Annotated in this window: 46 protein-coding genes, 2 pseudogenes and 2 CRISPR repeat arrays (2 of these 50 cut by a window edge); of the genes and pseudogenes, 23 read left to right on the top strand and 25 right to left on the bottom strand. The window is 65.2% G+C overall.

Going from position 1 to position 57,671, the window contains the following annotated elements:
- The 3 genes from fabG to kce form a co-directional block, all read right to left on the bottom strand.
- On the bottom strand, nt 1-635 hold the 5' portion of the coding sequence (gene fabG / locus bpln_RS09035) for a 3-oxoacyl-[acyl-carrier-protein] reductase (protein ID WP_055138626.1). Its footprint begins 106 nt before the window's first position; only the first 635 of its 741 coding nucleotides appear in the window; it begins with the start codon at nt 633-635; its stop codon lies off the left edge, out of view.
- A gap of 73 nt (nt 636-708) precedes the next feature.
- Nucleotides 709-2,055, bottom strand: coding sequence for an MFS transporter (locus tag bpln_RS09030; RefSeq protein WP_042624949.1), 1,347 nt, complete (start codon nt 2,053-2,055; stop codon nt 709-711).
- Nucleotides 2,056-2,193: 138 nt separating this feature from the next.
- On the bottom strand, nt 2,194-3,132 hold the full coding sequence (gene kce, locus bpln_RS09025; RefSeq protein WP_055138625.1) for a 3,5-dioxohexanoate:acetyl-CoA acetone transferase: 939 nt from the start codon (nt 3,130-3,132) through the stop codon (nt 2,194-2,196).
- 369 nt (nt 3,133-3,501) lie between these two features.
- Between kce and bpln_RS09020 the strand changes: the two genes are divergently transcribed.
- Nucleotides 3,502-4,530: an AraC family transcriptional regulator gene (locus bpln_RS09020; protein WP_055138624.1), complete on the top strand. Its 1,029-nt coding sequence runs from the start codon at nt 3,502-3,504 to the stop codon at nt 4,528-4,530.
- A gap of 147 nt (nt 4,531-4,677) precedes the next feature.
- Here the strand turns inward: bpln_RS09020 and bpln_RS33815 are convergent, their stop codons facing one another.
- The gene (locus bpln_RS33815) at nt 4,678-4,854 is read right to left on the bottom strand and encodes a DUF1328 domain-containing protein (RefSeq protein ID WP_042624946.1); all 177 of its coding nucleotides are present in this window, start codon (nt 4,852-4,854) and stop codon (nt 4,678-4,680) included.
- Nucleotides 4,855-5,267: 413 nt separating this feature from the next.
- Here bpln_RS33815 and bpln_RS09015 point away from each other — a divergent pair, with 413 nt between their 5' ends.
- Both bpln_RS09015 and bpln_RS09010 read left to right on the top strand, forming a co-directional pair.
- Nucleotides 5,268-5,825, top strand: a complete 558-nt coding sequence (locus bpln_RS09015; RefSeq protein ID WP_042624945.1) for a lipocalin family protein — start codon at nt 5,268-5,270, stop codon at nt 5,823-5,825.
- Nucleotides 5,826-6,054: 229 nt separating this feature from the next.
- Nucleotides 6,055-6,870, top strand: a complete 816-nt coding sequence (locus tag bpln_RS09010) for an alpha/beta hydrolase (protein ID WP_226993532.1) — start codon at nt 6,055-6,057, stop codon at nt 6,868-6,870.
- Between the two features lie 46 nt (nt 6,871-6,916).
- Here the strand turns inward: bpln_RS09010 and bpln_RS09005 are convergent, their stop codons facing one another.
- From bpln_RS09005 to bpln_RS08985, 5 genes are all read right to left on the bottom strand, one after another.
- On the bottom strand, nt 6,917-7,768 hold the full coding sequence (locus bpln_RS09005) for a carbohydrate ABC transporter permease (RefSeq protein WP_042624943.1): 852 nt from the start codon (nt 7,766-7,768) through the stop codon (nt 6,917-6,919).
- A 22-nt stretch (nt 7,769-7,790) separates the two neighbouring features.
- Nucleotides 7,791-8,789 (bottom strand): carbohydrate ABC transporter permease, encoded by a 999-nt coding sequence (locus tag bpln_RS09000; protein ID WP_042624942.1) that lies wholly within the window; start codon nt 8,787-8,789, stop codon nt 7,791-7,793.
- 132 nt (nt 8,790-8,921) lie between these two features.
- A complete protein-coding gene (locus bpln_RS08995) occupies nt 8,922-10,175 on the bottom strand; it encodes an ABC transporter substrate-binding protein (protein ID WP_042624941.1) in 1,254 nt (417 codons plus the stop codon).
- 95 nt (nt 10,176-10,270) lie between these two features.
- Entirely contained in the window at nt 10,271-12,274 is a 2,004-nt protein-coding gene (locus tag bpln_RS08990) for a beta-galactosidase (protein ID WP_055138623.1), read from the bottom strand.
- Nucleotides 12,275-12,373: 99 nt separating this feature from the next.
- Nucleotides 12,374-13,537, bottom strand: a complete 1,164-nt coding sequence (locus bpln_RS08985; RefSeq protein WP_055138622.1) for an ABC transporter ATP-binding protein — start codon at nt 13,535-13,537, stop codon at nt 12,374-12,376.
- A 184-nt stretch (nt 13,538-13,721) separates the two neighbouring features.
- Here bpln_RS08985 and bpln_RS08980 point away from each other — a divergent pair, with 184 nt between their 5' ends.
- A complete protein-coding gene (locus bpln_RS08980) occupies nt 13,722-14,795 on the top strand; it encodes a LacI family DNA-binding transcriptional regulator (protein ID WP_055138621.1) in 1,074 nt (357 codons plus the stop codon).
- A 117-nt stretch (nt 14,796-14,912) separates the two neighbouring features.
- Nucleotides 14,913-15,110: a ribbon-helix-helix protein, CopG family gene (locus bpln_RS08975; RefSeq protein WP_042624937.1), complete on the top strand. Its 198-nt coding sequence runs from the start codon at nt 14,913-14,915 to the stop codon at nt 15,108-15,110.
- 12 nt (nt 15,111-15,122) lie between these two features.
- Here bpln_RS08975 and bpln_RS08970 read toward each other — a convergent pair whose 3' ends face one another.
- Both bpln_RS08970 and bpln_RS08965 read right to left on the bottom strand, forming a co-directional pair.
- Nucleotides 15,123-15,971, bottom strand: coding sequence for a fused MFS/spermidine synthase (locus tag bpln_RS08970; protein ID WP_042624936.1), 849 nt, complete (start codon nt 15,969-15,971; stop codon nt 15,123-15,125).
- 24 nt (nt 15,972-15,995) lie between these two features.
- Nucleotides 15,996-16,340, bottom strand: coding sequence for a zinc ribbon domain-containing protein YjdM (locus tag bpln_RS08965; protein WP_055138620.1), 345 nt, complete (start codon nt 16,338-16,340; stop codon nt 15,996-15,998).
- Nucleotides 16,341-16,390: 50 nt separating this feature from the next.
- Between bpln_RS08965 and bpln_RS37660 the strand changes: the two genes are divergently transcribed.
- The 6 genes from bpln_RS37660 to bpln_RS08935 all read left to right on the top strand — a co-directional run bounded on the left by bpln_RS37660 (nt 16,391) and on the right by bpln_RS08935 (nt 21,937).
- On the top strand, nt 16,391-16,813 hold the full coding sequence (locus tag bpln_RS37660) for an HPr family phosphocarrier protein (RefSeq protein ID WP_244486959.1): 423 nt from the start codon (nt 16,391-16,393) through the stop codon (nt 16,811-16,813).
- 133 nt (nt 16,814-16,946) lie between these two features.
- Entirely contained in the window at nt 16,947-17,204 is a 258-nt protein-coding gene (locus tag bpln_RS08955) for a hypothetical protein (RefSeq protein ID WP_123863504.1), read from the top strand.
- A 513-nt stretch (nt 17,205-17,717) separates the two neighbouring features.
- The gene (gene cfa, locus bpln_RS08950; protein WP_208459479.1) at nt 17,718-18,896 is read left to right on the top strand and encodes a cyclopropane fatty acyl phospholipid synthase; all 1,179 of its coding nucleotides are present in this window, start codon (nt 17,718-17,720) and stop codon (nt 18,894-18,896) included.
- An 87-nt stretch (nt 18,897-18,983) separates the two neighbouring features.
- Nucleotides 18,984-19,430 (top strand): MFS transporter, encoded by a 447-nt coding sequence (locus tag bpln_RS08945; RefSeq protein ID WP_055138618.1) that lies wholly within the window; start codon nt 18,984-18,986, stop codon nt 19,428-19,430.
- Between the two features lie 174 nt (nt 19,431-19,604).
- Nucleotides 19,605-20,486, top strand: a complete 882-nt coding sequence (locus bpln_RS08940) for a hypothetical protein (RefSeq protein ID WP_055138617.1) — start codon at nt 19,605-19,607, stop codon at nt 20,484-20,486.
- Between the two features lie 380 nt (nt 20,487-20,866).
- A complete protein-coding gene (locus tag bpln_RS08935; protein ID WP_244132068.1) occupies nt 20,867-21,937 on the top strand; it encodes an MFS transporter in 1,071 nt (356 codons plus the stop codon).
- A 64-nt stretch (nt 21,938-22,001) separates the two neighbouring features.
- Here the strand turns inward: bpln_RS08935 and bpln_RS35255 are convergent, their stop codons facing one another.
- Nucleotides 22,002-22,268, bottom strand: coding sequence for a hypothetical protein (locus tag bpln_RS35255; protein WP_148653974.1), 267 nt, complete (start codon nt 22,266-22,268; stop codon nt 22,002-22,004).
- A 529-nt stretch (nt 22,269-22,797) separates the two neighbouring features.
- On the opposite strand from bpln_RS35255, the gene bpln_RS35250 reads away from it, so the two are divergent.
- The 3 genes from bpln_RS35250 to bpln_RS35245 all read left to right on the top strand — a co-directional run bounded on the left by bpln_RS35250 (nt 22,798) and on the right by bpln_RS35245 (nt 33,459).
- The gene (locus bpln_RS35250; protein ID WP_148653973.1) at nt 22,798-26,616 is read left to right on the top strand and encodes a hypothetical protein; all 3,819 of its coding nucleotides are present in this window, start codon (nt 22,798-22,800) and stop codon (nt 26,614-26,616) included.
- Between the two features lie 409 nt (nt 26,617-27,025).
- Nucleotides 27,026-32,029, top strand: coding sequence for an AAA domain-containing protein (locus bpln_RS33810; protein ID WP_148653972.1), 5,004 nt, complete (start codon nt 27,026-27,028; stop codon nt 32,027-32,029).
- Entirely contained in the window at nt 32,026-33,459 is a 1,434-nt protein-coding gene (locus bpln_RS35245) for a hypothetical protein (RefSeq protein ID WP_148653971.1), read from the top strand. Before bpln_RS33810 ends, bpln_RS35245 begins: the two co-directional genes overlap by 4 nt.
- A gap of 199 nt (nt 33,460-33,658) precedes the next feature.
- Here the strand turns inward: bpln_RS35245 and bpln_RS35240 are convergent, their stop codons facing one another.
- Both bpln_RS35240 and bpln_RS08915 read right to left on the bottom strand, forming a co-directional pair.
- On the bottom strand, nt 33,659-34,081 hold the full coding sequence (locus bpln_RS35240) for a hypothetical protein (RefSeq protein ID WP_148653970.1): 423 nt from the start codon (nt 34,079-34,081) through the stop codon (nt 33,659-33,661).
- 124 nt (nt 34,082-34,205) lie between these two features.
- On the bottom strand, nt 34,206-35,696 hold the full coding sequence (locus tag bpln_RS08915) for an ISNCY family transposase (RefSeq protein WP_055138613.1): 1,491 nt from the start codon (nt 35,694-35,696) through the stop codon (nt 34,206-34,208).
- A gap of 464 nt (nt 35,697-36,160) precedes the next feature.
- Here bpln_RS08915 and bpln_RS38375 point away from each other — a divergent pair, with 464 nt between their 5' ends.
- On the top strand, nt 36,161-36,325 hold the full coding sequence (locus tag bpln_RS38375; RefSeq protein WP_158512016.1) for a hypothetical protein: 165 nt from the start codon (nt 36,161-36,163) through the stop codon (nt 36,323-36,325).
- A 75-nt stretch (nt 36,326-36,400) separates the two neighbouring features.
- Here the strand turns inward: bpln_RS38375 and bpln_RS35235 are convergent, their stop codons facing one another.
- The gene (locus bpln_RS35235; RefSeq protein WP_148653969.1) at nt 36,401-36,586 is read right to left on the bottom strand and encodes a hypothetical protein; all 186 of its coding nucleotides are present in this window, start codon (nt 36,584-36,586) and stop codon (nt 36,401-36,403) included.
- A 289-nt stretch (nt 36,587-36,875) separates the two neighbouring features.
- Nucleotides 36,876-37,943: an alpha/beta hydrolase family protein gene (locus tag bpln_RS08910; RefSeq protein ID WP_042624913.1), complete on the bottom strand. Its 1,068-nt coding sequence runs from the start codon at nt 37,941-37,943 to the stop codon at nt 36,876-36,878.
- A gap of 107 nt (nt 37,944-38,050) precedes the next feature.
- Between bpln_RS08910 and bpln_RS08905 the strand changes: the two genes are divergently transcribed.
- From bpln_RS08905 to bpln_RS08880, 6 genes are all read left to right on the top strand, one after another.
- On the top strand, nt 38,051-38,974 hold the full coding sequence (locus bpln_RS08905) for a LysR substrate-binding domain-containing protein (protein ID WP_042624912.1): 924 nt from the start codon (nt 38,051-38,053) through the stop codon (nt 38,972-38,974).
- Nucleotides 38,975-39,125: 151 nt separating this feature from the next.
- Nucleotides 39,126-40,379, top strand: coding sequence for an ABC transporter substrate-binding protein (locus bpln_RS08900; protein WP_055138612.1), 1,254 nt, complete (start codon nt 39,126-39,128; stop codon nt 40,377-40,379).
- Entirely contained in the window at nt 40,376-41,143 is a 768-nt protein-coding gene (locus tag bpln_RS08895; RefSeq protein WP_055138611.1) for an ABC transporter ATP-binding protein, read from the top strand. The genes bpln_RS08900 and bpln_RS08895 overlap by 4 nt, the downstream gene beginning before the upstream one ends.
- A 1-nt stretch (nt 41,144) precedes the next feature.
- The gene (locus tag bpln_RS08890; protein ID WP_055138610.1) at nt 41,145-42,086 is read left to right on the top strand and encodes a branched-chain amino acid ABC transporter permease; all 942 of its coding nucleotides are present in this window, start codon (nt 41,145-41,147) and stop codon (nt 42,084-42,086) included.
- Nucleotides 42,083-43,129 carry a branched-chain amino acid ABC transporter permease gene (locus bpln_RS08885; protein ID WP_244132067.1) on the top strand — a complete coding sequence of 349 codons (1,047 nt, stop codon included), beginning with the start codon at nt 42,083-42,085 and terminating at the stop codon, nt 43,127-43,129. The genes bpln_RS08890 and bpln_RS08885 overlap by 4 nt, the downstream gene beginning before the upstream one ends.
- A complete protein-coding gene (locus bpln_RS08880) occupies nt 43,126-43,548 on the top strand; it encodes a FixH family protein (protein WP_055138609.1) in 423 nt (140 codons plus the stop codon). Before bpln_RS08885 ends, bpln_RS08880 begins: the two co-directional genes overlap by 4 nt.
- Before the next feature lie 122 nt (nt 43,549-43,670).
- Nucleotides 43,671-44,959: a CRISPR direct-repeat array (repeat unit 28 nt; unit sequence TTTCTAAGCTGCCTACGCGGCAGCGAAC).
- Between the two features lie 129 nt (nt 44,960-45,088).
- Here bpln_RS08880 and cas6f read toward each other — a convergent pair.
- From cas6f to thiM, 7 genes and pseudogenes are all read right to left on the bottom strand, one after another.
- Nucleotides 45,089-45,655, bottom strand: a complete 567-nt coding sequence (cas6f, locus tag bpln_RS08875) for a type I-F CRISPR-associated endoribonuclease Cas6/Csy4 (protein ID WP_055138608.1) — start codon at nt 45,653-45,655, stop codon at nt 45,089-45,091.
- Between the two features lie 5 nt (nt 45,656-45,660).
- The gene (gene csy3 / locus bpln_RS08870) at nt 45,661-46,677 is read right to left on the bottom strand and encodes a type I-F CRISPR-associated protein Csy3 (protein WP_042624907.1); all 1,017 of its coding nucleotides are present in this window, start codon (nt 46,675-46,677) and stop codon (nt 45,661-45,663) included.
- A gap of 70 nt (nt 46,678-46,747) precedes the next feature.
- Entirely contained in the window at nt 46,748-47,797 is a 1,050-nt protein-coding gene (gene csy2 / locus bpln_RS08865; protein WP_055138607.1) for a type I-F CRISPR-associated protein Csy2, read from the bottom strand.
- Nucleotides 47,794-49,167, bottom strand: a complete 1,374-nt coding sequence (csy1, locus tag bpln_RS08860) for a type I-F CRISPR-associated protein Csy1 (RefSeq protein ID WP_055138606.1) — start codon at nt 49,165-49,167, stop codon at nt 47,794-47,796. Before csy1 ends, csy2 begins: the two co-directional genes overlap by 4 nt.
- A gap of 376 nt (nt 49,168-49,543) precedes the next feature.
- Nucleotides 49,544-53,062 (bottom strand): type I-F CRISPR-associated helicase Cas3f, encoded by a 3,519-nt coding sequence (cas3f, locus tag bpln_RS08855; protein ID WP_055138605.1) that lies wholly within the window; start codon nt 53,060-53,062, stop codon nt 49,544-49,546.
- Nucleotides 53,059-54,051 (bottom strand): annotated as a pseudogene (gene cas1f, locus bpln_RS08850) (type I-F CRISPR-associated endonuclease Cas1f). The gene cas3f and the pseudogene cas1f overlap by 4 nt, the downstream one beginning before the upstream one ends.
- A gap of 156 nt (nt 54,052-54,207) precedes the next feature.
- Nucleotides 54,208-54,993: a hydroxyethylthiazole kinase gene (gene thiM / locus bpln_RS08845; protein ID WP_055138604.1), complete on the bottom strand. Its 786-nt coding sequence runs from the start codon at nt 54,991-54,993 to the stop codon at nt 54,208-54,210.
- Nucleotides 54,994-55,027: 34 nt separating this feature from the next.
- Between thiM and bpln_RS35230 the strand changes: the two are divergent.
- Both bpln_RS35230 and bpln_RS08840 read left to right on the top strand, forming a co-directional pair.
- A pseudogene (locus bpln_RS35230) lies at nt 55,028-55,163 on the top strand (IS256 family transposase); the annotation flags it as partial.
- Between the two features lie 113 nt (nt 55,164-55,276).
- A CRISPR array of direct repeats spans nt 55,277-55,965; the repeat unit is 28 nt; unit sequence TTTCTAAGCTGCCTATCCGGCAGCAAAC.
- 236 nt (nt 55,966-56,201) lie between these two features.
- Entirely contained in the window at nt 56,202-56,702 is a 501-nt protein-coding gene (locus tag bpln_RS08840; protein WP_042624901.1) for a hypothetical protein, read from the top strand.
- Here the strand turns inward: bpln_RS08840 and bpln_RS08835 are convergent.
- Nucleotides 56,674-57,342 carry a hypothetical protein gene (locus bpln_RS08835; RefSeq protein WP_055138603.1) on the bottom strand — a complete coding sequence of 223 codons (669 nt, stop codon included), beginning with the start codon at nt 57,340-57,342 and terminating at the stop codon, nt 56,674-56,676. The genes bpln_RS08840 and bpln_RS08835 overlap by 29 nt on opposite strands.
- Nucleotides 57,339-57,671, bottom strand: the 3' portion of a protein-coding gene (locus bpln_RS08830) for a hypothetical protein (protein ID WP_042624899.1). The gene runs 96 nt beyond the window's last position; 333 of the gene's 429 nt are visible here — the last part of the coding sequence; its start codon lies beyond the right edge, outside the window — the gene reads right to left on this strand; its stop codon occupies nt 57,339-57,341. The genes bpln_RS08835 and bpln_RS08830 overlap by 4 nt, the downstream gene beginning before the upstream one ends.

Here is a 57,671-nt window from a genome sequence, read left to right as displayed (position 1 = left end):
AGCCGGCCGAGCGGCACCTGCGCCTGCATCTTGTCGAGCACCTCGCCGGGCATGCAGGCGAGGATCGGCGTCTCGATGAAGCCCGGCGCCACCGCGTTGACGCGAATCCCCTTCGGCCCGAGTTCGCGGCTCCAGGTCTTGGTGAAGCCGATCACGCCGAACTTGGACGCCGCGTAATTGGTCTGGCCGTAGTTGCCGTGGATGCCGACCACCGAGCTCGCGTTCAGGATCACGCCGGCGCGGCGTTCGATCATCGAATCGACCACCGCCTGCGTGGCATGGAACACGCCGCGCAGGTTCACGTCGATCACCTCGTCGAACTGTTGCGCGGTCATCTTCTGCAGGCGCGCGTCGCGCGTGATGCCGGCGTTGTTGACGAGCACGTCGATGCGCCCGAAGCGCGCGAGCAGCGTGCCGACCACCGCGTCCACCGCGGCGCGGTCGCAGACGTCGAGGCCGAAGCCGAGCGCCTGCGCACCGGCCTCGCGGCAGGCGCGCACTACCGTCAGCACGGCTTCCTCGTTGCGGTCGCAGACCGCCACGCACGCGCCCTCGCGCGCGAATTTCAGCGCGGTGGCGGCACCGATGCCCTGGCCCGCGCCGGTGATGATGGCCAGCTTGTCGTTCAATCGCATCCGGGGTTCCGTTGATGATGAGTGGGTTCGTCGAGTCATGAATTCGTCGAGGCGGGTGCGCCGGGCAGCGATGTCAATGAAAGCGCGGTGCCGCGTCCGGCAGCGCGGCGGCGGGGCGGTCCTCGGCGCGGATCGCGCGCGCCAGCAGCGGCACCAGGCAGAGCCCCGCCACCGAGGCCGCCACGATCACCTTGAAGCCCGCGTCGCTGCGATGGGTCCAGGCCTCCACGAGGCCGAACAGGTAGGGGCCGGCGAAGCCGCCGAGCAGGCCGACCGTGTTGATGAAGGCGAGCCCGGCGGCGGCCTGGATGCCCTGCAGCCGCTTCATCGCCACTGCCCAGTACGACGGCAGGATGCCGCCCGCGAACAGGCCGGTCACGCCGAGCAGCAGGATCTGCACGGTCTGGTCGCGGGTGGCGATGAACGCGCCGCCGCTCGCCACCAGCCCGGCCGTCAGCGCGCCGAGGAACGCGCAATCACCGCTCACGCGCCGGTGCAGGCGCGGCAGCACCAGCACGCCCACCAGGAAGCCGAAGCCGACGCTGCTCGACAGCAGACCCACCAGCAGCGGCGAACTCACGTGCATCTGCGCGACGATCGCGGGCGTGAAGAAGTAGAGCCCGACGAACGCCACCTGGTTGAGGAAGTAGATCAGCGCGATCAGCACCGTGGTGGGCCGCCGGATCGCGGCGAACCAGTCGGCGGGCGCATGGCGCGCGTGGCCCTGGGTGGTGATCACGGCATGCGTTTCGAGCGCGCGCGCCTCGTCGGGCGCGAGCCACGCGACGGCGCCGGGCCGGTCCGGCAGCACGAAGTAGAGCACCACGCCGGCCACGATGGTCGGCAGGCCTTCGAGCAGGAACATCCACTGCCAGCCGCGCAGGCCGGCCGTGCCGCCCAGCTGCATCAGCGCCGCGCCGAGCGGGCTGCCGATGATCAGCGCGAGCGACGGCGCGGTGTAGATCCAGCCCACCGCCACCGCGCGGTCGCGCGGCGCGAACCAGAGCGTGACCATGTACATCAGCGCCGGGAACAGCCCGGCCTCGGCGATGCCGAGCAGCACGCGCAGCAGGTAGAACGACGCCGGGCCCTGCACGAACATCATCGCCGTGGACAGCACGCCCCAGCTCACGGCGATCCGCGCGATCCAGCGGCGCGGCCCGACGCGATGCGCGGCCAGGTTGCTCGGCACCTCCAGCAGCGCGTAGCCGATGAAGAAGATGCCCGCGCCGAGCCCGTAGGCGGCCGCGCCGATGCCGAGATCGCTGGCCAGCGCGGCCTTGGCGAGCGCGACGTTGGTGCGGTCGATGAACGACAGGAAATAGATCAGGCACATCAGCGGCAGTAGCCGCGCCATGGCGCGGCGGGTGGCGCGGCGATGCAGCTCGCCGGGTACGGCGTCGACGGTCGGGGTGGTCATGGTGTCTCCGGTAAAGGGCCCGCGAGGGTTGTATGTCCGGCGCGCAAGCGGGGCGAACGCGGCGGCCGCGGGCTGTGGTGTCGTGGTGTCGTGGTGTGGATCGCCGACGGCAATGCGCGCGGCCTGGTGCAATGGCCGCTACAGCGACACGCGCTCGCGGCCCTTGAGCCCGAGCATCGCGCGCGCCTCGTCCGGCGTCGCGATCTCAAACGACAGCTCCTCGAGGATGCGGCGGATCTTGCGCACCTGCTCGGCGTTGGACTTCGCCTTCACGCCGCGCGCGAGGTAGACGCTGTCCTCGAGCCCGACCCGCACGTTGCCGCCGAGGATCGCGCCGAGCGTGACGAGCGACATCTGGTGGCGCCCCGCGCCGAGCACCGAGAAGGCATAGTGATCGCGGCCGAACAGGCGGTCGGCGGTGGCGCGCATCACGTTGAGGTTCTCGGGATCGGCGCCGATCCCGCCGAGGATGCCGACCACCGACTGGATGAAGAACGGCGGCTCGAGCAGCCCCGCGTCGACGAAATGCGCCAGGCTGTAGAGGTGCCCGACGTCGTAGCACTCGAACTCGAAGCGCGTGCCGTGGTCGCGGAACTCGGTGAGGATGTTGCGGATGTCGCGGAACGTGTTACGGAAGATCATGTCCTCCATGCCTTCCAGATAGTCCTTCTCCCAGTCGAAGCGCCACGACGCGATGCGCGCCGCCACCGGGTGCAGCGAGAAGTTCATCGAGCCCATGTTGAGCGAGCACATCTCGGGCTTGGCCACGCGCGCGTAGGCGAGCCGTTCGTCGAGCGTCATGCGCGTGCTGCCGCCCGTCGAGATGTTGATCACGGCATCGGTGCGCGCCGCGATGGCCGGCACGAACTGCCGGAACACCTCGGGCGAGGGCGTGGGACGGCCGTCGGCCGGGTCGCGCGCATGCAGGTGCAGGATCGCCGCGCCGGCCTCGGCCGCCTCCACGGCCTGCGCCTCGATCTGCGCGGGTGTGATCGGCAGGTAGTCCGACATCGACGGAACGTGCGCGGAGCCGGTCACGGCGCAGGTGATGATGACCTTGCGGTTCGGGGTGTTCATGGAGCGGTCCTTGGAAAGCCGGGCGCGCGCGGCGGCGGGCGTCCGTGGGCAGGCGCGCGCGCCGGGAAGGGCGCGCGCGGCGCGTAGGCGGTTCGGGTGGCATCGGACAGGAGCGGGCCGACGCCGCTGAGTCAGCGCGTCAGCATCCGGGCCGGGGCCGTCGATGCGATCGCCATGCATGCGGCGCGCGCGGGCCGCCGCGCCATGCGAGGAAGAGGGCATTCATGCGTGTCTCCGGTATCGGTCCGGGGCGGCCGACGAGCCGCCGCCCCGTGTCTTGTTGATCCGATAATAGTGAGATACGATCCGCCGCGTAAGGTCAATTTCGGACAGAGTGGTGTCCCCGGCGGACATCCGGGAGGGGACGCGATGCCGTCGAAATATCCGTTGCTCAACGAGCGCGTCTACGCGCCGTACAAGATCGCGGCGCTGGTCGAGGTGCTCGCGGAGCAGGGCATCGCCGTGGCGGACAGCCTGCAGGGCAGCGGCGTCGAGCCCGGGCAGATCGACGACGCGTCGGTGCTGACCTCGGTGCGCCAGTACGCGGCCGTCTGCGCGAACGCGGTGCGGCTCTCGACCGACCCGGCCACGCCGTTTCGCACCGGCGCGCGCCTGCATCTGGCCGCCTACGGCATGTACGGCTACGCGCTGATGTCGTGCCTGTCGCTGCGCGACTACTTCCGGCTCGGCGTCAAATATCACCGGCTCGCCACGCCGACGCTGACGATCGAATGGCACGAGTATCCGGACCGGGCCGTCTGGACCTTTCCCGACGCGTTCGCCTCGAACCTGCCCCACGAGGTGCAACGCTTCCTGCTGGAGCAGCAGTACACGCAGCACGTCACGCATCTGCAGGACGTGGCCGGGCGCAGCTGCCCGCCGCTCGTCGCGCGCTTCGCCTATCCGGCGCCGCCGCACGCGGCCGTCTACAGCGACTATCTCGGTTGCCCGTGCGAGTTCGACGCCGCGCGCTGCGAGCTCAGCTACGACAGCGCGATCCTCGAGTTCCGGCCGCAACTGGCGCACCGGCATTCGGCGGCGCTGCTGCAGGAGACCTGCGATCGCCTGATCGGCCAGGACAAGACGTCGTTCGGCGCGTCCGGCGAGGTGTATCAGGAGTTGATGCGCAAGCCCGGCGAGTTTCCGAACATGGAGGCCGTGGCCGTCGCGCTGAAGATGACGAGCCGCACGCTGCGGCGCCGGCTCGAGGCGGAGGGCACTTCGTTCGTGGCGATCGTCGACGACGTGCGCTGCTCGCTCGCCACCGAGTATCTGCGGACCACGAAGATGAGTACCGAGGACGTGGCGATGCTGGTCGGCTTCAGCGACACCGCCAACTTCCGCCGCGCGCTGAAGCGCTGGACCGGCAAGGGGCCGGCGGAGATCCGCCAGCAGTGAGCGCGGCGCGAAGCGTGTCGCCGCGCGAGGCCTGCCAGACGGATCGGGGCGGGCTCGCCGAGCCCGCCGTGCCTGATCTCGAAGCCGCTTGCGCGAGCCGCGCCCGGGAATCGGGCGGCGCCTCGCGCCTCGTCCCCGGACGATGCGCTATTTGACGACGCGCTTGGCCACCACCACGCCGATCACCAGGAAGATGATGCAGAGCACGAGGAACAGGCCGAACAGGAACTTGGCGATCGCGGCCGAGCCGGCGGCGATGCCGGTGAATCCGAACAGTCCTGCGACGATGGCGATCACCGCGAAAATCAAGGCCCATTTGAGCATGGCGATTGGCTCCCGAGAGTTGAAAGTAGTGGATGCTTGAAATGTCGAAGCTCGACGCCGTGTACGGCGAACCGTGCCGGCGGCCCGTTCACCATGCAATTGCCGCGCCAGCTCCGGTGATTCGCGCCGCGCGCTCGCGCCGGCAGGATCGCGCGTCGCGACGGCTCGCCCGCGCCGCGACATGTCACGGGAAAAGCGGCCGGTAAATACTACAAACCGGGCACGACCGGCTTGCAATATTGGCCGCGTTCGTGCCGCTCTGGGGCCGCGTTCAGCGGCTGCGGCGCGGCAGGCGCGAGGCGCCGAAGCCCGTAGCCCGGGCGGGCGGCGCCGCGTGATGGCGAGCGCCTGCGCGCGGGTGGTATCGAACCTGCTTGCCGTATCTGAATTCGTCTAATGACAAGGAAACCCGAATGAATCGCTCCCTGGTACGCCTCGCCGCGCTGACCGTCGCCGTAACGGGCGCCGCGCTGCTGCTCAACGGCTGCGGCCTGATCGGCGGCAAGCGCGGCAACGCGGCGGTGCCGCAACCGGCCAGGCCCGTCGATCTCGATCGCTATCTCGGCCGCTGGTACGAGTTCGCGCGCTACGAGAACCGCTTCGAGCGCGATTGCGACGGCGTGACCGCCGATTACGCGCGGCGCGCGGACGGGCTGATCGACGTCGTCAACGCCTGCGCGCGCGATGCGCACGGCGCGCCGCGCGTCTCGAAGGGCCGCGCGAAACCGGTAGCCGACAGCGACGGCGCGAAGCTCAAGGTGTCGTTCTTCGGCCCGTTCTATATCGGCGATTACTGGGTGCTCGACCACGCGGACGACTACAGCTGGTCGATCGTCGGCGAGCCGTCGGGGCGCTTTCTCTGGCTGCTGACGCGCGAGGCGCATCCGTCCACGCTGCTGCGCCAGCAGCTCGTCGCGCGCGCGGCGGAACTCGGCTACGACACCTCGCTGCTGCGGATGACGGCGCAGTAGGCGCCCGGTCCGGTTGCCGCTGCCGGCCGCCGGCTCGCCGTCATGCCGGCGGCGCGCTCGGCCCGCCGGCCGAAGGGTCGGGCCGGTTCGCGCGCCGCCGTCAGGTCTGGAGCCGGCGCGCCCGCCGCGCGCGCGCTTCGCCTTGGCTTGCCGCGATGCGCATCGGCCGCGCACGCCGCCGGCCGGCTCCTTATACTGGCGCATCCTCATTTCGAAGCTCCGACGCGCAATGTCTGTCAAACGGATCGTCATGGCCGGCTGCCTGATCGCCGCCGGTGTCTACCTGGCCGCGGCCGCCGCGCTGTACCTGATGCAGGACCGCATGCTGCTGCCGACGACGCCCGGTGTCGCCGATCCGCGCGACCTGCCGCATCCGGGCGAGCGCATCGAGCGCTGGCAGATCCGCGGCGACTATGCCGGCTACGTCGTCACGCCGGACGGCCCGGCGCCGCGCGGTACCGTGATCGTCTATCACGGCAACGAGGAATCGTCGGAGACCAAGCTGCCGCTCGCGGACGTGTTCGTGCACGCGGGCTACCGCGTGGTGATCGCCGAGTATCCGGGCCACGGCCGGCGCGCCGGCCCGCGCACGCTGCACGCGGCGCTGGCCGCCTCGCGCGACGCGCTCGCGCAGACGCTCGCGAGCTGGCCCGGCGAGGTCTGGCTGGTGGGCGAATCGCTCGGCGCCGGCATGGCCGCGCGGGTAGTGCAGGGCAACGAGCAGGCGCTGGCCGGCGTCGCGCTGATCACGCCGTGGGACACGCTCGCCTCGGTGGCGCGCGAGCAATATCCGGCGTTTCCGGTGCGCTGGCTGCTGCACGACCCGTTCGATTCGATCGCGGCGACCGCCGCCTACCGCGGCCCGCTCGTGATCATCGGCTCGCAGCGCGACACGCTGATCCCGGTGGCGCACGCCGAACGTCTGGCGAGCGCGCATCCCGGCAGCCGCCTGATGCTGCTGCCGGAGGCGAACCACGACACCTGGTTCGACGCGATGACGGCGCCGCGCTGGCAGCAGGTGCTGCGCTGGATGGGGGCGGCGTGAGGCGGTGAGGGGCGGGCGGCGGATCACCGTCGCCGCTGCCGCGCCGTCACCCCTTCGTCGCCCCGAACGTCAAGCCCGCCACGAAGTGCTTCTGCATCAGGAAGAACATCGCCACCGACGGCAGCGCCGCCAGGATCGAGCCCGCCGAGACGAGATTCCACGACGTGGTCCACTGCCCCTTCAGCGCGGCCACGCCGACCGTGATCGGCGCCGCGTCGTCGCCCTGGGTCAGGCACAGCGCCCAGAAATAGTCGTTCCAGACGAACGTGAACACGAGGATCGCGAGCGCCGCGAGGGCGGGGCGGATCAGCGGCACGACGATGCGCCAGAACACCGTCCATTCGCCCGCGCCCTCGATGCGCGCGGCCTCGATCAGCTCGAACGGCAGCTGCTTGATGAAGTTGCGCAGGAACAGCGCGCAGAAACCGGTCTGGAACGACAGGTGGAACAGGATCAGCCCCTCCACGCTGTTGTAGAGGCCGAGCTTCAGCGTGAGGTCGCGCACCGGGATCATCAGCACCTGGATCGGCACGAAGTTGCCCGCCACGAAGGTGCCGAACAGCGCCGCGTTGCCGGGGAACCGGTAGACGGCGAGCGCGAAGCCCGCCATCGCCGCCAGCGCGATGGCGCCGGCCACCGAGGGCAGCGTGATCAGCACGCTGTTCCAGAGGTAATGCAGCATCGGCGACGCGCTCAGCGCCTCGCGATAGTTCTCGACCAGGGCGAAGTGTTGCGGCCAGCCCCAGTAATGGCCGGCGTTCAGCTCCTCGGTGGAGCGCACCGAGGTGATCAGCACGGCGACGAGCGGCAGCAGCCACAGCAGCAGCGCGAGCGGCAGCGTGAGCTTGTAGAGCCGGCGCGAGGCCGGTTTCCAGCGGTCGATCGGCATCGGAAACATGCGGGCGTCTCCTGTCGGACGGTCAGTGTTCGCTGCGCAGCAGATGGCGCAGGTGGTAGACGATGTAGAGCATCATGATCGCGAACAGCACCACCGCGATCGCCGACGAATAGCCGAAGCGGAAGTACTTGATGGCCTGGTCGTACATGTAATAGGCAAGCACGGTGGAACTGTCGAACGGGCCGCCCGAGGTCATCACCGAGATCAGGTCGAAGCTGCGCAGCGCGCCGATCACGGTCACCACGATCGCCATGAACGTGGTGGGCCGCAGCTGCGGCAGGATCACGTGCCACAGCAGCGTCCAGCCGCGCGCGCCCTCCATGCGGGCGGCCTCGATCTGCTCGGCGTTCAGCGTGGTCAGGCCGGTCAGGTAGAGGATCATGCAGTAGGCCGTCTGCGGCCACAGCGCGGCGAAGATGATGCCGGGCGTGGCGTAGCGCGGATCGCCGAGCACCGGGATGCCGTGCCCGATCAGCAGCTTGAGCAGGCCGAAGGTCGGATCGTAGAACCACGAATAGATCAGCCCGACCACCACGCCCGACAGCACGAACGGCGCGAAGAACAACGACTTCACCACGCGCATGCCGGCCACCGCCTGGTTCAGGTACAGCGCGATCGCGAGGCCCAGCGGCGGCGCGAGCAGGAACAGCAGCAGCCAGATCAGGTTGTTCTTCAGCGCGGTGTAGAACGTGTCGCTATGGACCAGCTCGGCGTAGTTCGCGAGGCCGATGAAGTCGGGCTCGCTCATGCCGTCCCAGTGGTAGAACGACAGCCGGATGGTGGATACCACCGGCCACACCACGTAGAGCGCGAACATCAGGCAGGCCGGCGCGAGGAACAGTGCCGCGGCGAGCCGCTGGCGGCGTTCGGTCGGCGAGGCGCGCCGGCGCGGCTTCGGCCGCGGCGTCGATGCCCGGGGCCGGGCCGGCGGCGCCTCGCGGCCCGCGCCGGCGGTGCCGCCGGGCTCGCCGCCGGGGTCGGTGCGCTGCGCGGCGGCCGGTGCCGGCGGCGAGGAAAGCACGATACGTGACACGGCGGATCTCCTTGATCGTCGCGGGCGGCGGCAGCGGCGGCACGGGCGGCGTCCAGCCCGCCCGGCGCCGCTGCCGCCGGTCCCGCTCACTGCGGATTCACTGCGGGCTCATTTCCCGCGTCACTTCCGGTAGATGCGCTGGCGCGCGGCCTCGAGCTGCGCGAGCACCGCGTCGAGCTTGCCCGGGTCGGCGAGGAACTGCTGCATGCCCTTCATCCCCTCGTCGGCCATTTCCTTGGTCATGTCGCGATCGTAGAACTGCGCGATGCCGCCCTTGGTATCGGCGAGGATGTGGAAGGCGACCTTCGAGATCGCGTCGTCGGGCTCCGGCGACTGGCTGTTGGCCGACAGCGAGCCGAGCCCCCTGGCCAGTTGCGCGCCGATCGCCGGCGTCTCGACGAACGCGAGGAACGCGCGCGCGTCGGCCTTGTTCTTCGCCCTGGCGGGGATGTGCAGCGACTCCACCGGGCCGTCCTCGGCGGTCGGCACGTTCGCGTCGATCACCGGGAAGCGGAAGAAGCCCATGTCCTGCCGCACCGCCGGCGTGAAGCCGCCGGTGATGAAGGTGCCCATCAGCATCATCGCCGCCTTGTCCTGGAACAGGAACGGCTGGGCCGCGTCGAGATCGTAGGACAGCGCGTTGTCGATGAAGTAGCCGGCGTCGATCAGCTGCTTCCAGGTGGTGTAGACCTTCTTCACGCGCGCGTCGGTGTAGGCGATCTGGCCGGCCATCAGCTGCTGGTGGAACGCGTTGCCGTTCAGGCGCAGGTCGAGGTAGTCGAACCAGCCGGCCAGCGTCCACGCATCGCGGCCGCCCACCGCGATCGGCGTGATGCCGGCGGCCTTGAGCTTCTTGCAGTCGTCGAGAAACTCGGCCCAGGTGGTCGGCTCGGCGGCGATGCCCACCTTCCTGAACAGGTTCTTGCGATAGAACATCCCCCACGCGTAGTAGACGGTGGGCGCCGCGTAAGGCTTGCCCTGGTACGACGAGGCCTCCTTGGTCGAGGCGTACATCGTGTCCCAGTGGTTCTTCTGCCAGTCGGCGGAGAGATCCTCGAACAGCCCGCGCTTGGCGTAGTAGGCCATGCGCTCGCCGTCGTGCCAGTTGATGATGTCGGGCGGCGCCGTGGTCAGCCAGTTCGGCAACTGCACCTTGTAGGCTTCCTCGTCGACGAACGCGAGCTTGACGTCGGTGCCGGGGTGCGATTGCTTGAACTGATCGACCACCTGGGTCCACACCGCGCGCTGGCTCGCGCCCTTGAACGCGATGTTGACGCTCAGCGTGCCGGCCAACGCGGCCGTCGCCGACAGGCCGGCCAGCGCGGCCACGGCAAGCGCGGCGAGGCCGCGCCGGAAGCGGGGTTGAGTGTTCATCTGCTGTCTCCTGGTTTCGGTTTTTGTCGGAACTGCGGAACTGCGAAACAACGAAATCGAACGGCGCGACCGGACCACCGACGCGCCGTGAAAACTCAACCGGCCGCCGTGCGATACGCGGCGACGCCGGCCGCCTCGATGCAGCGCGTGCCGACCAGGATCGCCGCGTCGGGAATCGCGGCGTCGATCCGGTACGGCTGCGGGCCGTAGTTGAACACCCAGGTCAGCGCGCCGCGCCGGCTCACGCGCACCGCGTCGCCGAGCGCGACGGGCGCGAGCCCGGCCTCGCGCGCGACGCGCGCCAGCAGCGCGGCCGTGCCGGCCTCGTCGAACAGGCTCGCGAAGTAGTGGAACACGCCGTGCCGCAGATAGGCGGGATGACCGTCGTGAAAGCGCGCGCGGATCTCGACCGAGTCCGCCCGCGCGGCGTCGACCTCGATCAGGTCACGCCAGTGGCGCGCCTGCGTCTCGAACGCGGCGGCGTCGCCGCCGGCGGCAACCTGCACGGTCTCGGCGAGCGTCGGCCGCAGCGACTCCACGCGCCAGACGCGGACCGGCAGATGCGCCGCGAGCGGGCCCGGCGGCAGGTTCGCGGGAATCTGCAGGTCGGGCGTCTTCGAGCCCGTGCGCGGGCCGAGCACGACCTGCGCGCCGCAGCTGGCGAGCCGCTGCGCCAGCGCCTCGGAGACGATCGGCAGCGGCGGCACCACCACCAGCTGGTAGCCGTCGAGCGGCGCGTCGGCGGCCACCACGTCCACGTCGAAGCCGAGCGAGCGCAGCGCCGAGTAATACTCCACCACGAAGCGCGGATAGTGGAAATCGGCACCTTGCGGATGCACCTCGAACAGCCACTTCGCCGTGTAGTCGAACAGCAGCGCCACGCGCGAGCGGACCGGCGCGGTGGCGTCGGCCTCGGCATCGGCGAGCAGCGCGCGCAGCTCGCCGGCCACCGCGGCGGCCTCGCTGCCGCCGATATCGAGCCGGTTGTCGGGCGTGTTCAGGCCCGCGTGCATCTGCTCCTGCGCGAACGGCGCCTGGCGCCAGCGGAAATACGACACGCAGCCGGCGCCGTGGGCGAACGCCTCCCAGCTCCAGAGCCGCACCATGCCCGGCAGCGGCGCCGGGTTCCAGTGCGCCCAGTTCACCGGCCCCGGCTGCTGCTCCATCACCCAGAAAGGCAGCCGCGACATGCCGCGGTAGAGGTCGTGGTTGAACGCGGCGAAATCGGGGTGGCCGGTGCGCAGGTAGCGCGCCTTCACGTCCGGCGCGTACCACTGCTCCTCGAGCGCGCCGAGCGGGTAGCTGTCCCAGCTCGCCACGTCGAGGTCGGCCGCCACCGGATAGTGGTCGAACTCGGTGAACAGCTGCATGAAGTTGTGCGCGATTGGCCGGCCCGGCGAATGCGCGCGAATGATCTCGACCTGCATCCGGTTGTAGCGGCGCACTTCGTCCGAGGCGAAGCGGCGATAGTCGAGCCGATGCGACGGATGCGCCTCGGTGACCGTGCCGACCGGCGCGTCGATCTCGTCGAAGCCGCGGTACTCCATGCTCCAGAACACCGTGCCCCAGGCCGTGTTGAGTGCCTCGATGGTGCCGTAGCGCGCGCGCAGCCAGTCGCGAAAGCGCGCCTGTGCGGCCGGCGAATAGCTGACCACGGTCTGGTGGCAGCCGTATTCGTTGTCGGTCTGCCAGTAGGCGACGGCGGGGTGGGCGCCGTAGCGTTGCGCCACCGCCTCGCAGATGCGCCGCGACGCCTCGAAGTAGCTCGGCGACGAGAAATCGTAGTGGCGGCGCGAGCCGAACGCGCGCGGCCGGCCGTCCGCGCCCACCGGCAGGATGTCGGGATGCCGGTCGATCAGCCACTTCGGCGGCGTGGCGGTGGGCGTACACATCACGACCTGCAGGCCGGCCGCGCCGAGCACCTCGATCGCGCGGTCGAGCCAGCCCCAGTCGTATTCGCCCGGCTGCGGCTCGATCCGGCTCCAGGCGAATTCGGCGATCCGCACCTGCTCGATGCCGAGCGCCTTCATGCGCGCGGCGTCGTCGTTCCACATGGCTTCGGGCCAGTGCTCGGGGTAGTAACAGACTCCAAGGCGCATCGGTCGATCCTCGATCGTTGGGTGGGGCTCGTGGGTTTTGGCGGCCCGGCGGCGGGCGCGCGCTTCGGTGAATGTCGATGAACGAATCGGGCGCCCGCCTCAGGCGGGGGAGAGCGCGGCCGGCGCCGGCGCGGCGATCGCGAAGCCGTCCTCGGCGAACAGGTGGCATGACGCGGCCGGGGCGCGCAGCCGGACCCTGTCGCCGGGCGCGACGCGCAGCTCGCCGGGCGCCTTCGCGATCAGCGTGCCGTCGGGCTGCTCGAGGTGGACGTAGCTGTGTTCGCCGAGCGCCTCGACCAGCGTGACGCGGCGCGTCAGCAGCAGCGCGCCGTCGGGCGCCTTGCCGCCCGCGCCCGCCGCCACGAACTCCAGATGCTCGGGGCGGATGCCGAACGTGACGGCGGCGCCGGGCGCCGCGCCGTCACGCGCGAGCGGCAGCACGGCGGTCTCGCCGCCGCCGTCGAGCTGCACGCACAGCCCGCCGGCCTCGGCCGCCAGCACGCGCGCGGCCAGGAAGTTCATGCGCGGCGAGCCGATGAAGCCGGCCACGAAGCGGCTCGCGGGCCGGTAGTAGAGATCGAGCGGCGCGCCGACCTGCGCGATGCTGCCGTATCGTTCGGTATCCTCACCGCTGTGCAGCAGCACGATCTTGTCGGCGAGCGTCATTGCCTCCACCTGGTCGTGCGTCACGTAGACCACGCTCGCCTCGGCGAACTGCCGGTGCAGGCGGCCGATCTCGATGCGGGTCTGGCCGCGCAGCGTCGCGTCGAGGTTCGAGAGCGGTTCGTCGAACAGGAACACGCCGGGCTCGCGCACGATCGCGCGGCCGATCGCAACGCGCTGCCGCTGGCCGCCCGAAAGCGCCTTCGGATGGCGCTCGAGCAGCGCCTCCAGTTGCAGGATGCGGGCCGCCTCGCGCACCTTGCGGTCGATCTCGGGCTTCGGTGTCTTCGCGAGCCGCAGGCCGAACGCGATGTTCTCGTAGACCGTCATGTGCGGGAACAGCGCATAGCTCTGGAACACCATCGCCACGCCGCGCTGCGCGGCCGACAGGTCGTTGACGCGCCGTCCGCCGATCGCGATCTCGCCGTCGCTGACGTCCTCCAGGCCCGCGATCATCCGCAGCAGCGTGGATTTCCCGCAGCCGGACGGCCCGAGGAACACGCAGAACTCGTGCGCGCCAATCTCCAGATCGACGTCGCGGATCACCGGGGCGGCGCCGCCATACGCCTTCTGAACGCCTTTCAACGAAATGCTCGCCATCGCTGCGTCTCCATGTTTTAATCGCAGAATCGCGGAGATTAAGCGCTTAACCTGCGAGCCACGAGAAACGATCGCCGTGGCGATCGGGGCAGGTCGTCTCCGTTTTTCCTTCTGATATCGGCCCATCATGCAACGGGCCGGCGCCGCCAGCAAATATTGAGACAAGATTTCATCTATTGAGACAATGCCGACGCTTGCCGAAGTCGCCCAAGCCGCGGGCGTGACGCCCGCCACCGTCTCGAACGTGCTGCGCAACCGCGGCCGGGTCGGGGCGCTCACGCGCGAACGCGTACTGGCCGCCGTCGAGGCGCTCGGCTACCGGCCGCACCTGGCCGCGCGCGCGCTCGCGGAAGGGCGGGCGCCGACCATCGCGTTGATGGTATCGAGCATCGCCAACCCGTTCTATCCGGAGTTCGCACTAGCGGTGGAGAACGCGCTGCGCCGCAGCGGCCGCTACCTGATCATCTGCAACACCGAGAACGATCCCGCCATCGGCCGCGGCTACCTGGAGCAGATCGCCGGCACGCTGTCGGAGGGCGTGCTGGTGATGAACGCCAATCTCGATCTCGACGACCTGCACGCCACCGTGGCGCGCGGCACGCCGGTAGTGCTGTGCATGTGGGAGCGGCCCGAGCTGCCGCCGGGGCTGCCTTGCGTCGCGGTGGACTTCCGCCTCGCGGGCGAACTGGCGGCCGCGCATCTGCTCGCGCTCGGCCATCGCCGGATCGGCGCACTGGTCGGCAGCAAGGCGTCGGGCATCCATGCGGCGCGCTACGACGGCTTCGTCGCCGCGCTCGACGCGGCGGGCCTGGCCAGCGCGAGCGCGCCGGTGCGCCATGCGCCCGACACGATCGAAGGCGGCTACGCGGCCGCGCGCGAACTGCTCGCCGCGCATCCGGACCTCACGGCGCTGTTCGCCACCAACGACCTGCCCGCGCTCGGCGCGATGCACGCGGCGGCCGACGCCGGCCTGCGCGTGCCGCACGACCTGTCGGTGGTCGGCATCACCGACATCCAGCTGGCCGCGCAGTCGCGTCCCGCGCTGTCCACCGTCGCGGTGCCGACCGCCGGGGCGGCCGCGCTGGCCGTCGCGCTGCTCGCGGAGCTGGTGGGCCTGAACGGTTCGGGGGGGCAGGGTGGTCATGGCGATCAGGGCGCGGAAGGCGACAGGCACGACGCGCCGCTCATGCGCGTGGCCGGCGAGCCGCGGCTCGTGGTGCGCGCCTCGACAGCGCCGCCGCGAGGCACCGGCCGCTGACCGCGAGCGGGCCGCTACCGGCCGTCACGAGACGAACGCCCGACATTCGGTTAGGCTGTGCCGGTCGATGAATCGATTACAATCTGATTAACATATCAACCCGGCCTCTGCCTGCAAATGGAAACCAAGACTGCACGATTGACCATCCTGATCGACCCCGCGAAAAAGGCGGCATTCGAGAGGCTCTGTGCAGAACAGGACATCACGCCGTCGCAGGTCGTCCGGCAATTGATCCGCGAGTATCTGGCGCAGCACGACGTGAAATACGAAACCGCGAGCATGGCCGCCGAACGCGCCACGCGACGCGACAAATAATCGGGCGCCGCGTTATTCCGCGTTTATTTTTTCGATTTTCCAGTGGGGCCGACCGCACTCGCTCCACTTCAGTTGCCCGATCTCGAAACGCTGGCCCCGCTTGATCCGGGCCGCCAGTTCGTGCAAGTCGAGCGCCGCCGAGAAATCGAAACCGCCGGCCCGTTTGAACAGCACGGCGGCATGCGGCAGCGCACTGACGCCGTTCCACGCGAACACGATGCAATTGCCGCCGTTATTCGACATCAATACCGAGCGTGCCGTGCCGAACACGGCTTCCACGCGCCCCAGATAAACCGGCAGTCCCGGATCGTCATCGACGAAATTCGCCACCAATACGCCGTGCTCGCGCAGCCGTTCGCGGCACGCTTCAAGAAACGCCTGGCTCGCGCATTGGGGCGACATGCCCTGCGCCTCGAAGGCGTCGAGCAGGATCACGTCCGCCGAAACCTCGGGGCGGCGCATGTAGTGGGCACCGTCCGCGCAGATCACCTCGAAGCGGTCGCCGTCGGCGGGCAGGTGGAAGCGTTCGCGCAGCGCGATCACGTCGGGATTGATCTCGACCGCGGTGATCGCGGCGGCGGGCAGGTGCCGATGGCAGTACTTCGCCAGCGAACCGCCGCCAAGCCCGATCATCAGGATATGCGCCGGCGCGGGCGCCAGCAGCACGAAACCCATCATGCTGCGCGTGTACTCGAGCACCAGCCGCTCGGGTTCGGTCAGCGACATGAAGCTCTGCGCCGCCGACAGATCGAAATGCAGCGACACCGTGCGCCGCGTCTCCAGCACGATCGGCTTGCTGCCCCCAAGCGACGCGGCGAACACCGCCGCGAACGCGTCCCACGCCGTCTTCCGATCCGTCATCGTCCTCCCCAAAAAGGATCCGCGTCAGGCCTTGCGCAGGTAGCACGCCTTCAACATGAAATTGCCGGCGTCGGTGCGGCAGTCCACTTCGTGATCGCCGCTGGCGAGGCGAATGCCCTTGATCCGCGTGCCGACCTTCAGCGTGATCGACGAGCCCTTGACCCGCAGGTCCTTGATCAGCACCACCGAATCGCCGTTCGCGAGCACGCTGCCGTGCGCGTCCTTCACCACCGCCTCGGCGGGCGCCGCCGGCTCGTCGGCGTTCGCCCCGGGCGACCACTCGTGACCGCAGTCCGCGCAGACGACGAGTTCGCCGTCGGGATAGGTGTTGTTCATCGCGCATTGCGGGCATGCGGGCAGGGCTGACATGAGGGGTCCGGTCGAGGGGTGGCGGGGTGGCCGCGCGAGGGCGGCACGACGTGAATGTGCGTTTCATTATAATGCACGACACATGCTATGATGATATCGAGATAACGTCGGCATTGCCGTTTTTCCCCGCTGGTTTGCATGTCCCGCCGGGCTTGTCGGGGGAGGAACCGGCAGGCGCGCGGCAGGCGTTCGTGCCGCTCGCGCCCCTCGGAGATGTCATGGCAATTTGGGTGGAGGTGAGGCTCGCGACGACGCGGGACTTCTCGGCAACCGGCGCCTGCGGCGCGGCGCTCGCCGAATGCGCGCGGCGCTTCGGCAGCGACATCCGGCTGATCGCGGACGGCCGCGAGATCGATGCGAAGGCTCCGGCGGCATCGCGCCTGCGCGCGGGTTCGCTGGTGCAACTGCTGGTGGACGGGCACGACGAGGAAGCGGCGGTACGCGACCTGCTATCGTTGCTGCAGGCACACTGAGCGGGCGCCGTGCGGCGCCGCCAGCGAGAAGATTCAGGGAACCGTTCGACGGCCTGCCGGCAGCGCCCGGGACAATCGAACGTCACGCCGCTCGTTTCTCCAGGAAGCGCGGCGGCAGCAGAAGGGTTTTGCCGTGCCCAAACATTTGACCTATGCCGATATCACGGCGCGCGCCGAACTGGAGATCCACTACTATCTCCAGCGCGCGGCCGTCGATCATGCCGGCGACGACACCATCGATCAGGCGCTCTCGCGCGGGGCGGCGCTTGGCGCGCTCTCGCTGTGGGATGCGCTGGCCACCGATCTGGCCGCGTTCCATACGGCGGACTACACGGCCGACCGCGCGCGGCTGACGGCGCTGGTGGCTTCCGGCAGCCCGCCGGCGGTGTGAGGCGCGCGGTACGTTTGTCTTGGTGACGGCGTTGGCGATTGAGCCGGCCCGTCCTGCATCCCGATTCCTGCCGGCCGGTTTTCCGGCCCCGCGTCTGTCCGCTCACGACGCGCCGCGCCCGCGATCCGCCTCGTTGCTGCTCTCCGTACCGGGCCGCCGCGTTACTGTCGAATGCCAATCAAAAGAAATCGATAGGGACCGGTAAACGGGACTGGTAAAACGAAAGCGCACGAGCACTTCGCGGCTTTCAAAAATGACAGCTTTGCGTAAGCAGATTAATGCGCGGCGGCAGGATTATTGCGTCGGGCGTAGAAGTCTTTGCGCACGCACGAATCAATGCAGCAGGCAACGGAACGTAGTATTTTCATTTTCGCGCTCCGGGTCGATCCCCGGAAGTGACGACTGCCCATGGCCCGCTTTCCGCAATGGTATCGTTTCCGTCCTGACGGCACGAATGCGGAGCAGCGCGGCATCGGGCGCAGCGATGGATGTTCGAATTCGGCCAACCTGAGAATGGAGGCAGCGACCGTGGCCACACAACCGGAAGATCGCGTCGAACCCGTGCAGGCGGAGGTGCATACGTCCGCCGCCTATCGGCTTGTCGAGGAACTGCTGTCGCGCGCCGACGTCCGTCTCGACGGTTCACGCCCGTGGGACATCCGGCTTCTCGACCCCAAGGTACCCGAGCGCGTGCTCGCCTACGGCAACCTCGGCTTCGGCGAAGCCTACATGCAGGGGCAGTGGGAGTGCGACCAGCTCGACGAACTGTTCCGCCGCATCCTGATGGCGCGGGTGGACGAGCAGGTGCATGGCACGCGGCTGATCTGGCAGGCGCTGCGGGCACGCTGGACCAATCGCCAGACCGCGCGCCGCGCGTGGCAGGTGGGCGAGCAGCACTACGACATCGGCAACGCGTTCTACGAGGCCATGCTCGACCGGCGCATGACCTACACCTGCGGCTACTGGGGCGACGGCGCGACGACGCTGGATCAGGCCCAGGAGCACAAGCTCGACCTGATCTGCCGGAAACTCGGGCTCAAGCCCGGCATGCGGCTGCTCGACATCGGCTGCGGCTGGGGCAGCCTGATGGGTTACGCGGCGGAGCGCTACGGCGTGTCGTGCGTCGGCGTGACGATTTCGAAGGAGCAGGCGGCCTGGGGCGCGAAGCGCTATGCGCACCTGCCGATCGAGTTTCGCCTGACCGACTACCGCGACGTGGACGAACGCTTCGACCGGATCGCCAGCGTCGGCATGTTCGAGCACGTCGGCGCGCGCAACTATCGAACCTACATGGAAGTCGCGCAGCGCTGCCTCGCCGACGACGGGCTGTTCCTGCTGCACACGATCGGCAAGAACCGCCGCGAGACCACGCCCGATCCGTGGATCGACCGCTACATTTTCCCGAACGGCGAAATCCCGGCGCTCGCGCATGTGACGGAAGCGCTCGAAGGGCTGTTCGTGGTCGAGGATCTTCACAACTTTGGCGCCGACTACGACCGGACGTTGATGGCCTGGTACCGGAACTTCGACGCGGCCTGGCCGCGCTTCGCTGCCGAGAAGGGCGAGACGTTCCGCCGGATGTGGCGCTACTACCTGCTGTCGTGCGCGGGCGGCTTTCGCGCGCGCGAGATCCAGCTGTGGCAGTGGGTGCTGTCGCCGCGCGGGGTGGTGGGCGGGTATCACCGGCCGTAGGCCGGAAGCGCGCCACGAGGCGCGCATCACGGTGGCGCGCCGCGCGCCATCGATGTCGCCGGCCGGGATCGACCGAAAGCCCGGCCGGTGACGGCCCCACGGTCGCCGTCGGCCTATGGCTACGGCGTGCTGGAGTCGGCCTTCATCTTCACGGCGTGGCCGCTCGCGGTGGTGGTGGTCGCGCCGCTGGCCGGCAAGCTGGCGGGGCGCATCAATGGCACGCTGTCGTCGTCGGCGGGCGTGATCGTGATGGCCACCGGTCTCGCGCTGAGTGCCTGCATGCCTTCGCCGGCGTCGATCGGCACGATCCTGTTGTGGCGCCTCTGCCGGTGCGGGACCGGGTACGGCCTGTTCCTGCCGCCGAACAACAGCGGAATGCTCGGCAACGTCCCGAAGGCGCGCTCGTTGTTTGCGTCGGGCGTGCCGTCGACCGCGAAGACCATGGGGCAGTCGCTGGGCGCCGCGCTGGGGGCGGCGCCGGCGTGCCGGGCACGGCGTTCACGCGACTGGCCTTCGGGTTGGCGGCGGCGGTGACGCTGATGTCGAGCCTCGTGAGCGTTGCGCGGATTCATCGGTAAAGAGAGGCGGGCGCCGGATCGGATCGGAGTGCGCGAACGGCGTTGCTTTCCCAATCATTTCTGCTAGATTTCATCTTGCAAACACATCCAGGCCGTCGAAAAAAAGATACGAACAAACAGGGGGTGGAACGTGAAACGAGTCAATGGCCTGGCCGTCACCGCATTTGGTGCCGCGTTTCTGCAGATCTATTCGGTCACCGCGAGCGCTCAGGCCGGCGCGCTGGCCGCTCCCACTGATTCTGTCGCGGCGATCACCAACATCGTCTCCGCGTCATCCTGCCGAAGCATTGACTGGCGCGATCGCGGCCTCGCCCCGAAGTCCTACGTCGTCGGCCTGTCGCTGGTGTTCGCGCGTTCCGTCTGTCATCCGGCGAACGCCGATGTCGTGGTCGCATCCAGCGCCGCCTCGCTCGAGCACGAGAAAACCGACGGGCTGGCCGCCTACGACGCCATCTTCAAGCAACTCGGCATGCGCAACGAACAGTCGGGCGTGGACACCTTGCGGCACACCTATCTGCTGCTGCTCGGCCTGGGTATGCGCGAGAGTTCGGGAAAATATTGCGAAGGGCGCGACGTGAGCCAGTGCTTCAACGATCCCGGCAGCGCCGAAGCCGGACTGTTCCAAACCTCCTACGGCGCGCGGCGAGCCGATCCCTCGCTCGAGACGCTGTTCCAGAAATACACGGCGAGTCAGGACGGTTGCATGCTGGATCAGTTCAAAGGCAAGCTGTCCTGCAAGATCCGGAAGAGCCAGAACCCGAAATGCCCGGACGCCACCAGTGACGTGGTGGGGACCGGGCCCGGCGCGGACTGGCAACGCCTGACCAAATCGTGTCCGGCCTTCGCCACCGAGTACGCGGCGGTCGTTCTGCGCAAGAACGGCGGCTTGAAAGGGGAGTTCAATCCGATTCGCAAGCAGCAGGCGCAACTGATCCCGGCTTGCGACGCCATGCTCCAGAACGTGCAGCGCTACGTCGAACACACCGCCGGCGCCTGCGATTCGCTGCCATAGCGCGATGGCCGGTACGCCGGCCGTTCCCGTTCAATCCCCGTCATCCTCTCCATCGCGGCGCCCACCGGGCGCTGATCCATTCGCCCCCGTTCCCACCGCATCGCGATCCGCATGCAATCGCGACCACACCCGCTACTGGCGTGTGCGGTAATCAGCCGTCGTGATCACCGAATCAAAAAAGACTATTGGCGCGGCCCGCGACAGGCGCCCCAACATACCGACAGCCGATCACACGAGCCTCGCCGCGACAGCCGCCGCGGCGGGTTCCACGCTCGGCCCTCGCATTCCCGAAAGCACCCGCCGCATGAGCGGGCCGACGTCCCGCCGCGCGCCGCGCGAACGGGTTGAGGAACGGAAGCAGGAGACAGGAGACAACCACGATGGATCGCATTCCCCCGCCGCCCGCGCGGCACGATGCAGAGGGCGGCGCACGCCGCGGCGTCGATACCCGGCAGCTGAACCGCGCGGCCTGGACCTGCTCGCTCGGCAGCGCGCTCGAATACTACGATTTCGCGTTGTATACGCTCGCCTCGGCCCTGGTGTTCGGGCCGCTGTTCTTCCCGTCGCAAACCACGCAGATGCGGCTGATCGCGAGTTTCGGCACCTACTTCGTCGGCTTCGCGGTGCGTCCGCTCGGCGGATGCGTGTTCGGCGTGCTCGGCGACCGGCTCGGCCGCAAGTTCGTGCTGACCGCGACGGTGTTGCTGATGGGCGTCGCGAGCACGCTGATCGGCGTGCTGCCGACCTTCGAGACGGCCGGCTACTGGGCGCCCGCGCTGCTGGTGATGCTGCGCATCCTGCAGGGGCTCGGCGCCGGAGCGGAGCAGGCCGGCGCCGCGGTGCTGATGACCGAATACGCGCCGCCCGGCAAGCGCGGCCTCTATGCGTCGCTGCCGTTCCTCGGCATCCAGCTCGGCACGGTCCTGGCCGCGGCCGTCTATTTCGGACTGCTCGCGAATCTCGACCACGTCACGGACGGCTGGAGCTGGCGCGTGCCGTTCCTGCTCAGCGCCGTGATCGTCGCGGTCGGGTTGTACATGCGGATTCGCCTGCACGAGTCGCCGACCTTCGTGCGGCTCGAAAAGCGCGCGCAGCTGGCGACCAATCCGCTCAAGAGCGCCTTGCAACATTCGCGGCCCGCGCTGCGGATCGGCATCGGCCTGCGGATGGCCGAGAACGGCGGCTCGTCGATCTATCAGGCGCTCGCCGTCAGCTATCTGGCGGGCGTGATCGGGATGAAAGGGCCGATCGGCGCGTTCGCGCTGGTGTGCGCGGCGACCGTGGGCTCCTGCACCGTGCCGCTGACGGGGTGGTTGAGCGACCGCTACGGCCGCGTGCGCGTGTATCGCCTGTTCGCGTGGCTGCAGCTCGCGCTCGCGTTCCCGGTGTGGTGGACCTTCAGCCAGGGGAACGTGGTCGCCAGCGTGATCGCGATATCCGGAGTCAACTGATTGTTGTGCGTTGGTCAACTCTACTCATCAAACACCCAGCCGCTGGTAAGCGACTGGTAAGCAATCATTCCGCGTCGAGCACCAGGATGACGCCGTGTGGACCCAGGCCATCCGGCTTTGTGTTCGGGTCAAGTGGTTGTGCGCCGAGTGGTATCAAATGAAAGTGGGAATCCTCTGTTTTCACGGGCCAAACACGAGGGGCATTCGCCGGCACGACATAGAGTCCGGCGTCCGTGTTCACTCTCGGATTTCTCTGGGCGACCTCAATGTCTAGCCCCGCATACTGCTTCTGCAGGCGCTGGAGATGCTCGATGTACTCGTCAAGCTTCATTTCGTTTCCTCATTGCGTACCGGGTAACGTGCAATCGTGATCGCCGTGCCCAGATACCCGTGCCTGCGATATCGCGGGGTAGTTCACAACGACTGCACGCCCCACGATTCGGGTTTGTGCTTTTCGGCCACGGGCAGCACAGGCACCGACAATCTCACCAGTCGTTTAGACAGAGCGATCTTCTTGTGTCCGGCTCACGTTCGTCAGTGTCCGAAAATGCCACTGCCACGTCCGTAACTTGTTTGTCATGCTAACTGCATTTTGAATGGCAAGCGACCCAGATGCAATGTTTCTGACCCGCTGATATGCTCCGCATGCGCAAGCGTGTTTTTCCGGGCGCGCTCAACGACTCCCGCGGGAGGTCGAGGCATTTCCAGATTGGACCACATGTGGGGTCGTCTGCAGCGTCAGCCTGATCTTGGCCGGTCGCACAATCCAAAAACAGCCTTCCGCGCGTACGTTGCAAGAGATCGGCGGCGTCGCCGTTGTTCACCCGCCGTGGAATGGTTAGTCACTGGTATCAAACATTATGGCAACGGTCAAAACTGAAGACCTGGAACGATTTGCAACTGCAGAACGGGGCCCGACTCTCCTGGGTGAGCTTATCCGCCGGTTGATATATTGCTGGGTGCCCAATCGGCTCGCGACGATCGGATTTCATTCCGGAACCGCGAATAATCTTTCTGGCTGGGACGGACATGTGCAACTGCGGGCGACAGAAGGAGAGCCGGCGTTCAACGCCCTTTGGGAGTTGAGCACGCAAAATGCGACCCGAAGCAAGATCCTCAAGGATGTGAAAAAGTCTTTTCGCAGGGAGGTTCCGGACGGTTGGGACAAGAGTAGAACTGCATACGTTGCGGTGACGTTGAGAAAGTTGCAGGACGTCAGAAAGCTGGAGAGGGAAATATCGAACCTGCCAGGCAACACCTGGGGCCGAGTCTACGTCATCGATGCACCGGCGTTAGCGCAGTGGATCGAGAAATGCCCCGCCGTTGAAGCATGGTGTGCGGAACATCTCGAGATTGGTACTGGCGTGTACGGCGTATCGCTGGAGACTTTCTGGTGGAACTGGTCGACGCAGCACCGTCCCCCGATATCTACTGAACTCGTTACGGCAGGGCGACCCGCTAAGGCGACGGATGAGCTGTTCCGGCCACAGAGAGGGCAGACCCTCACGCTGTTGACGGACTCGGCCGCGGAAACGGCCGGATATCTCTATGCATATCTCAAACAGCGGGGCGAGAGGGAGGGGGCTGAGAACGCGCTTAGTAACTCACTCGTCGTTTCGTCACTGGACGCCGCAAAGATCCTGGCGCTTCAACCTGTCGCGGACACACAACTTCCGGTGACAGTCCTTTTGCCGCCCGCCAACGAAGCAGCGTTTATCCTGGCTAACGCTGGACATTATGTTGTGAACGCTATTGGGTATGCTGTACCGAGCCACAAGCCTGTCACGATCAGGCGCGCACTTCGAAGGGATTTTGCGGAAGCGCTCCAGCAGTCGATGGGTATGGAGGCTGAACGTGCTGAGCAGGAGGCACGAACCTGCGGGGCTAGCGTTTCTGTCTGGTCGGTCTGGAATCGGCATGAAGGCAATGCCCTCGCGAACGCGCCGCAGTGGTGCGAGCCGGGGCACCTGGCAAGGACACTGCCCGCGGTTCTCGCGTCGGGGTGGGATGAGCGAGCCACGGAAGACAAGGAGATTCTCCAGACCCTGAGCGGTGTCGACTATCAAACATTTGTTCAGGAGATCGGTCTCCACATGCGCAGCGATCCACCCTTTCTGGAGCGGGTGGACAGCGTGCTCTCCGTGGTTGCGCCGACAGTCGCTTTTGCACTCTCGGCGAAGCGCATACCGCAGCCTCTCCTGAAGACGCTGGAGCAATGTATCGAAACTGTCTTCGCGCAAATCGATCCGACGATCGTTCCCGCGTGGGACGGCCCGCTCACGCTTCCAGCAGAGGTGATGGTGCAGGACCATTCCAACTGGCTTCGGGATGGTTTGCTCGAAACCATACTGCGCATTTCTGCCTTCAAAGAGGTGCTGGATAGCGAACACATCGCGTACGAGTATGGAGGTTGTCAGGCATTCGTGGACAAGATGGTCGGGAGAATTGCGATGTTCCGCGATGAGCCACGCTTTTTCGCTGCACTATCATCCAATCTTCCGACGATGGCTGAGGCGGCACCTATCCCTTTTGTTGAAGCCCTGGAGCAGGCCCTCCAGGGCTCTCCTGCAACATTGCAGCCGTTATTCGAGGACAAAGGCTTTTTTGGGCCAGTACTTCATACGGGACTTCTATCCGCACTTGAATGCCTCGCGTGGGAGCCAACGTATCTCACCCGCATCGCTATCCTGCTTGCGCGTCTCGTAGAGTACGAAGGTGACGGCAGGATTGTGAACAGGCCATCAAACAGCCTCCGTTCTATCTTCCTAGCGTGGAGTCCTGGCACTAGTGCGACGCTATCCCAGCGCCTGGACGCCCTGAACAGCCTTGCAGAAACATTCCCGACAGTAGCATGGCGACTTGCAGTGGCTATCCTGCCGCGAAACTCGGACACTAACTTCCCCACGCAGGAGCCGGTGTGGAAAGACTTTGGACGGTCTACTCGTGCGCCGTTGACCGATGAACACAGACGGGAAGCGTTCCTGGCCTATATCGATTTTGCACTTACCTTGAGTGATTCCGCTCCCGAGCGTCAACTGATCCTCATCGACCACTATCCGATGTTTTCTCCGGAACATCGCGCGATGCTGCGGACGCAATTGACGACTACAGCGAGGGCACCGAATCTCGCTCCGTCCACAAGGGAAGGTATCCTAGAAGGGATACGGCAGCTGGTAGCCAGACATCGCAGGTTTTCGAACGCAGTTTGGGCGATGCCGGCCGTCGAAACTGACGCGCTGGACGCAGTGGGCCAAGAATTCCGGGGTTCTACAGTAGTGGAGGAAGTCAGGTGGCTGTTCGACGAATTTCTTCCGGACCTGGCGGATGTTGAACCTGACATCAATGTGGCTTCGGAGAAGGTAAAGGCATTGCGCGACCAGGCACTTCGCAAAGTGCTGGAAAGCGGTGTTGGCGCGGTGGACGATCTGTTCTGCAAGGCACGCCAGCCGTATCTCGTGGCGCAGCAGGCGGCCGAGAGCATTCAGGATACTGAAGGGATCTTTGCCTTGCTCGACCGGTGGTTTGGACGACTATCCTCTCGTGACGAACGGGGCGTACCGGTTCTTTGTGCGACGCGCCTTGCTCTCGCGGGTGACGACTGGATGAGACAGCTTTCAGACGCGACTGTCTCGCGTGACTGGCCGGAATGGTCTCTCGGACTTTGTCTGGCGGACATGGCAGACAGCCGGACGCTAATAGACAGTCTGAAGGACAAGCCGCCTTCAGCGGTATCGCGTTATTGGGCGACGCGAAGTCAATACATTCGTTCTACTGACAAGTCACTCAGTGACGAGATCGCAGTCGCGCTTGTTGCCCATGGGCGGGCAGCCGAGCTGGTTAACCAGAGCATGAAGATGTTGAGTACCGGGATTGCGATCGACGTGATGAACGCAGCGCTGAGTCAACTGGCGGAAAAGTGGGAATCGATTCCGATGCTGGGGTACAACGTCAAAGAGACCATCAGCTGGTTGCGCAAGCAAAACGACGTATCGCAGGAAGCGCTCGACAGCCTGGAGTTACGTTGCCTTCCTTTCCTTCTGGGTGAATTGGGGGAAGGGGAGCAGTTGTCCTTTCATCGGACCATGGCTCAGAAACCTCATGAGTTTATCGCTGTAATTTGCGCCGCGTATGCGCCCGCGAACCGGGCGGACGAGCATGCCGAGAAGGACTCACCAGACCCTTTGGAGCAGGCGAATGCCACTATTGCCTGGCGTGTCCTTCGTACCTGGCGCACGCCCCCCGGCCTGAACGCGGCAGGCGAGATGCAAACGCCGTTGTTGATGGAGTGGATAACCGAGGCTCGCTCACTTGCTGAGCAGTCGGACAGAGCGGCCGTCGCTGACCAGTATATCGGAGCCGTGCTATTGCACAGCCCGCCTGAGCGCGATGGCCGCTGGCCAGGCGATGTGCTGGCCGGTGCTCTCGAAAAACTGGGTTCGCGCCAGATTGAGGATGGTCTGGCCATGGAAGTCGTCAACAGTCGAGGTGTTACGACACGGGGGGTGTTCGATGGTGGCGCACTCGAGGAACAGCTTTCCGAAGAATGGCTGCTCCGGGCGCAGGCGCTTCCCGAGCGTTGGCAAAGGGCCAAGCAGTTGTGTCGAAAGATCGCCGCGTCGTGGCGACAGATGGCCAGTGAGTTTAACGTTGAGGCAGCGAAGAGGCGGTTGAGGTCCTGATCTTTGTGACTGCGGCACCGCTGCCACATGCCTTGCAGGTTGGCGCCATGCGAAATTGCACTCAAGATCTGTTTCGAAGTTGCCGATATGCTGTCGTAATCTGGCAAAGGGGCAAAAACGATCCGTTGGACCTCGTCGTACGAGCAGTGTCTCTACGTGAATGCGCATACCCATCAGCGGTCGACAACGCGTTTACATGGGTGACTCGTTGCGCGGGCCGGCTGGCAGCCGGCGGTTTGTGCGCATTGCCTGGAAGGGCGGTCAACTATCTGGATCACGACGTCTGGCGATCGGGACCACGCGGATTTACGCATGCGCGCCTGCACAAAACAATCATCGCGGCCAGCATGCGTTCTCCGAGTGCAGATCGGGCTGTCGCAATCGAATTGGAATTTGAGAGAAAAGCCAATTGAAAATCTATAACAAGGGCCGTGGCATCCACGATCGCGAGATACATGGTATCAACCGACTGCAGACTGACCTGCCCAGCGGGTGGATGGCGTTCACCAACCTGGAGCTTGCGCTACCCTATGGCGGTCGTGAAATCGACGTAATACTTGTGATCGAAGATCGAGTACTCGCGGTAGACCTGAAAGATTGGCGCGGCAAGATTACGAGTTCCGGGGGAGCCTGGAGCGTAAACGGAAACGCTCGTGAAGGTGGGTCTCCGGTTGAAAAGATCCTTTCGAACTCACGGGAACTGTATCTGATGCTGCAGCGCTATCTGAAGACGCCCGCAGCACGAGCGAAACTGAACGGATTGACAACGTGTCCCAAGGTCGACGGCTGTGTGGTGTTGACGGGAACAAACGACCGTTCAGGAATAGCCCTCACGGAAATTAACCGCGTATTTTGTCTCGATGCTTTCATCAAGGCGCTTCAAGACCCGAAGCAACGGGTTGCGATGCTTGCTGGGGTTCCTGCTGCATTCCACTCAAAGGATCTGACGACCGACCCGTGGCGGAACCTGTGGCAGCAGTTTTTTAACGTGAAAGAGGGATACTTCAAGCCATCAAGTCGCCGGTACGGAAGCTTTCAGGCTTTGTCGGATGCCTACACGTTCGAACATCCAAAGCAGATTTATCGTGAATACGATGTCGCAGATAACGCAGCCGGTGGTGCAACAGGACTATTGCGACGCTGGGACTTTACAAAGGCGGAGACACGATTCCAGAACGAGGAAGGTCGCCGTGAGATTGCGGGACGCGAACGCGAAATCATCGCCTGGCTTAACGATCGAAATGCTGAATTTGAAACCTCGATTCTGCAGCCCCGCACCGACGATGATGAAAAAGGCATCGAATATTGGGAGGTCTTCGACCGTCGAAAGAGGTTGCAGCGTCTTCTGGATCTGAGTCGCAACCAGATTTGCGAGTTCCCGCGTGAAACGCGGATCGAGCTTGTTCGCCAGATCGTACACAGGGCCGCGTTGATGCACCGTCTTAACGCATCACACCTTGATATCGGCGCGCACAGCGTCTGGATAGAACCACCGTCCCTTGTTCGGCTGTCGCATCTGATGTCCGCGAGCTTTCAAGACGTGAAATCCCTCGGCAGTCACCGCTATCAGTTCCTGTCTACGGTGAGACTCCCGGAAGACGCGTTCGGACTCGACGTCGACTCCCGAACGAAAGACGTTTTTCTGCTGGGGTGTGTTGCTCATCGATTGCTCTTTGCCTGTCCTCCTGTAGCGACCGCTGACAATCCTCCCGAATGGGACGCGTCAGTGGACAAGGATGATGCATTCGAAACCCTGCACAATTGGTTTGAGCGTTCGCTCGCGTGGTCTGCGGACGATCGATACGCCGACGCGTCCACGATGCTCGAAGCGCTCAATCTAGCTCTGGAATCCAAACCCTCAGCTGCGGAGGTTCTGAAAGGGCTCGATCGATTCCGCACGATATCGTCACAAATGAAGCTCGTGCGTGAGTATCCCGTCGTCGAAGACATCAGAGATGACGCGAATATTGCGATGTGGCGAAGCGTTTCTGAAGGGAAGTCGGTCCTTGTGAAAATGTGGAAGCGCGAAGGGTGGGGCGACCAGACTCGCGAGGCGCCAAGGTTGTTGGGGTTCCTTGAGCAGGCGGAAAGCATGATCATCGAGCGCCCCGCGGGATGCGCAGGAATTCTGCGAGCCATTTGGCTTGGTGATGCGGTTGTACTGATTCAGGATTTTGTCGACAGCCCAAATCTCGCCCAATCCATGTCAACCTCCGATCTTCCGTGGACGGAGGCTGAGTTTGGGCTTGCCTTCCTGCGATCGTTCATTGCTACGGTGGTGTCCCTTCACGAGAAAAAGATCGCCCACGGTGACATTAAGCCTGAAAACATCCTCGTTATCGCTGAAGAATCGCCGCGGCCGCTTCTCGTGGATCTTCTTGATTTTGTCCACATCGATGACGGAGAGAAAATATCGCGGGCATATGCCCCAATGACAGGGGGGCGCTTCGAGCGAGACTGTTACGCCGTAACATGTATTGTCGAGGAAGTTGTCGCCGGTGCAAACATGGCAGCCGGCGGATTGGCGAGGCTTAACGAAGCCATTGTGAAGATCCGCACCGAGTCGCCGAAGAATGGAACACTACTGCCGCTTGCAGAGGCGCTCGATTTCATTCTCGACACAACCACCGACAACGCTGTCCGTGAGATTGCCCTGCGTGTTTGCGCAACTGATACACGTCCATTCCTCTCGGACGAGGGATCCCTGGCATTCCGGGTTACGCCCGGCGGAAGGCAGTTACGTATTCGCGGTGCAGTCGAACAACTGATCTTTCAGCTGGACGGCCGGAGGCAAGCAGTTTCCGTACGCCGGGAATCCATTGACCAGAAACAGATCACGAGTATCGCGCGATGGGAATTCGCAGCAATTTCTGCGGAGCTCACGCTTGTAGCTGCGGATCGAGACGATTTCAGCGATCTCGAGAATGTCTTGTCCGACAAGGATATCGCGGAGGCATGGGATGCGGCCTACGGACTGGCGCTAAATACCGAGGCCGACCGTCAGACATCCGCCGGGGACGATGTCAGCGAAGACGCTGAGCCCCCGTCTGAAGTTTCAGCTGACGAGCTTGAAGAGAAGATTTCGTCCCAGTCCGAGTCAGGACAACTTAACGTCCAGGCGCTTTGGCGTCACCTGATCGATTCGGAAGCGGAATTTGTCATCGAGGGTGAGGCGACCGGTCCAAGCGCTTATAAGCCTCAGACGCAACGACACATTGTTTCATTCGATCTGGACTCCGGGACGTTTGAGTTCGGCCGGGAAGACACAGTTACAGTCTGCCGATTGGACAAAGGCGGTCGATGGACGCGCATTGGACAGCTTGACCTGATCACGTCTACGGCGAACCTGCTTGAGATTGATGTCCGCAAGTGGGGCGGGAAGACAGGGGAAGGGTTAGTGGCCGACGGGCAACGGTTGAAGTTCGAAAGTCACTTTGAGATCACGAGCCGCTCGCGGCGCCGGGACGCTACCATGCGATTGCTCTCCCGCGAGGCGCGGTACCCTGACCTTATTGATGTCTTCGATAAGAGAAGCGCGGACTCCGTAGCCAGACGCCCCGTGGCGGCCGAACCATCTGACCTGGCTGCGCGGTACGGGCTGAATAAGGTCCAGGCAGAAGCGCTCTCGAAACTCCTTGAAACGCGGCCGGTCGGTTTGCTCCAGGGTCCTCCCGGAACTGGAAAGACGCGATTCATAGGAGCTCTGGTGCACTTCGCTCTCACACAGGGATTGGCTCGCAACGTGCTCGTCGCCAGCCAGTCACACGAGGCTGTGAATGGTGCAGCCGAAGCGGTGGTTAAGCTTTTTCATGAGGCGGGAGAAACGCCAAGCCTGTTAAGAGTAGGGCATGAGAGTAATGTCTCGGACCGATTGCTGGCTTACCACACGGGAAAGGTCGAAGGTCTTTTCAAGGACCGGTTTCGGGCGGATCAGTCGGTTCGTCTGCGTCTGGCCGGTAGCGTACTCGGAATTCCAGATAACCTCCTTGAGCAACTGATCATTCTCGAGACGCTCATTCGGCCAGTCGTTGAGCGTCTGGAACAAATCCAGGGTGAATCGTCAGACTCGTCTGCAGATCCGCGCGAATCGGGCCTGCGTCAAACTCTCGAATTGCTGGTCGGGAAGCTCGCGCATCCGCTCGACATCAAGGACATCGTCGCATCGGACGACCTCGTTGATGTAGCGCTCGATATCGCAGGCCAGGCTGGATTTACAAACGCCTCAAAGTTGGAACATTTCCGGGATATAGCGAACCTCGCGCGCGACTTTGTCGGCAGCGTCTCGACTCGGGAGAGAACCTTTGAGACGTTTCTTGCCGGCACCAGGCAAATTGTCGTCGGTACTTGTGTCGGATTGGGGCGATCCTCGCTAGGGTTGACGTCCACTTCCTTCGACCTGGTCGTCGTGGACGAGGCCGCGCGATGCACCGCAAGCGAACTGGCAGTTCCGCTGCAGGCCGGGCGTTGGATCGTTCTCGTGGGGGATCATTGCCAGCTCGAACCGACACACCGTCCAGAGGTGGTAAAGCATGTAGCAAAGATAATCTCGACCAACGAACGTCAGGTTGTCATGAGCGACTTCGAACGAGTTTTCAGTTCAGGTTACGGCACTGCGGCAGGCCACACACTCACCGAACAGTATCGTATGCTATCGCCGATCGGGAGCATCGCCTCGGAAGCGTTCTACGGCGGTACGCTGACGCACGGTAGAACCGATCTTATTATTCCGACGGAATGTCTTCCAACTACACTCGATAAGCCGTTAGCGTGGTTCACGACTGATAAGTTTGGTGAACTTGCTCATCAAAACGAACCCGACAGTCGCAAATATGCCATCAACAACCCCATTGAAGCGGAACTGATCGTTGATCTGGTTAAGGAATGGGATCAACACACCGCGTTTCGCGAATGGATTGAGACACAGACCGAGCACGCGCATGCCATCGGTATCATCTGCACCTATCGCGCGCAGTGTGAACTGGTTCGTCAAAAACTCCGCAGTGCCTTTATAAGCGACGGCATGCGTTCGACAATCAAGATTGATACCGTTGACAGCTATCAGGGCAAAGAGAATCCTGTAGTCATCCTTTCGTTGGTGCGAAACAACTGCGACGGGAGAGTGGAAGCTGGAGCGAACACTATTCGCGAGGGTTTCATGTCACGCCCCAACAGACTGAATGTCGCCGTCAGCCGTGCGATGGATCGGCTGGTGTTAGTTGGCGCTATGCGAGGATGGCGATCCGCTGGTCCCATGGGGCAAGTTCGCAGGGAATTCGCAACGCAGATGAACCGGCGCGATGCCCGGGAAATCGATGGGGTTGAGTACAGGGGGTTGAGAGAGACGGACACTGTTCAGCATTCTGCGGCGTCATCCGGACGTTCGCGTAGGCCTGTGAAGGGGGGCGCGCAATGACACAGACAAATCGCCCGATCCTCAAGCTACCGTCCCGCTCTACCGGGTCCGTGGGCGAACAGGTTATCGTCCTGGACTCGATCGATGTGCTGCTTCCCTGCCGTCGCTTTACTGTGTCGTTCAAGGTATCTGAGCGTGGTTCGATATCACCAACAAGCGAGTTCCTGCTTCGTCTGCTGCACGCTGCGGACGGCATTCTGGAAGCCGACATAGCCAGCTTCTTCGGATTCAACCAACGGGAATTGTCTTTTGTGCTCGAAGAGGTTACGTCGCGTGACTACGTGTCCCGCTCAAACGGACAAGCGTGGCTCACACCTTCTGGACAAAGCCTCTTTCTCGAAGATCAGCAGTCACCGGCAATTTACGCAGTCGAAAAGCGGACGGAGAGCGTCTCGTTCGATTTGCTTTCTCTGTGTCCGGTCGAACTTCGCGGACTTGGCGTGTTCGCCATGAAGCTCGATGAACTCCCGGTCCTGGACGTCGAGGTGGTCGCAAACGCAAGACAACGTGTGCCCAAAGCATTTCGGACGCATTTTTCCGAGCTGTTCCTGTCGGACCGGAAACTCGCAAGCAAAAAGCCAACGCTCTATTCAATCGATCATGTGGCTGCCGGAGACCGATTTTCGACGATCGTTCCAATCACCGTCACCGCCTCGACTGGCCGACCTCATGCAGCTGAAGCTGACCTGTCTAACTGGCGAGAGGCTCAGCAACTCGAGGATCGATATACCGTGGTGGAGTCCGTCACCGCGTTCATGGAGACGCTGAAAGTCAGCAAGCGACCGGACGATATTCAGAGTTATCAGCTACTCACGACATGGGCGCCCGACTTTCTTCGGGAATTCATGCGTCGCGACGGGCTCGCGGTCGAACGGTATTTTCACACGGCGGCGGCCCGGGCAGGGGAGCTACGTTCCGATCGGCCAACGGTTCCGCTGCTGGGAACGCTATTTACTTCGGCAAACAATGAGCGTCTGCACAGTGCAGTCAGATATGCACTCGAAAGGTGCGCAGGCAAACCACCAATTCCGGAAATCCAATGGATAGTCCCGGAGGTACGTTGGGGTCATACAAGGGCTCTTCCTGCCACACTGAACAGCATTGCGCATCTGCTGATGCCACAGCCTTCGGGAGACGCCGAAGCTCAACAGGTCGGTGCAATCGCGATAAGTCGCAAACCGCTGCCGCGCTACCTCGCAGAGGCTTTTGATCACCATCAGTTCCTCGCCGAACAAGCCGCACTTGCACCGTCCGTCGAGGTTTTTTTAATTCCGGGTCTGGTTGCCGCAGTGCTGGTGCACGCACCGATCAAGGCGAACAATGGGATACCTGTGCCGCTCGGTTTTCTCTCATTTGACGCTTCGGTTGTGCAGCGCGTTATGGAGGATCTGGCAAAAAGTGTGGCCCATGAGACGCGCGCGGGCCAATAAGGTAGTGTTCGTCCCAAGAACGGGGTAGTACAGCGGGCAACCCCCCAACTTTGAGTTACTTGGTCACAGAAGTTGGCGGTAACGAGCACCCCGGAACAGAGCATAGCTATACGGTTCCTGTCCCGGTGACGTTAATCCACATGCCGATGCTCCGGCGCGCGCGAGCTAGTCGTTAGATCGCAGCTTTCCCAGCGGACTATCAAGGTATCCGCGATTTGGTGCGCCGGAGCATGGGCATTCGGTTTTCGCCCACTAGTTCATAGCCGGAGCAATCGTATGCGGTTGTAGTGCGTTCGGAGCATAGATAGGTGGTCATGGTACTTTCGACGGCAAACCGCACATTTATGCTCCGGCGCACTGCTGGATTCTCGCCCGGCTGCGCAACCAGCGGTTGTTCAGCCTCGACGAAGCCAATCGCGCCATCGCCGCGCTGCTCGTCGAACTGAACAACAGGCCTCCTGACCTGTACAGCCAGCTCCGGCGTACTGACGCACAGAAATGAGGAGGGAAATGTCGGCAGATTCATTGATGGACAGAAATCGTTATGGAAAGAGACGAAACTGCCTCTTTCTGTCATTTCCACCCTGATTTCTGTACAAACAGCCTGGATTACCACCCACATTTTTGTTCCGTCGATTAAGTAGCCAGAACACGACATGTCGAGACCAGATTCAAATGTCCGCTTCCCAGCTAAATTGAAATGTCCGGGTTTACGGGCTTGAGGTTTGTTTCTCTTGGGTTACAGATCACGCAGTGTCGAAGAGTGGATCCTGAACGGGCAGGGTGCTTACGTTTACTGCGTTGGTCTTCGCAGACCGTCGGCCAGGTTTGCACGCGGGCTGTTGCGCCTGTCTGCGTTCGGCGAGATCCACGATCACTTTCTCGACGTCCGCCTGCGTGAACTCACGCTGCTTCTTTTTGTTCGGCTGAGAGGTGTTGCGGTTCGTCTTAGTCGAGTCGCCTCGATGCGTTCTGGATGGAGCTTTACCGATCCTGCTGTTATCGCGTTGCGCCTGGATCGCCTGCGCAACCTGGAGCACGTGACTCAGGCGCTTGTGTTCGACAACAGCGGCTTGATCGATCTCGGCCAGCCGGTCGTACTGTCTGCAGGGCAACACGCGACCCTCTGTTCGGAGTTCGATGCGCCCGTCCGGGTACTCCCAAACCTCGATCGTTCGATCGATCAGCTTCCGATTCTCCTGCGTATCGTCCAGCAAATACATCACTCGGTCGTACTGCACCGTCAGCGACTTCGTGACTTTCCGCGGCTCGCGCCACGTCAGCACCAAGTCGAGATTCTCATCGGCGCGCAGCGGCCGGTGTGCATTGAAGTCGCTCTTCGGCGGCTTTGCGAAGCGCGCGTTGTAAGCGGCCATGAAGGAGGGCGCGTAAGCGTTCGCGTCGGCCACCGTGTTGATCCCGCGTAGTCGCATCTCCTTGACCAAGCGATCCTGCAACGTCAGATGGGCTCGTTCGACTCGCCCCTTGGCCGGGCTACTGTTTGCGCAAAACGTGTCGATGTTCAGCTCGTACATTGCTCGACCGAAATGCGTCACCCGATTGCCAGTCTTGCCCGGCGTTGTATTGCGGAACACGCTGTACTTGTCGCTATAGAACGCACTCGGCTTGCCATGGCGCTCGATGTACGCACGCGTCGCCTCGAAGTAGCTGAAGGTCGATTCGGTCTGCGTAAAGTGCAGCCCCATCAGCCGGCTCGTCGCGTCGTCCACATACACCAGCAGCGTGCAGGCCGGCGCCCGTTCCTCGAACCACCGATGATCGCAGCCGTCGATCTGGATCAGTTCGCCCAGGCACGCGCGTCGTGCGCGCGGCTGATAGACCTTGGGCGGGCGTTGCCGGCGCGGCACCCATAGGCCAGCGTCGGTCATCAGCTTGCGAACCGTTTCCTTGGCCAGCCGAATGTCGTGGCACTCGTATAGCTTCTCGCAGGCCAGCGTCGGTCCGAAATCGGCGTAGCGATCCCTGATGATCGACAGCACCCGATCAGTCGTCATGCTATCCAGTCGGTTGTTGCTGGGCTTCGCGCGCCGTAGCGACACGAGACCTTGCGGCCCGTGCTCACGCAAGCGGCCGACCAATCGCCGGATCTGTCGCGTCGTCAGCCCGAGTCGTTCGGCCGCGCGCCACGGCTGAAGCTTGCCGTCCGCCACGTCCTGAATCACCTTGTACCTGTCCAGCTCGCGCATCGTCATCGTGATCCGTCCCGTTGCAGCCATCGCAGCCTCCAGCGCTGGATTCCCAGCGGCCGGTCAGCTTACGATGGGTCGAAAAGCGGACATTTGAACTTAGCCAGAAGCGGACATTACAACTTAGCCGCTACAATGCAAATTGTCGATAATTCATATTATGTCAAATAGAAGTTTGCCAACCGGACGGTCTCCGTCCTGTAACGTTCATGCCACGCCAGCTTCCTCAATGCTGCGGACGGCCTGTCCATCGCAGCTATCGCGGCAATCCTTCGTTGTTGCTCCCGCAGTGTCCGTAACTGGATAGCCGGCCGTTCGCCGATTCCCTGGCATCGGATCGAACTGCTGCGCCTGCGTGGCGCCAGCGCCGCCGCCGAAATCGACGCTCACGCTCCGGCCGTTGCCGAACCAGCGCAGCGCCGGAGCTGTCATCGGTCGTTCCCACTCTCGAGCCCGAGCCCGATCCCGACGCGCCCGACGTCACGCCGGCCGACATGCTCGCCTGGGTCGGCGTGCATGGCCACCGCCGCATACAGGCGGGTTCGGATAGCGCCATTGTCCGGTTGACCGACCAGATCCGAGAGTTCCGGGCCGAACGCGCGGCGCGGCGCGGCGCGCACGCCGCGAGCGGCGTGGTCAGAATCTTGTCGATCGATTGATAGAGGTTGTCGAGCCCGGGCAGCGAGCGGCCCGTAGTGGCGTTCACCCCGATCATGCCGCAGCGCCCTCGCCGTTCATCGGCTGATACCTTGCGACGTCACGACGCCGGCAAAATCGGCCGAGCTGTCGATTTCCATCACACGGCCGCTTCCCACGCCCCGTCGCAGCGTCCGGCCGCGACGCGGCCCCCGAACGGCGCGCTGGCGCTGAGCCGCATCCGGTTCGGCTTTCAGGACGACCATCGACAGGCGATTTTCCACCTGCCCAAACAAGATCCGCTATTCGCGCTGGAACGCGCCGACCTGACCGGAATACTCGAGGTCGCAGTCGTCGGGCTCGCCGCGGCCCGGGTCCGCAGCCTGCTGCATGGCGCGGGCTGCGGCCGGCCTGACATCGCATCCTGCCTCAGGCCGCCGCGCCGGCGGCCACCCGGGCAAAGGGGTCACCGCACCGCCGCCCGCACGCACGTCGGGACGCGCGACGTCAGCATGTTGCCCACGGCGTCTCGCCAACGCCGATGCCCGCCCAGTTCTCCCCTCTCCTCCCCCCTCACAGCAACACCACCTCGTGCTTGGCCGTCGCCGGCCCGTCCTCGTCGCCCACGCCGGCCGCCTCGCGCTCGGACACGATGCGGCCCGGCACCTCGGCCGCGAGCCGGCCGCACTTGAGCCATTCGAGCACGAGCGGCCAGAGCTTCGCCTCGAAGCGGCTGTGGAAGAACGCGAAATGGCCGATCGCGGTTTCGCCGGCCAGCGCCGGCGTGAGACGCAGGTGCGTGACGCGGCTGTGCGTGAAATAACGCAGCAGTCGTTCGATCGCCGCGATCGTGCCGAACGGGTCGTCGCTGACGCTGACCGCCAGAATCGGCGCGCGCAGCGCCGCGAAGCGCCGCACCAGCGCGCCGCGCTCGGCGTCGCTGCGCCAGATCGGCGCGTGCCGGTAGGTTTCCTCGAACGCGCCGCGGCTGCGGCTCCACGACAGCGCCACGCCGCGCGGCGTGTCCTCCATCCAGCCGAGCCGGCGCGCCGGGAAATAACCGCACAGCGCGGTCAGCAGCGGCATCACCACATGCCACTTCCAGAGCATCGACACCATGCTGCGCGGCGCGTAATCGCGCCAGTGCGCGTACTGCGCGCCCATCGTGAAGACGCGGCGCACCAGGTGGTTCGACGGCGCGAGCCCGAGCGCGAAGCCGCCGATGCTGTGCGCCACCACGTCGATCGGCTGCTCCGGAAACGCGGCCGCCACGTAGCCGAGCACCGCCTCGGTATCGCGCTCGCCCCAGTCGAGCCAGCTCGCGTCGAGCCGGTGCAGCGCGCGCGGGCGCGATTCGCCGATCCCGCGATAGTCGTAGACCACGGCGTCGCAGTCATGGCTGAACAGCCAGGCCGCGAAACGAAAGTAGTAGCGGCAGCGCACCGAGGTGGCCGCGTTGACGATCACCACCGGGCGCGGCGCGATCGGGTCCGGCGCCGCGCTGTGGCGCCAGACGAAACCGCGGATCGGATAACCGTCGGCGGCGGTGATGGTGACCGCTTCGGGGCCTGCAGGGGAGGTATCCATGTCGTGCATATGTCCAATCGGGGCGGTTGTTTCCATCACATGCATCGGGTGCATGTCGAGCCTATTCCGATCAATCGGGGCAGGCTTCCTGACCGTTATTGCACTTGACCACCCCGGATAACTCAATCAATCTTCTCGCATCACTCGGATGAGGCACACGCATGACAGCCCAGCTCATCAAACTTCCTTCGCTCGATTTGATGCGCGGCTACGTGGCCGTCGGCCGCCGCATGAGCATCACGCTCGCCGCCCAGGATCTGTGCCTCACGCAATCGGCCGTGAGCCGGCAGGTCAACGCGCTGGAGGAAGCGCTCGGCATCCGCCTGTTCCATCGCGGCTATCGTTCGATCTCGTTTACGCCCGAGGGCGAGCGGCTGTTTCGCGCGGCCGACGGCGCGGTGCGCCAGTTGCAGGACACCATCGAGGCGCTGACCCATCCGAAGGTGCGCCAGCCCGTGACGATCACGGCCAGCATCGGCGTGGCGAGCCTGTGGCTGCTGCCGCGGCTCGGCGAGCTGCAGCGCATCCACCCCGGCGTCGATCTGCGCGTGGCGGCCACCGACAAGCTGCTCGACCTGCGCGCCGAGGGCATCGACCTGGCGATCCGCTACGCGGCGGCCGACCATGCGCCGGCCACCTCGGTGCGGCTGTTCGACGAGACCATCGTGCCGGTCGCGCCGCCCTCGCTCGGCGTCACGACGCTCGACGCCGACACGCTGGCGCGCCACGTGCTGCTCGAATTCGACGGCGCGCGGCGTCCGCTGCTGCAATGGGCCGACCACCTCGGCGCGCTCGGCCTCGACGCCGCGCATGCGCGCGGCATGCTGCGCTTCAACCAGTACGACCAAGTGATCCAGGCCGCGCTGTCCGGGCGCGGCATCGCGCTCGGGCGTATCGCGCTGGTCGAGCCGCTGCTCGCCGACGGCCGGCTGGTGGCGATCGGCGACGCCGGCGCGCCGCGCGCGAGCGGCCACGCCTACTGGCTCCATCAGGCCGAGCTGGCGCCGCGCGAGGACGTGCGCGCGGTGATCGACTGGATTCTCGCGGCGACGCGATCGGGTGGCGAGATGGATCCGGCGGGTTGACGCCGCATCGCCCTCTCCCCCGCCTCTACCAAAGCTGGTAGTTGTCGCCACGCCTACCAGCTAGTGAAATCGTGAACATCTCAACGACGGTCCCGCACGGTGCCGGCATCGTGCCGCGTGCGCCGGGGCTGCTCCCTGGAGGAATGTCACGATGAAGAACACGAAGGTAGCGCTTGCCCTTGCACTCGTTTTTTCGGCGCTCGCCGGCGCCGCGAGCGCGGCCGCCGGCGCGTCGGACGCGCAGCGGGTGGTGAGGATCGACGGCTTCGGCGCGGAATCGGGCGTGCTGCGCCCGTTCGGCGCCAACAGCGAGGCGGCGCTGCGCGCGGCGGCCAAGGAGATCAACGACGCGGGCGGCGTGAAGCTCGGTGACGGCGCGCGCGGCAAGATCGAAATCAGCTATCACGACGACAACTGCACGCCGACCGAAGGCGTGGACGTGGTGCGCCGCCTCGCGCAGACCGACGCGCTGATCGCGGTGGGCACCACCTGCTCCCCGGTGGTCCAGGCGGTGTTCGGCTCGCTGCAGAAGAAGGCCGGCGACGCGACCGACTCGGGCCTGCAGTTCCCGGTGTTCACCGACGTGGCGATGAAGATCGGGCTGGCCAAGACCTCGGACTGGTCGTTCCGCAACATCCCCGACGAGAACGCGATGTACACCGACGTGTTCAACTGGGTGCGCCGCGAGCATCCGGACGTCCACACGCTCTACGGCGGCGTCGAGCAGAACTTCGTGCATTCGAACCAGACCTGGTACCAGGTGATGAAGCCGCGTGCGCAGGCGGCCGGTTTCGAGGTGCTCGGCGAGACGCGCTGGCTGCTCGACGACACCAACTTCGCCGATCAGGTGCGCGACATCAAGCAGAAGAACGCCGACGTGGTGGTGATCTCGGCGCACCCGTACTCGGCCTGCGGCGTGCTGAAGGAATTGCAGCGCCAGGATGTCCACCCGAAGGTGCTGGTGGGCCTGACCAGTAGCTCGACGCCGGAACTGCTGAAGATCTGCGGCCCGGCCGCCGAGGGCATGGTGATTCCGACCAGCTTTGCGCCGATCAACGCGCGCGCCGAACGCGCCGCGAAGGAGACGGCCGGCTACGGCGGCTACGCGGACCTGCACAGCATGGCGGCCTACGAGATCCTCTACATGATCAAGACGGCGATCGAGACGCGGGGCGTGCTGGCCAGGCCGGACAGCGTGCAGGCCGATCGCGAGAAGCTGCGCGAGGGCCTGACCGACATCCACACCGCCGACGGCCTGCTCGGCCCGGTGGGCCGCACCGCCGAGCGCGAATCGGTCAAGCCGTTCGTGCTGGTGCAGGCGCACAACAACGTCTGGAAGGTGATCGAGCGGCCCGCCGCGCACAACGACGTGGCCAGCAACGGCCCGGCCGCGCGCCAGCCGTGACGCGGCCGCTGGTGGAACTGCGCGGCGTGGGCCGGCGCTATGGCGCGCTCGACGCGCTCGCCGGCCTCGACCTGACGATCCGTGCCGGCGAGACGCTCGGCCTGATCGGGCCGAACGGCTCGGGCAAGAGCACCACGCTCGGCATCGTGGCGGGCACGCTGAGGCCGAGCGCGGGATCGATCCGCATCGACGGCGCGGACGTCACGCGCGAGCCGGCCTGGCGACGCGTGGCGCACGGCATCGCCTGGACCTGGCAGCAGCCGCGCGTGTTCACGCGCCTCACGGTCGAGGCCAACCTCGCCGCCGGGGGGCGCGCCGCGGCCGACGCCGCGCTCGCGTTCGCCGGGCTCGCGCACCGGCGCCGCGCGCTGGCCGCTACGCTGACGTTCTCGGAGCGGCGCCGCCTCGAACTGGCGCGCGCGCTGACCACCCGGCCGCGCGTGCTGCTGGTCGACGAGCCGGCCTCCGGCCTCGACGAGGCCGAGATCGCCGAGCTGCGCACGCGGCTCGCCGAGCTGCGCGCGCGCGGCGTGGCGATCGTGGTGGTCGAGCACCGGATCGGCTTCGTCGCGGCGCTGGCCGAGCGCATCGTGGTGCTCGAGAACGGCCGCGTGCTGACCGAAGGCACGCCCTCGCGCGTGCTGGCCGACCCGGCCGTGCAGCGCGCCTGGCTCGGCGGATCCGCGCCGTCGGAGCCGTCGGCGGCACCGGCTACCCCAAACGAAACGAACGCCTCGGGCACCGGCCCGGGCGCGCGTGCCTGAGATGCTGGCGCTGCTGTTCGACGCGCTCGCGCTCGGCGCCGCCTACGCCCTGCTGGCCAGCGGCTTCACGCTGGTGTTCGGGGTGCTCGGGCGCGTCAACCTCGCCTACGGCGCGACGGTGATGTTCGGCCTCTACGTGGCGATTCGCGCCACCGCCGCGCTGCCGCCGGTGGGGGCGTTCCTGGTCGCGCCGCTGGTCGCCGTAGCCGTGACGATCCTCGCGAACCGCTATGTCGACCTGCTCTGCTTCGCGCCGCATCGTGACGGCTCGGGCGTCACCGCGATGGCGGCGAGCTTCGCGGTCTGGATGCAGATCGAGGAAGCCGGCGCGCACCTGCTCAGCGCGCATGCCAACCCGTGGCCCTCGCCGTTCGCGAGCCTGCCGGCGAGCTGGCAGGCGCTGCCGCTGCGCGCCGAGCATGGGGTGGCGCTCGGCTGCGCGGCGCTCGTCACGTTCGGCTGCCGGCGCCTGATCGGCCACACGCGCTTCGGGCTCGCGGTGCGCGCGATCGTCGACGACCGCGCCGCCGCGACGCTCTCGGGCGTGGACGTGCGGCGCGTCTCGGCGCGCGTGGTGGCGCTGTCGGCCGCGCTCGGCGCGCTGGCCGGCTGCCTGATCGCGGGCATCCATGGCCAGGTCAGCGCGATGTTCGCGATGTGGGCCACGCTCAAGGGGCTCGCGGCGGCCGTGCTGGGCGGCTTCGGCTCGCTGCCGGGCGCGGTGGCGGGCGGGCTCGCGCTGGGGCTGATCGAGGCGGCGCTGCAGGCGCTGTTCGGCGCGCAGGCACGCGACCTCGGCGGCGACCTGCTGCTGTTCGTGGCGCTCTGCGCGTGGCCGGGCGGCCTCGCCTCGCTGCTGCCGCTCGCGCGGGTTCGCGACCGTGGTCATCGCGCAGGCCGCTCAGACCGCGCCGCGCCGGCCGACGGAGCCGCCCGCCCATGACGCTGATTACCAATCTCGGCCTGCTGTCGTTCCTCGCGCTGTCGGCCTACGTGCTGGCGATCGCCGGCGATTTCTCGTTCGGCCAGCAGGCGCTGTTCGCGATCGGCGCCTACGTGGGCGCGTCGGCCACGGTGCTGGGCGACTGGCCGCTCGGCGCGGCGCTCGCGGTGGCCGCGGCCGCCGGCGCGCTGTCGGGCTGGCTGCTGCGCGCGGCCACGCTGCGGCTGTCGGGGCTGCGCTTCTCGCTGGCGATGCTGGCCGCCGCCGAGACGATCCGCCAGGTGCTGCTGCTGATTCGCCTGCAGCGCCCGGGGCCGGACGGCGAGCCGATCGGCCCAGGCGGCGACGAGGGCTTCGCGGGCATCCGTTACGTGTTCGAGCACGGCATGACGCCGGCCCAGGTCGCGCTGATCGTCTGGGTCACGCTCGCGCTGGTGCTCGTCGCGCTGACCGGGTTCGAGCGCACGCGCCGCGGCCGCGCCTGGCGCATGGTGGGCGAGGATCCCGCGCTGGCCGCCGCGCTCGGCATCGACGCGCGGCGCGCCAAGCTCGCGGCCGCCACGCTGGCGGGCGCCGTCGCCGCGCTCGGCGGCGCGCTCTACGCGCATTGCAGCACCTATATTGAACCCGACAACTTCGACGTGATGATCGGCATCCACGGCCTGTCGTATGCGCTGATCGGCGGGCTCGGCTCGCCGTTCGGGCCGCTGCTCGGGGTCGCGCTCGACCTCGGCCTGCTGGAGGGCACGCGCTTCTTCCACGGCTACCGGATGATCGCGTTCGGCGGGCTCGTGGCCGGCGTGCTGGTGGTGCGCCCGCGCGGGCTCATCGACGAGGCGCTGGTGGCACGGCTCGGCGGCCTCTGGCCGAGGCCGCGGCACGTGTCGGCCGCGCCCGCGTCGCTCGCTTCGGTCAGTCCCGTTGCACGTTCGATCCCGCGTCCGGCTTCACATGCCACCGCACATTCCGCTTCACATTCCGCTTCACGTTCCGCCACGCAGGCGGCTTCGCCCCCCACCCCCACCGATACGGAGAAGGCATGAAATCATCCCGCCGCGCGCGTGCGCGCCGTCTGCTCGTTGCGCTGTTCGAATCAATCGTGGCGATTGCGCTCGTGATCGCGCCGCTGTTCGCGAATGCGGCCACGGCGCCGCCCGCGGCACGCATCGGCTGCTCGCGCGCGGGCGGCGACGGCGCCTATGACTGCACGATTCGCCTCGCCGCGCCCGGCGGCGCGCCGCTGCGCGACGCGCGCTTCACGGTGAGCGCCGACATGCCGTCGATGCCGATGGCGCACAACGTGACGCCGGTGGCGGCCGTGCCGGATGCGGACCCGGGCGTCTACCACGCCCGCCTCGCGCTCGAAATGCCGGGCGTGTGGCTGGTGCGGCTCGATTTCAGCTCGCCGGCCGGGCTCACGATCGCGCGCAAGCTCAGCTTCGACGATGCTGGCGCGCATTAGGGTTTGTTCACGCAGCCAGCCTTGCCATGCCCAACTGCAGGCTATGCACGTAGCCGGTGCTGTAGGTCAGCCAGTGCAGGTGGCGTCCATCATCCAAGTTTTTGGAATCGGCCATTCGATATTTTCTAAGCTGCCTATGCGGCAGCGAACGTGCGTGGGTGGCGGCGTGCAATGTGGCTGAATTTCTAAGCTGCCTACGCGGCAGCGAACGAGGGGCGTGACGCGGCATGGCTGGCCGGCGATTTCTAAGCTGCCTACGCGGCAGCGAACAAGACGAGCCACTACTGGCTGATCGTCGGCAATTTCTAAGCTGCCTACGCGGCAGCGAACGCATGAGCGGCCCGGAAGAATGGTTCGACATGTTTCTAAGCTGCCTACGCGGCAGCGAACTCGGCGTCTGCTTCGTTTATCTGCTGGTGCTCTTTCTAAGCTGCCTACGCGGCAGCGAACCCGATCCAACCGATCAAGTAGCGAGCATCGATTTCTAAGCTGCCTACGCGGCAGCGAACGCGTAGGAACGTGAATAGGAATGCAGGATCTATTTCTAAGCTGCCTACGCGGCAGCGAACGAGGAAGAGCGCAAAGGGCGCCAGGACTGGAATTTCTAAGCTGCCTACGCGGCAGCGAACAGCACTTCGCGGATGCGCTTGCAAGCCTCATATTTCTAAGCTGCCTACGCGGCAGCGAACGGCGCAGCAACCCATTCACCCGACATCTGCGATTTCTAAGCTGCCTACGCGGCAGCGAACATGCGTCAGATGGCGTGGGAGCGCAAGTACGAATTTCTAAGCTGCCTACGCGGCAGCGAACGTCGGCCGGCCGCCAGATACAGCCGCATGCGTTTTCTAAGCTGCCTACGCGGCAGCGAACTATGACCACGTCGTGATCGATGCCGGCGGCCATTTCTAAGCTGCCTACGCGGCAGCGAACTGGCCTTGACCGTCTCGTCGTCCGGCCGCATTTTTCTAAGCTGCCTACGCGGCAGCGAACTATTGGAGAACCCCCAATACCGTCTCCAATATTTTCTAAGCTGCCTACGCGGCAGCGAACACCGGCTGGCTCACCGCGAAGCAGCTGGACGTTTTCTAAGCTGCCTACGCGGCAGCGAACCTGAACACATATGGCTTCATGGTGTGGTCTCATTTCTAAGCTGCCTACGCGGCAGCGAACTGCGCATTTGCTTCCTCGATGATCCGCAACGATTTCTAAGCTGCCTACGCGGCAGCGAACCCTTGTCGTTCCACCGAGCATTCTGGCGTGGTTTTCTAAGCTGCCTACGCGGCAGCGAACCAGCGCTCGGCCAGCATGCGAGCAGCGATCTCGTTTCTAAGCTGCCTACGCGGCAGCGAACGCGAACTCGGCCCTGAGTTGCCGGACGTCGACTTTCTAAGCTGCCTACGCGGCAGCGAACTACCCTCCCAACCACCCAACCCCATGTTTCCAAAAGCAAAACTCTGCCAAGGAAGCGAAACACCCAAATTTTCGCTTCCTCGCTAACCCATTGATTTTTAAAGCCTCCTTTTCCGGCCACGGAAAAGGGTTAAAACCACGGCACCGTCGCGCCCTGACTCAACCCGTAACTGTTGAACGCTCCCGCTACCGCCTCCCGCCCCTCATTCCCCTGCTCAACAAACAGGCAAAACCCCTGCCCAGTGCTCGTGCTGCGCAATTGCACATAAGGCAGATCCGGCCGCCGCTCGACGCTATCGGGAATATGCGCCGCGGCCTGCTCGGCGGTTTCCCCCTTGCGCTGCATCCGGCGGCGGCGCAAGCGCTCGGCATTGGTCTTGAACTGGCGCCGCCGCACAACCCGGTGCGTCGCCCCCGCCGGCACCGGCGCCGCTTCGGCCACCACAACGTGATCGCGCATCCCCTGCAACCATGGCTGCGCCATCAGTTCGCGCAAACCCACATCTCCACCATGCAGCCGCAGCACCGTTCCGACCGAGCGTGGTCGCAAGCTGTATTCCGGAAAGCTGATGCCGATGTCGTCGCGACGCATCTGCACCAGCACTCGATGCAGTTTCGACACCAACGCACCAAATACATGCACCTGACTGAATTCAGGATCAGGCAGCAGCCTGATATCGATGAAATGTGTCGTCATGGCGGTCAGCTCGCGTCGCCGAACACGCCGCCGCGAATCAGCACCGCCAGCACGAAATGCTGCTGCTCGACGGGCGGAATCCGGTCCTTCAGCAGCCAATCGTCGAGCAGCGTATAAAAGTCCTGTTTCTGCTTCGGCTGCCGATACGCCTTGCCCTGCGTCGTCACGGAGCCATACGGCTCGACGGCGATCGGCCCAAGCTCGTCCGCGCCCTCATACCAGCTATCGATGGTCCGGATCGCGTTGCCGATCTTTTGTGAGTGAATCGCCGCGATATCGCGCACCTGATAAAGCGTCTTGCTCTTGCGGCTCGAGCCTTTGTCGAGAATCAGTTCCTGCGACGGAAACACCTCCTGCCCTCGTCCAAGGCGCACATACGCAGTGACCTGCAGCAGCACGTCGGTACGACCAGCCAGCCCGTCTGCAATCAATTCGCCAAGCTCGGCAAGCGGCGCATCGGGCGTCTCGATGGAGCGCAGGTTCAGCGACAGCGCGTCGAACGTCCAGGTCCGTTCGGCGGCTCCCTTGCGCAGCCGCGCAATCTCCACCCGCACGCTCTCCGCGCCGATCCGGTTGCGCCAGAGGAAGCGTCCGTTGGCCAGATTGGCTGCATAGCGATTCGCGAGTTCGGCGAAACCATGCTGCTCGACATAAGCACTCACCACGCTCGATAGCTTCGCGCGGTAAGCCGCGCTGTTGCAGGCCGACGGCGTGCCCGCGCCGGACAGCACCCGCAGCGTGAATTGCACGCGCAAGGTGTCGGCATCCGACGGCAGCGTCGCCACATCGACGGTTTGCAGATTCGGCTTCTCGATCGCGGCGTCGAGCTTCGCGGGATCCTGCTCCTTCGTCTTCAGGCGGTTCGAGATCGTGCCGCGCACCGATTTCTCGCGAATCTCCACCGGCGTCCAAGCCGACGCCTTGTCATGGTCATCCCAATGCCCCGCGTGGAAGATCGCGTCGGACGGGTCCAGTTTGCGTTCGAACGCGAGCACGGTCGCGGTGGTCAGTTTTTCCGACATAAAAGCCATCCTGAGATTTGGGTAGAGACAAACGAACAACCCGGCCGGGTTGTCCACTCGTAATACAAACTCAATCGAAATCGGGAAGATCGTCGTCGCCCGGCTCGTTCGCGCCCGCCGGCCCCTGGTAACCGCTGCGGCAGCGGTAAAGCCCCGCCTTGCCGTCGGTTTCCGGCTGCCAGAGCAGTTCGTGCCAGTGCGTGACGCGGTGCGGGCTGATCCACTGCCCGAGTGAATAGATCGATTCGACCCAGACAAACGGCGTCGCCGCATCGCGCGTATTCGCGACCGCACCGGGCGCATGCGGCTTCGTCAACGCCGCATAACCCACCGGGATCGGTACGATCCAGCCGCTGCCGCGCGGGCGCAACGGGTCGCCCCAACGCAAGCGCTTCGCGGCGTCGGCGCCGCTGCCGGCCGACTCGTCGGGCAGCGGTTGGTGGTTGAAGCGTGCCGCATGCAGCCACGCGTCGAGCAGGCTCGCGTCGTCGCCTTGCTCGCGCAGCAGGCGATGTCGCTCAGCCAGCAAGTGGTCGCGGCCCACCAGCGCGTACCCGGGCAACCATTGCCGCCGCCAGCGCGCAAACAGCCGAAGCTGTTCCTCATAGTCGTCCGGCAGCGTCGCGATCCACGGCCGCGTGCGCCGGCCCGGAATCGCACGGCCCGGTAAAACGGATCCACCGGCCACGCGCATCCCGGCGACAATCTCGCCGATCCTCGTGGCCCATTCGTTGCGGCCAGTGTCGTCGCGCAGGCCGGACGACGGCGCGTCTCCCGCCGTTCCGGCATCCACGACGTCGAACAGCAGCGTGAGGTCCAGATGCATGCGCCCTTGCTCGACAATCGCCGCCGTTGCGCCGTCCTTGTCCACCGGGTTGCGCGTCAGGCGGAACGTCTTCACGTAGCCGTCCTGGACCTGCTCATCGAAGTCATGGCAGATCACGCCCACGCGCCGCAGCTTCAACGGAATCCCCGCGCCGGCAAGCTTGCGTTGCAGCGCCCACATCAACCCCGTCATCGCCGTGATGGAAGGAAAGCCGTGGGTCAGCGGGCTCGAGATCGCATTCGCGTTCTGGATCTGCAGATGAGGCAGGACCAGCAGCGCCTCGATATCGCTCATGCGCCCTCCGTCGAGACGTGGCTGAGGTGAACGTGATCGAGCGCGTCGCGCATACGCCGCAACTGCTCCTGCCAACTGCTGTCGTCGCCCAGCAGCGCGCGCTGCCATTCGCGCGCCTCGTGGTAGCCGACGTCGGGTAACTCGTGCCGCAGTTGCGCGTTCAACCATTTGCCGAAACGCGCGCCGATGCGCTCGGGCCATTCCATCGCGAGCCAGCGCACGGCGAACTCGCGCTCCTCCGGCAACTCGGCGCGCAGCGGGTCGAGCCAGAGCTTTTCGTCATCGTTCAGATCCGCGAACGGCGCTTCGCGCGTCCAGCCGGCGGGATGACGAAGTAGCTCGCCGGCATAACTCACCAGTTCGTCGATGAGCCGATCGCGCAAGGCATCCCGACGTGTCCGCGTGTCGAGATTCGCGGATGGATCGCCGCTCAGGAACGTGCGCAACGCGTTCAGCGTGCGGCGCACCTCTGGCCGCCCCGTGAACGGGCGATCGAAGATCGAGTCGGTATGAGCAGGCAGATGGTTGAGGCGGCTGTCCCACACCGGCGGCAGCGACGACAGCAGATAGTTGTTGCCGCCTCGCTCGCTGTTGAGCTGCGAGATGTTTTGCGGTTTCGTGCCGCCAAGTTTCTGCACGGCGAGATCGCGATACTCGCGATAGACCCCGTCGAACGGCGCGCCCTCGCGGCGTGCCTGGCGCGCCAGCTTGTTCGCCTCGCCGAAACGGGCATCGTGGACGTCGTCGTAGACGGCCTGCACGAGCGAAGTCGGGTAAAGCGGCGCGAGCAGGTGGTATTGAGCATCGTCGCTCGGATCGTCGCCGGTCAGCCAGTACACCTGCTTCGCGAGTACGTGAGAGCTGGCCGTGCCGTCTCGCGCTTCGGTCAGGTTCAGGAACGCATCGCGCAGCGCGGCCGCTTCGACGGTATCGTCGGCGAGTGCGCTCAAGGCGCCGGCGTCACCAGCCTGGAGCGCATCCAGCAGCGTGCGCCCATCATGTTCGACCTTGAGCAGCTTGACCACGTCGAGCGCAGCGGCGTTGCCGACCACGTCCAGCGCGAAGCGGCCACCGAGCGTATGGCTACCCAGGTCCGTCAGCGTGGGCAGATCGGACGGCGCGACGTGGAGGTTCGTGCCACGCGCATCGGGGTGGATCGGCTTCAGCGAGTGCGTCACGGCCTGGATCTGCCGGACCCGCCGCGCGGCGTCGGGAATCCATGCGGTGCGCTGGTGCTCCGCGATCAGGTCGGCTCGCTTCGGATCGTCATCGGGAAGCTTGTCGAGTTTTGCCTGGAGACGGGAGCGCAGGAATGCATCGACGGCGGCCCTGAAACTTGAATTGCCCGGTGCTGCTGGTGAGTCGGACATTCGGTTTCCTTCGGAATGGGTTTGACGAAAGCCCCCGTCGTCTGCGCAAACGGTGGGGGCGTGGAATTACGCCTTTATGCGGTGCGTATTATGAAATTGTGGTTATTCACCATCGACATCCCTCCTTGCAAAGCAGGCTTCTTGCATTTGGAAATGTAACGCGCTACCGGAGCTGAACAGACTGACTCGTCCGTACAGCGATCGGAACATTAACGCCGACCAAGCCAGTAACGAAGTAAGCATTTTGGCGCAGGTAATTTGACGCAGCCAGCATTCAGCCAAGCATGTTAATTTTTGCCGCACTGCCGGACAGGCAGCTTATTCAAGTAAAGAAGTGATTTCCCGTCGCAGCTTTTCTGCCGAACAGGCAGCCCTCTCAATCCCTGCTGAACCCTAATGCCGGGTGATACCGCCACCCGGCATCCTGCTTCGGCAAACTGACCACCGCCACCTGCCGCGCGGCATCGAGCAGACTTTGCCCGTGGGCCTCCGCCCACTGACGCAGCAGCGCGAGCAGATCGGTATGACACCACGGGCTGATTCCCGGCCCGGCCAATTCCACATCCGGCACGACGCGGCTCACCATGTCGCGATCGTCGATGAATCGAGCCGGTGCCCCTTTCTCCTCTTCGATCCGACAAAGCCGTAGCGCATCTTCGTCCTCATTCGGCAGCCACACGACTTCCACACGCGTCTGCGGATCGAATCGAAACGGCTGAATCTGCGGCAGGACTCCCGTCAGCCAGACATGCCGCGCATCCGCATCGCGGTCATGCCAATGCCGTGTCGCGTCGCGCGTGATCGGCGTGCGCCATTGATTGGCCGCATCGCGCGCCAGCATCGTGTCCCACATTCGGCCGTGTTCGAGATCGGCAAGCCGGCGCCTCGGATTCAATTTCGCCGCCTTGCGAATTCGTGGCCGTGAATCGACGCACCAGGTCCGGCCGCTCTCGTCCCAATCGAGCAGGTCATCGAGGCTATGCGATTCCAGATGGAACATCGCCTGCGTGTCGCCGCCTTTCCCATGCGTCACCATCTTGCGCATTTCGAATCCGGGCTTGGCGAACACCGGGTCATCCTTGCCGCGCCGCTCGAAACATCGCAGGTTCGTTTCGAGCACGGCCAGGTTCGGCGCCGCCACCGCGCCGACTCGATGTCGCCGCACACGGCCGGCAAGCTGGATCAGCGAACGCACCGCCGACGGCTCCGCGATCGCCCAGTCCGCATCCCAGTCGCGCCCCACCTCACAGACCGGCGACGCCAGCACCACGAACAGGTGATCGCGCTCGTCATGCCGATCGAGCAGCGCGCGAATCACCGGGTTCGTCCACAACGGGTCCACGCCGCCGGAGGCCGGACGCCGGTCGAACGCAGCATCCAGTTGCGCCTCCACATCGGAGCGGGCAAGCAGCGGAAACTGCGAGTGATAAACGCACAGGTGGACACGCACGTCAGGCGCCGGCGCGCCGTGCCGATACATCGCCAGTGCCACGTCGAACAACGGATCGATGTTCGACATGCGGATCAGCCCGAGGCTCACACGCTTGCCGCTTGCCGGATCGACGCCGTGATTCTGCGAATCGCGATGCAACTGCCACGCTTCGTCCAGCAAGAGTCGCGACATCGCTTCTCGGCGCGCGAGCTTCTCCATCGAACTCCAGGCACGATCGATCGACACCAGCCGCGCCTTGCGCCGGACCTCGGCGCCGGCAAGCCGTTCGCATCGCCGATCGACAAAGGCATCGTGGGCGGACTTGAACGCGTCCCCATCACCACAATCGGCATGCGACTGTGCAAACTCATCCACCCACAAGCAGGCAACAGAAAGCGGCGCATCGGGCCGGGCGCCGCGATTGCGCTGGAAGTAACCGCGCCCGTCCCGGTAAGCGAGGTAAAGGCCCTGCACCAGCGCGGGCGGCAGCGTGGCCGACGACAGCAACACGCGCGAGCCGAGCATGCCTGCCCAGTGAACGAGCCGGGTCAGCGCCAGTATGTCGTCGATGTCGAAGTCGTCCGGCTCGTCGAGCACGAGGTCGCCCGTCATCAGGCGCAGCGTCGGCGCGATCTGGTGGCCGCCGCGCAGGCTCTCGGTGGCGGGCATCAGATGATCGACGGTACAGACGAGCAGCGGCGCTGCGATCAGCGCGCGCACCTTCGCATCGCTCGTCACGCGTTGCAGCAAGGCATGCCGATCGTCGCCATCGAACAGGATCTGGCCGCCCTCGTCGAGCAGCGCCTGCGTCGACGCCGATCCGCTTGCCTCGGCCTGCGCCTCGCGATAGTCGAACAGCATCCGGCTGACCGCCCCGCCCACCTGAATCGCCAGTTGCTCGTCGTTGAGGCCGAGGTCGCGCCGGAAGCTGCGTCCCGTCTGCAAGGTCAGCGTCCGCAAGCCAATCGCGAAGGCACATCGCATGCCGCGCTGCGGATCGGCCAGCGCATTCATGATGCGGGCATTGCCGAGCGTCTTGCCGCTGCCGGTGGAGGCCATGTTGACGATGAACGCGCCATGTTCCTGCGCCCGCGCGCGAATGCCCGCGGCGAGATCGGCTGCCTTGTCCTGCCATTGAAAGCGCGCGTTCCGGCTGCGTTTCCTCAGGCCGGCATGATTCTGCAAGGCCGGAAGGCTGCGTGCCAGCGTCGGTAGCGAATGCGTGACGAGCGAAGCATGCGCCTGCACACCGAGCAGGTGCTCGTCGAGCGTCTGGTTGAAGCGTGACCGGCCGCGTTCGTCGCACGCCGGGCCGCCATCCCGATTGCGCAGCGTGTTGGCGTAAAGCGGATAACGTTCGTTGCGATACGGGCGGCGCAGCGTTTCGTCGGTGAGGCTCGAATAGTGATGGTCGGCAAGCATCAGGCACATGCGCGAAACATGCATCACGAACGGATCGTCAAGCGGATGGCTCGCGACGGCTTCTGAAGCAACGGCTTGAAGTTTTCCCGCGTGGCGCGCGGCCTGCTTTCTCCATGCCGACGTGATCACCGGCAACCCATGCGGAAACTCCCAATCCGCGTCCAACTCATGCGGCGGCGAAGGTTCGCGCGGCGCATTCCAGTCGGGATCGATGCAGCGAAACAGATGCCGCAGTTCGCCGGCGGAGATATCGCGCGTGCGGGTGCCGAACCGTCGCCAGTGAAAACGTCGGTCGTCGTCTTCGGGATTGGAAGCCTCGTTCCGGACGGGTTTGCACGGCAAACGATGGTGCGTGAGGATCAGCCACGCGACAGCCTGCGCCAACGGCGGCAGCACGGCGAACGGCAGGCGCGCCATGGCTTGCGCGTCGCGCCCGTCACGCAGCAGCCGGCCGCCCTCGTGATCGAGCCACTGCAGTTCGAAGCTGGACGGATCCATTGCCGGGTCCGCGCAAGCGGCAAGACGCGCGAGCCAGTCCGCATCGTTCGCCGCCTCGCCGACGAACGCCTGGAAGAGCCGCACCGATACCCACTCGTGGCGATAGTCGCTGCGCGGCGCCCCTCGTTGTGCCGTCAACTTGTTCTGGAACGCGAGCGTGGCCTTGCCGAGATCGTGCATCAGCGCCGCCAGCGCCGTGATGCCCGAAATCAGCGGCAAGCGGTGCCAATGGCTTTCGTCATCTGCGCGCAGCACGTCGCTGGTGCTTGAATTGGTGGGCACCGCCCCTTGCCTGTTGAACTGGCGGCCGTCGCCGACGATCCACAGCAGTTCGCTGTGATCGCGCCCGCGTATCCAGTGGCAGGCCACCGCCGTGTTCTTGCGCGCGGTCTGGCGCAGCAGCTTGCGCACGGTGTCGAGCCCGGCTTGCGTGATCGGGGTTTGCCAGGTGCGATCGCCGCGCCGCTCGGCGAACTGGTCGAGGATGCGGCGGGTTTCCGTCAGCGCGCGTTTCGTGCATTGCGACACGAACAGCACGTTCACGATGCGGCTCCCGGCGTTTGCGCGAGCCGCGCCGTGTCGACGGCGATCGACTTGAGCGTGTCGATGATGAAGTCGAGCGATTCGTCACGCGTCAGCGCTTCAATGCATTGGCGGCGAAACTGTTGCTCGTCGTCGCCGCGCATCGCGGACAGGAACGCCTGCGGCAGGATGATCGCGTCCTTGACCAGATCGGCCGCGTCGAACACCAGGCCGCCGCGCCGCGTCTTGCCGTGCAGCACCGCCAGCCCATGCGGCAGCCCGAGCACCTAGGTCGCCGTCGCGCCAAGGCCGTAGGCCAGATAGTTGCCATGATCGAGAAACCGGTTGGCCGCGTCGGTGCCGGTGCCGCGCTTTGCGCGCGTGAAATCGCCGTAGCCCACGGTATCGACGGCAAGTTTGAACAATGCCTTGGTCAGGCGTGCCTCGTCAGTCAGCAAAGCCGTCACGTCGCGCGCGTCATCGATGTGTTTTTCGAATTGCCGGATCAGTCCTTGCAACGGTTCGAGCTCGACGCCGAAGCCCGACTCCCGCAATGCGCGGGTGGTCCATGCGTCCTGAAGCCGATGCAGGCGCGCGGTTTGAATGCGTTTCGCGGCATGCAGCCGTAACGCGTCGTCGAACCAGAATCGCACCCACGCCTGCAAATATTCGGTCGGCCGATATTCGCTTTGCGGCGACATCCACGCCACCTCGATATCGACCTCGTTCGCACTGAACAACGGCGTGCCGCCGCCTCCGCAGAAGCCGACCAGCACACCGGCCTTGGCAAGCTCGCGCATCGCCGCCTGCGTGATCGACGTGCCGGTGCCGAGCAGGATGCTGGAGGTGTTCGCGATCGGGATATTCCAGTAGAGACGCTTCTTGCCGGCGTCCGTCACATACTCGACGCGACCGCCATTCACGAGCACCCGACAATGCTCCAGATAATAGAGATTCGCGCGCTTCGAGTGCAGGATGGTTTTAAGTTCCGATGCCTTGATCGACTCCACTGGCGCCCCGTCATTTTTGTGTGTCGAGGAATCGTAGCCGAATCGGGGATGGGAGCGGTGATGGTTTTGGGTCGCGTTGGTGTTGGCGTGTCGAGATGGTCTTTTTGTTATCCAGACTGCCTGCGCGGTATCAACCGCGCGCCGCGCGCTCCGCCCTCAGGCTGCCGGGTCGAGCAACGACAGTTCGTCGACGAACGCCACGGCGAACGAACCGGTGCCGCGTGCCGATGCCGCGCGCTCCGCCGCGACCTTGTAAATCGCGTGCGCCGCAGCCGTGGCTTCGAGCGGCGAGCGTGCATTCGCCAGCAAGCCCGCGATCAACGCGCCAAGCGCGCAGCCGGCGCCGGTGACGCGGGTGAGGCGCACGTCGCCGCCGCTGACGGCAATCAGCGTTTCGCCGTCGGTCACGTAATCCACCTCCCCGCTGACGGCGATCACCGCGCCGCTCTCTTTCGCGAAGTGCTGGATCACCGCGATCGCCTCGTCGGAGCGCGCGGTGCTTTCCACGCCCTTCGTACCGGCACTGCCGCCCGCGAGCGCGATCAGTTCGCTTGCATTGCCGCGAATCGCCGCCGGCTTGTAGCGCAGCAGTGCTTGAATGGCCGCGTCGTACCCGGGGCTGCCCGCCCCGAACGCCACGGGATCGAGCACCCACGGCGTACCCGCTTCGTGTGCCGACCGGGCGGCCGTCTCGAGCGTATCCGGTGCGCTGCTGATCAGCGCGGCACCGTTGACCCACATCCCGGCTGCGGCGGCAGCGAAGCAGGTCGGCCAGTCCAGCGCGGCGCCAATCGCGGGTGCGGCCCCCACGGCCAGCAGCACGTTTGCACTGAGGTTGGCCGCGATGTAGTTGGTCAGGCCGTAGACGAATGGTTGTGCGCGTTGCAGTGCCGCCAGTTCGTCGCGCACCGTTGCGTCAGCCCATGAAAGTTGCCGAGTCATGTTGATCCCCTGAAAAAGCGTGGAAAGGTTCGGGCAGGCCCCGCTCAAACTGATTGGGTTGGCCCTGCGCAACGTCGTTGCGAAATGGGCCGGCTCCCGGCACGAATGGAAACGTCCGACGACGCAGTTTGCACTGCTTTACCCGGGAGCGATTCAACGTCGAGGTCTGATTCTTAATCCGCCTCACACGGGGGATTCCGGATGTGTCTGGTTGTCTTTTTGTTATTTGCGCTGCCTGTCCGGTAGCAAACAATTCGACGCGCCCGAGCCGGACGTGGCGGAATTTCTAAGCTGCCTATCCGGCAGCAAACGCGCGCGTCGTATCGCGCCAGAATTGCCAGTCTTTCTAAGCTGCCTATCCGGCAGCAAACATCAGCTCGCGCTGACCGAAATTCGCCCGGTATTTCTAAGCTGCCTATCCGGCAGCAAACAGACAGCAGTCCCCTTTTCCCAAGTACGACATTTTCTAAGCTGCCTATCCGGCAGCAAACGGTTCGTTGAGGGATGGACCGCGCGCGGGTTACTTTCTAAGCTGCCTATCCGGCAGCAAACGTGCGTTCGTGCTGAAGCTCGAGCACGAGCGCTTTCTAAGCTGCCTATCCGGCAGCAAACTCCCATTGGATGCAGCTTCGATTCTCCATCGCTTTCTAAGCTGCCTATCCGGCAGCAAACGCCCGGGATCGGCTTCATGTCTGCCCGTCAGCTTTCTAAGCTGCCTATCCGGCAGCAAACATCCACCCCTGCTCGCGCGCGAGGTGCAGGATTTTCTAAGCTGCCTATCCGGCAGCAAACGGCCTTCCCAGCTACAACGACTTCATCATGAATTTCTAAGCTGCCTATCCGGCAGCAAACATCAGTTCATCAAGGGCAACGACGATCGTTACTTTCTAAGCTGCCTATCCGGCAGCAAACGCACCGCGCAAGCCACAGGCCCGGCGCAAGAATTTCTAAGCTGCCTATCCGGCAGCAAACTGGACAAAAAATCCCCTAATTCCTTGATTCAACAACGAATTCCCATCACTCCGCTCCGCCACCCCAAATTCCCCCCCCTCGCCAACTCATTGATTTTCCAACCCTTCGCGCATTCTGCCGAAAAAAGGGTTCACCGGTCACCACCCCAACCACCCGCGTCACCCCGCCCCATTCCCGCCCATCGAAACGTTTACAATACGCGCCCACCCAAGCCCCCGAACCGAAGCCGAAGCCTCATGACCGACCACCTCACCGACACCGACGCAGCCCGGGACGACAACCCGATCCACGAGGACGGCCTCTGGCACGACAACGGCTGGACGGCACGCGTGATCAAGAACGAGGACGACGACGGCTGGGCTGTCGCGATGATCAAGGACGGCGAGGCCGAGCCGGCGCTGGTCGGCCCCTGGACGATGGGTCGCGACAAGAAGAATCCGAAGCCCCTCGACGCGGCCGCGTTTCGCACGCTGGTGAAAACCGCGTCGGAAGTGCTGCGCCGCCACGAGCAGCAGCGCGAGGCGATGCTGCACAAGGAAGTGACGGTGCATGTGGAGGAACGCGCGGTGTCGGTCACGCTCGACATCGTGCCCGACGACGACGAGCCCTACGCCGTGCTGAAGGCGTTCGACGAAGCCGGCGAGCAACTCGGGCAGGCCACCGTGCAGGCCGGCTTCCGCCTCGACAAGGCCAGCGCGACGCGCTGGATCAGCCGCGATTTCGAGCGTCCCGACTAAGCCCCGACCAAGCCGGCGGCATCGCGTCAAACCTCGCCACCGCCCCCCGCCTCACTGCCCTGCCTGCAGCGCCTTTCTCCAGTGCCTTCTTCTGCGCGCGGCGCTGCGGCGTCGCGTTGTTGCGCGCGGCACGTGCCGTGTCGAACGCCTGCTCGTCGTAAACGCAGCCGGCCGCGTAATGCCCGGCGTCGATGTTGAACGCGCGCATGGCGCGCTGGTTCAGATCCTTGCGCACGATCGCGTAGCCGTCCATCTTCATCTCCACGTCCAGGCCCTCGCGCTTGCCGAGCGCGAGCACGTCGTCGGCGGCGTGCGGCGAGGCGACCACCACGAACATGCTGCTGCGGCTGTTCAACAGCACGGTGTCGGAACTGGTGCCGAGCGCGCTCACGGCCGGCTTGACGGTCCATACCGGGCCGGACGTGCCGGGGATGTCCTTCGCCTCGGGAAAGCCCACGGCATGCGCGTCGACGCTGTCGTTGAAGCCGGCCAGATCGTCGAACGACGCGCGGCATTGCACGAGCTGCTCGATCAGCGCGCGCGGGTCGGCCTTCGCGGCCGCATGGCCGGCCGACGCCGCGCAGGCCAGCACCACGCCGCCCAGCGCGGCGGCCACACGACACTTCAGCGGCGCGCTCATCGCTTCACCACGCAATCCTGCAGAGCCAGGAAATCGGTGCCCGAGGTGAGCGCGATCGCGCAAATCGCGCTGAACTTCGCGCCCACCGGCAGCGCCGCCATCTTCCGCGTTTCCTTGTCGTCGTAGCCGGTCAGGCGCGCGAGCGGTTCATCGGGCCGCGACGGGTCGCCGGCCACCAGCAGCGTGTTGCCGGTGAACCCTTGCGACTGCTCGACCACCACGGCGGTGAACAGGATGCGCTTGTCGTCGCCGTACTCGGGCAGGCCGGTGACGGACTGGTTGTCGTGCGCGTAGCGCGAATAGAGTTCAAGGAGCTTGACCTTCCCGAC

Origin of the sequence: Burkholderia plantarii, from assembly GCF_001411805.1 — a bacterium.
GTDB lineage: Bacteria > Pseudomonadota > Gammaproteobacteria > Burkholderiales > Burkholderiaceae > Burkholderia > Burkholderia plantarii.
This window is presented reverse-complemented; position numbering and strand designations above follow the sequence as displayed.

Excerpts from the sequence above, each read along its gene's own strand:
- bpln_RS09030 (WP_042624949.1), bottom strand. The coding sequence starts at position 2,055 with ATGACCACCCCGACCGTCGACGCCGTACCCGGCGAGCTGCATCGCCGC.
- kce (WP_055138625.1), bottom strand. The coding sequence starts at position 3,132 with ATGAACACCCCGAACCGCAAGGTCATCATCACCTGCGCCGTGACCGGC.
- bpln_RS09020 (WP_055138624.1), top strand. The coding sequence starts at position 3,502 with ATGCCGTCGAAATATCCGTTGCTCAACGAGCGCGTCTACGCGCCGTAC.
- bpln_RS33815 (WP_042624946.1), bottom strand. The coding sequence starts at position 4,854 with ATGCTCAAATGGGCCTTGATTTTCGCGGTGATCGCCATCGTCGCAGGA.
- bpln_RS09015 (WP_042624945.1), top strand. The coding sequence starts at position 5,268 with ATGAATCGCTCCCTGGTACGCCTCGCCGCGCTGACCGTCGCCGTAACG.
- bpln_RS09010 (WP_226993532.1), top strand. The coding sequence starts at position 6,055 with ATGTCTGTCAAACGGATCGTCATGGCCGGCTGCCTGATCGCCGCCGGT.
- bpln_RS09005 (WP_042624943.1), bottom strand. The coding sequence starts at position 7,768 with ATGTTTCCGATGCCGATCGACCGCTGGAAACCGGCCTCGCGCCGGCTC.
- bpln_RS08995 (WP_042624941.1), bottom strand. The coding sequence starts at position 10,175 with ATGAACACTCAACCCCGCTTCCGGCGCGGCCTCGCCGCGCTTGCCGTG.
- bpln_RS08990 (WP_055138623.1), bottom strand. The coding sequence starts at position 12,274 with ATGCGCCTTGGAGTCTGTTACTACCCCGAGCACTGGCCCGAAGCCATG.
- bpln_RS08985 (WP_055138622.1), bottom strand. The coding sequence starts at position 13,537 with ATGGCGAGCATTTCGTTGAAAGGCGTTCAGAAGGCGTATGGCGGCGCC.
- bpln_RS08980 (WP_055138621.1), top strand. The coding sequence starts at position 13,722 with ATGCCGACGCTTGCCGAAGTCGCCCAAGCCGCGGGCGTGACGCCCGCC.
- bpln_RS08975 (WP_042624937.1), top strand. The coding sequence starts at position 14,913 with ATGGAAACCAAGACTGCACGATTGACCATCCTGATCGACCCCGCGAAA.
- bpln_RS08970 (WP_042624936.1), bottom strand. The coding sequence starts at position 15,971 with ATGACGGATCGGAAGACGGCGTGGGACGCGTTCGCGGCGGTGTTCGCC.
- bpln_RS08965 (WP_055138620.1), bottom strand. The coding sequence starts at position 16,340 with ATGTCAGCCCTGCCCGCATGCCCGCAATGCGCGATGAACAACACCTAT.
- cfa (WP_208459479.1), top strand. The coding sequence starts at position 17,718 with ATGGAGGCAGCGACCGTGGCCACACAACCGGAAGATCGCGTCGAACCC.
- bpln_RS08935 (WP_244132068.1), top strand. The coding sequence starts at position 20,867 with ATGGATCGCATTCCCCCGCCGCCCGCGCGGCACGATGCAGAGGGCGGC.
- bpln_RS35255 (WP_148653974.1), bottom strand. The coding sequence starts at position 22,268 with ATGAAGCTTGACGAGTACATCGAGCATCTCCAGCGCCTGCAGAAGCAG.
- bpln_RS35250 (WP_148653973.1), top strand. The coding sequence starts at position 22,798 with ATGGCAACGGTCAAAACTGAAGACCTGGAACGATTTGCAACTGCAGAA.
- bpln_RS35245 (WP_148653971.1), top strand. The coding sequence starts at position 32,026 with ATGACACAGACAAATCGCCCGATCCTCAAGCTACCGTCCCGCTCTACC.
- bpln_RS35240 (WP_148653970.1), bottom strand. The coding sequence starts at position 34,081 with ATGTGGGTGGTAATCCAGGCTGTTTGTACAGAAATCAGGGTGGAAATG.
- bpln_RS08915 (WP_055138613.1), bottom strand. The coding sequence starts at position 35,696 with ATGGCTGCAACGGGACGGATCACGATGACGATGCGCGAGCTGGACAGG.
- bpln_RS38375 (WP_158512016.1), top strand. The coding sequence starts at position 36,161 with ATGCTCGCCTGGGTCGGCGTGCATGGCCACCGCCGCATACAGGCGGGT.
- bpln_RS08910 (WP_042624913.1), bottom strand. The coding sequence starts at position 37,943 with ATGCACCCGATGCATGTGATGGAAACAACCGCCCCGATTGGACATATG.
- bpln_RS08905 (WP_042624912.1), top strand. The coding sequence starts at position 38,051 with ATGACAGCCCAGCTCATCAAACTTCCTTCGCTCGATTTGATGCGCGGC.
- bpln_RS08900 (WP_055138612.1), top strand. The coding sequence starts at position 39,126 with ATGAAGAACACGAAGGTAGCGCTTGCCCTTGCACTCGTTTTTTCGGCG.
- bpln_RS08890 (WP_055138610.1), top strand. The coding sequence starts at position 41,145 with ATGCTGGCGCTGCTGTTCGACGCGCTCGCGCTCGGCGCCGCCTACGCC.
- bpln_RS08885 (WP_244132067.1), top strand. The coding sequence starts at position 42,083 with ATGACGCTGATTACCAATCTCGGCCTGCTGTCGTTCCTCGCGCTGTCG.
- bpln_RS08880 (WP_055138609.1), top strand. The coding sequence starts at position 43,126 with ATGAAATCATCCCGCCGCGCGCGTGCGCGCCGTCTGCTCGTTGCGCTG.
- cas6f (WP_055138608.1), bottom strand. The coding sequence starts at position 45,655 with ATGACGACACATTTCATCGATATCAGGCTGCTGCCTGATCCTGAATTC.
- csy3 (WP_042624907.1), bottom strand. The coding sequence starts at position 46,677 with ATGTCGGAAAAACTGACCACCGCGACCGTGCTCGCGTTCGAACGCAAA.
- csy2 (WP_055138607.1), bottom strand. The coding sequence starts at position 47,797 with ATGAGCGATATCGAGGCGCTGCTGGTCCTGCCTCATCTGCAGATCCAG.
- csy1 (WP_055138606.1), bottom strand. The coding sequence starts at position 49,167 with ATGTCCGACTCACCAGCAGCACCGGGCAATTCAAGTTTCAGGGCCGCC.
- thiM (WP_055138604.1), bottom strand. The coding sequence starts at position 54,993 with ATGACTCGGCAACTTTCATGGGCTGACGCAACGGTGCGCGACGAACTG.
- bpln_RS08840 (WP_042624901.1), top strand. The coding sequence starts at position 56,202 with ATGACCGACCACCTCACCGACACCGACGCAGCCCGGGACGACAACCCG.
- bpln_RS08835 (WP_055138603.1), bottom strand. The coding sequence starts at position 57,342 with ATGAGCGCGCCGCTGAAGTGTCGTGTGGCCGCCGCGCTGGGCGGCGTG.